This is a genomic window from Pseudomonas sp. CC11G (genome assembly GCF_056174845.1).
Genome location: NZ_JBWBZC010000012.1, coordinates 110,272 through 166,260 on the forward strand (window position 1 = coordinate 110,272; position 55,989 = coordinate 166,260).

Consider the following 55,989-nt stretch of genomic DNA (forward strand, 5'->3'; position numbering starts at 1 on the left):
CGCAGCCAATAAGCCGAGCGGGTAAACCCAAGGCCCAGGGCGCTGCTGGCAGGCAGGTCGGTCTGGAAACGGGCGGCCACGTCGGGGCGCTGCACATCGGCCAGGGTCAGGGTGCGGTCGGGATCTTCGAGCAGGGCCACAAAGGCGGTGAGGGCCACCGGTTGGTCGGTCAGCGTGGCCGCATCGAGCGGGGCGGCGGCCCAGGCGGGCGAGCTCAGCGCGCTGGCAATTAACAGCAGGCAACCGAGCAGGTACCGGCCAAAGCGGGAAACATCCATTTCACTCAAACCACAGGCAATAAAGCGGAGGGAGTCTACAAGAGCCGCGCGAGCGTCGGCAAAAGCCGCCTGTCGCCGCGCACGTTACGGTTGAATTTGCCGATTTGGCTGTCTAATCTCGCATAAACCTGCAAATACGAGCATAAACATGCAAAGCAATCATGCCGTCACCGATCTGCCCCAAGTACGGCGGCAGAAAATTCTCCTGCTGCTGGAGCGCGATGGTCGGGTGCTGGCCAGCGAGCTGAGCACGCACTTTGAAGTGTCTGAAGACACCATTCGCCGCGACCTGACCGAGCTGGCCAATGCCGGCCTAGTGCAACGTGTGCACGGCGGCGCGCTGCCCCGGCCGAAGGATTCGGGCAAAGACTATTTCGCCCGCCTGAACGAAACCGATGAGATGAAACGCCAGCTCGCGCAACTGGCCGCGCAGCAAGTGCAGGACGGCCAGGTGGTGATTTTCGACTCCGGCACCACGCCGCTGCATATCGCCCGTTCGCTGCCGCTGGATATTCGCCTGACTGCCGTCACCGCATCGCCCATGACGGCCGTGGCATTGGCCGAATACCCCGGCATAAGCGTGATTCTGGCCGGCGGCCAACTCAACCCGGCAACCATGGCCACCAATGGCCGCGAGGCGCTGGAGCTGATTCGCAGCATCAAGGCCGATTTGCTGTTTACCGGCGTGTGCGCCCTGCACCCGGAAATTGGCCTGACCTCGCCGCGCTTTGAAGAAGTGGAACTCAAGCAGGCGCTGCTCGACAGCGCGTCCCAGGTAATTGCCGTGACCACGGCCGACAAGCTCGGCGCCGTCGAACCCTTTGTGATCGCCCCGTGCAACAGGGTGCATACGCTGTACACCGAAAGCCGGGTGCCGACCGGGGATATCGAGGACTACCGTCGTCTGGGCCTGACCGTGGTGGTGGCGTAACGGCTTACTGCCCCTAGTCGACCTTTACCGTCAACGAATCCCCAGTGAGGTAAAACTGCCCGCCGGCCACATAGTGCAGGCTGCGCCAGGTAGGCTCAGCCTTTTCAAACTGCCAATGGCCATCGGCGAAAGCACGGGTATCGGCCCAGGCGCCGACCACCTCGGCAATAAACAGGTCGTAGGTTTGCTGGTTATGCGGCTCGGGAATCAACCGGCACGCCAGCCACGCCGAACAGCCCGCCACGAAGGGCAGGTCATGCCCTGGAAACTCGAATAACTCCACACCGGCGCGGGCCAGTTTGTCCGGCTGCTCCGCCAGGCTGTGGGTGCCCACGGCATGGGTGAGTTGCGCCTGGGCGGCGGTCGGCACCTGAATCACAAAGGTGCCGCTGCCTTCGAGCAGGGCGCGGGTGCGGGTCATCTTGTCCACCACCACGGTGAGCTTGGGCGGGCTGAAGTCCAGCGCACAGGCCCAGGCCGCCGCCATCACATTGCTCTCACCGTTATGGCGGGCAGACACCAGCACGGTCGGGCCGTGATTGAGCAGGCGGTAGGCTTTGGCAAGGTCGACGGGGGCGATGGTGGGGGACATAAGACGGTTCTCTATGGCTGAGCAGGCGATGGTAGCGGCGGGGTGTTGCGCAGTGGAAGGGCACGGAATCGTTAACCCTTCCTACAGAAGCTTCAGGTTTGCAAAGCTGCAGGCTCGGCGTACAGTCAGCTGAGTTAATTGGTTCAGTCAAATGACTGAAAGGAGCCGATCATGGCCACCCGTAAGCCCGGTAAAAACACCCCGAAATCCACGGCGAAAATCGCCAAGTACGCGGAGGCAGAGCGTCCCGCCCTCCCGGCTATCGCTGAAGAAGTCGCCAGTTATGCGCAGCGAGCACCCGCCACTCCATGGGCAGGTATAGGCGAGGGGCAGGGCGATGGTCTCGAAGACTTTCAAGCCATCACTCGTCTGATGGAGGGCATGACTGACGAAGCCCAAGTCAACATCATCCGTCACGGCCTGAGCGCTAATTTTGCCCGCAGCCTGGGGCAAACCTTCGCGATTTCCGTGGGCGAGTTGGCCAAGGTGCTGTTGGTGTCGGAGTCCACCCTGACCCGCAAAACCCGCGATAACGCGCTACTCGATCCGTCCGCCACTGAGCGCATGATGCGCATCGCCGCCATTACCGCGCTGGCCACCGATGTTTTCGAAGACGAAGCCAAAGCCACAGGCTGGATGACCCGCGCCAACGTCGCCCTCGGTGGCCAGACGCCGCTGTCACTGTGCGACAACGACATCAGCGCCGGGCAGGTACGCCGTGTGCTGCGCGCGATCGAATACGGCGGTGTGTTCTGATGCGGGCTTGGCGATTATGCAAAGCGCGCTGGGCAGACAACTTCGACGGCATGGGCGCGGCGCAGGAGGGCGGGCGGTGGAACGAGCAGGACGTTCCGGCCATCTACCTCGGCCTGGATTCTTCCACCTGTGTGCTGGAGACCTTCGTGCACCAGAGCGGTCCGCCGCTCATTGCCATGGTGATGGTGGAAGTGGAACTGCCGGACGACGCCAGCCTGTATGTCAAACCACCGCTCAGCGAGTTGTCCACAGATTGGGACCGTTTGCCAGCCGATGCCGCCAGCCGCCACTACGGCACCCGGTTTCTGCAAAGGTCCGGCAAGTTCGGGCTGATTGTTCCCTCCGCGGTTAACCCGCTGGCCTCCAATATTGTGCTCACGCCCAACCACGAGGCGCGCTTCGATATCCGCGTGGTGAGTAAGCAGGCATTTGTGTATGACGAGCGGATGTTTGCCGTGCACCCCCTCGAATAAATTCAGATCAAACGCTCAAGGCTGAAACGCGAGGCTTGGCGGTCTGGCAGTCACTGATTACAGTGCGCCATGCGCAACCTGCGCTCTTCAAAAGGATTTGGTCCATGTTTGCTCGCCGTTGCCTTTTCCTATTGCTGCTGGGGTGTGCACTGCCCCTTCAGGCGCAGGTGTACACGTGGGTCGATGTCAGCGGGCAAAAACACTTCGGTAATCAGCCGCCACCCACTCAGGCGGCTGAAGAAGTAAAAATCCAGCAGGGCTATGTAAGCGACGGTCCGCCCCCGCAAACCGCCGACACTGCCAGCACCGCCGCCGCTGACAACAGTGCCAGCAGCGAAGAATCCGCCGATGAGAAAATGTGCCGCGAAGCGATTCGCTGGACCGACATCGACCTGCCCAACCTCAAGGAAATCGCCGGTGAGCGCAGAAAGGACGGCAGGCTCACCTTCGACCAATACAAGAAGGCCGTAAAAGGGTTGGATCAGGTCAAAGGTGAAATAACCCTGAGGGATTGCCTGGCCAGTACCGGCAAAGACCGCGAGCAGTACAAATGCCTGGCCGGTGGCGCTGGTGTGTTGGTTTGCTCCGGAGCGCTGGGCAGTTTGCTGAAGTAAGGCGCGGCCATTTTCGACGTTGCAATCACCGGCGACTTACCTATGATTGCCGGCAGGCCGATGCTGCCTGCCGCTCGCACCCAATGGGTACGGTGAAAGCATTGCGGTAAACCCCCTCTTTCTGGTTCTTCCAAACCGTCGAAGGTTGGCAACGCGAGCACTGACAAACTTCGACCGAGGAGGAACGATGTCCACCATCACCCAGGCCAAAACCATGGCCAAACTGCTGCGCGCTTCACTGGCCGCGCAACAGCACGAAATCTCCCACTCCGCCGCGCTGGAACTGGTCGCCCAACAGCTGGGTTTCAAAGACTGGAACACCGCTAGCGCCGCGCTCCCGGAAAGTGACGCGCCCACCGGCATCACCTTCACCAAAGCCATTCCCATTTTGCGCATTTTCGATGAAGCCAAAGCCCGCGAGTTCTACCTGGGTTTTCTCGGTTTTAGCGTGGAGTTCGAACACCGCTTCGAGCCTACGTTGCCGCTGTACCTGGGCATTGAGCGGGCAGGGCTGCAGCTACACCTTTCCGAGCACCACGGCGATGCCAGCCCTGGCTCCACGGTGTACGTGCCGATGCAAGGTATCGAGGCTTACCGGGACGAGCTGATCGCCAAGCAATACGGGTATGGGCGGCCTGGAATCGTGGAGCAGCCGTGGGGAAAAATTCTTGAAGTGTATGACCCGTTCGGGAACCGGATTCGGTTTAGTCAGAGCTGAACGGCGTGCGCTGCGAGTGAGATAAAACCTTCGAAATTCTGGATTCCTGCCTGCGCAGGAATGACGGTGATGATGGCCAAAACTTCCGTCATTCCCGCGCAGGCGGGAATCCAGATTCTTGCAGGCGTGCACCTTCAGCCAAACCAACTACGCTCAGCTCCGATCGCCATGCCCACTCACGCATTTAGGCCCCTGGAGCACCCCATGACTCGACTGCTACTCGCCACCGTTTCATTGCTCGCCTTAAGTCTTTCCGCCCACGCCGCCATCACCCCTTTTCCCGCGAGTTTCAAAACCCAGGAGATCGCCGTAGAAGGCGCCACCCTGCACGTGCGCGTAGGCGGTAGCGGCCCGGCGGTGGTGCTCATACACGGCTTCGGCGACACCGGCGATATGTGGGAACCACTGGCCGCTGACCTCAGCCGCGACCACACCGTAATCGTGCCCGACCTGCGCGGCATGGGCTTGTCCTCCATCCCCAGCGAGGGGTACGACAAAAAGACCCAGGCCGGCGACATTCGCGGAGTGCTCACCAAACTGAAGATCGACCACGCCACCATCGTCGGCCACGACATCGGCACCATGGTCGCGTTCGCCTACGCCGCCCGTTATCCCGAGCAAACCGACCGCCTGGTGGTAATGGATGCCCCGGTGCCCGGCATCGCCCCGTGGGATGAAATCGTGCGCTCGCCGATGCTTTGGCACTTCGACTTCGGCGGCCCGGATGCCGAGCGCTTGGTGGCCGGCCGTGAGCGCATTTACCTCGACCGCTTCTGGAACGAATTCGCCGGCGACCCGAAAAAAATCGACGAAGCCACCCGCCAGCACTACGCCAAACTCTACGCCCGCAAAGGCGCCATGCACGCCGCCTTTTCCCAGTTCCACGCCATCCGCCAGGACGCCATCGACAACAAAACCGCGCCACGCCTGACCATGCCCGTGCTGGCCATCGGCGGCGAAAAATCCTTCGGCGCCAACGAAGCCGTCGTGATGCGCAACGCCGCCGACACCGTCACCGAACTGGTGGTGCCCGGCGCCGGCCACTGGCTGATGGAGGAAGCTCCGGGGCCGACGACTAAGGCCATTCGCGCGTTTATCACCCAGTAAACCGCACACGCAAAAAAGCGGGCCGGCTTTACGCCGGCCCGCTCAATAACGCCCTCGCTTCAAGCCTGCACAGGCTCCTTCTTACACGCCGCTACCACCGCACGCGCCATCTCGCTCAGATACTGCAAGCTGGCCTGGGCCGTGCCGTTTGGGGTGGTGGCGTCGCACACCACCAGGTGTTCAATGCACTCCAGCAGAATGGCGGCTTGCTCCAGGGCATCGTCAACCGGGATGCCAGGGTTAACCGAAAACAGCGGGAGACCTTCGGTAGGGGAGAAGTGGGTTTGGGTGGTTACTGCGGTATGGGTCTGATTCATAGCTTCCTTTCTCTCATTGAATGGCCGAAACAACGCAACGTTGGGATCGGCCGGTTTGATTGCTTGATGCGAGGACTGTGCGTTCGGCATAGTCCTCGCTTCGTGGGATTGCGGTTAAAGTATTTCCCTTTAAAAGATTACTGTAAATGCCTTGAGGGATACGTTTGTGTTCATTGGGAATCGTCTGAGGGAAGAGCGAGAACGCCTAGGATTCACCCAGACCGAATTCGCGGCATTGGGTGGGGCCACGAAGAACAGTCAATACAACTACGAGAAAGGCGGGCGAAGCCCTGATACCGCTTACCTGCTCGGCATAGCCGCGCACGGTGTCGACATCCTCTACGTCGTAACCGGCGAGCGAGTGCCAATGAAGCAGGATGGGCTGACGGTAGAGGAAGCTGAGTTGTTACTTGCCTATCGGGTCATGGCGGAAGAAGACCGTCATGCGCTTGAGCGTGTGGCAAAAGCGTTTGCGAAAGGACAGGGCGAGTAAGTGATTTGAGCCAAGAGGTTCATGTAGTGTCATCGACGAGCAGCGCTGGTGCTCTGAATTGAAATACCTGGCCGCTACTACTCACATCAGTAGCGGAGAGCTAGTTAACAATGGCTGAGTTTTTGCAGTCCTCGGACGCATGGATGTGAGTAGAAAAGCGCTTTTCCCTCGGCTGGCAGTTATGGAAGGTTTATGAAAAAGGAATTTTTGCTGACCCTGTTGGTGGGGCTTGTCGCTCTACCCACGTTGCCTGTACAGGCAGACGTTGCCCTCGCGCCAATTCCCCCAGAACTCCTTGCACAGGGTGCCAACGCCAAGCTGCGTACGACCGATAGAGGCGGCAGTGGCTTTACCCAAGCTGTGGGTGATTTCGACGGCGACGGTCAGGCCGACTTCGCCGAGTTGAAGTTGCAAGCGCCGGAACAAACCCGCTACGCGCTGGTGGTGACCCTGAGTAGTGCGGGCAGAAAAAAGCGAGTGCTGGAAAGTGGTGCAGATGTGCAGTCGGTAGGTATTAAAACGATCAAGCCCGGTACCTACCAAACTGCCTGTGGAAATGGCGCAGGCCCTGCGGCCGCCGCGTGCACGACGCAGATAACCATTGCCCATGATGGGATTTCGCTGTTCACCTTCGAGTCTGCCGACTCCTTGCTGTATCTCGACGGTGAGCAGTTCAATCGGGTCTGGCTGACGGACTGACCCAGTCGTTTCAATTCAACGGCGCGGTATCCCGAATCTCATAAATCGCATCCTCGCTGCGCATCGGCGTGAGGTAAATCAGGTAGCTGGCCTTGGGTTGGCCCAGGTTCATTTCGCTGAGGTTGTAGCGCACGTCGAGCTTCAGGTATTTCAGCTCGCCGCCTTCACCGTCACGCTTTGCTCGATATCCCGCGGCTCCCAATCGGCAATCTTGCTAAGCCCGGTAATCCGCACGGTGTGTTTGCCGGGCGCCAGGTCTACGGCGAAGTGGCTGTTGAATTTGAGCAGGCCAACACTGGCGCCATCGATCTGCACGTCGGGGTAGGCCGTGCGCAGGGGTTGCATGCCGGGGTTGTCGGCTTTGGGGCGGTAGAAGTAGATGGTGCTGGAGTTGGAGGCGACCTGGCGTGGCTCAAAGTAACCGGGGCTGCTGCTACAGCTGGCCAGCAGCAGGCAGGAGCTCAGTAGCGACAACAGGGTTGAACGGGTGGTTTGCATGGGGCTGGTCGTCCTTGGGTGAATGGGCTGCTTGGAACTTAGATACGCCTGTGGATAACGTCCAGTTGCTGAGTAAAAAAGGAGTGCTCATTTATCGTTGGCGGCAGGCGCTTCGTGGCGCCTGAACGGCTGCATTGGCATATAGGTGTAAACCACTTTTTTCAGCTGTAAACCACCGTGGTTTACAGTGCAAAAAAGTGGTTTACACATAGCCCTTCATAGACTGGCCTAGAAGGCCATTCACGGACCAATCACGCACCCCACGGACCAAACGCGCAGCCATTTGCGCGGTCGGGTTGTTTGTCATATTCGGGTACCAGGCGCAGTAGAAAGTGGCCAGCCTCAATTTCGTATCAATGAGGCTACATTGTGTTGCAACGTCTGCTGTGTTCCCTGTCGCTCCTGAGCCTGTCCATTGCCGCTGCCCAGGCGGCCGATACCTACACGCTCGATACCGCGCGCCTGACGGGTATCGATAACTTCCGTGACATCGCCGGCACTACCACGGCCTACACCACGACCAACGATGGCGTGATGCGCGCCGGGCAGTTCTATCGCTCCAACGCGATTACGCCCACGGCCTCGGACCTGGCCACGCTTAATAGCCTGGGCATTACTGCCGTCTACGACTTGCGCACGCCAAGTGAAATTGCTTCGACGCCAGACACGCTATTGACCGGCGCCAGCTACACCAATATCGACATCATCGGCAGCACCACGTCGGGCTCGAATATCACCAATATCAACTTCACCAGTGCAGCGCAGGCCATCACCATGATGGAAGACACCAACCGCGCGTTCGTGAACGACAGCGGCATGCGCGGCCAGTTTTCCACCCTGTTCAACGAACTGGCAGCCACCGATGGCGCGCAGTTGTTCCACTGCACCGCCGGCAAAGACCGCACCGGCTGGACCACTGCCGTGTTGCTGAGCATCGCCGGCGTGGACAGCACCACCATCATGAGCGACTACCTGGCCACCAACGACTACACCGCCGCCCGCGTGGCAGCGACCCTGGCCTACATGCCGGCCAGCATGGCGGCTATCTACGCGCCGCTGCTGGGCGTGCAGGCCAGCTATCTGCAGGCCGGCCTGGACGAAGTGACGGCCGAGTACGGCAGCATGGACAACTACCTCAAACAGGGCCTGGGGCTGTCGCAAGAAACCATCTACGTGCTGCGCGCCAAGATGGTTTATTACAGCAGCCTGCCGGGCGAAGTTGCCTCGCTGGGCAACGCCTCGGCCGGTGCGCAGCTGTTACAGCAATTGCAGAACAGCAGCCTGTCGGGCACGTACTCGGCGTACAACTTCTACCTGCAATCGGCCATCGATGCCGGCACGCTCGGTGGTGTGGACTCCACCATCGGCGGCCAGGTGCATGCCGATGCGGCCAGCTACCTGCTGCGCCAGGACGCCTTGATCGACCAAGCCGCTTCGCCGTTTACCAGCGGTATCGACCAGAAGGTCGGCCAAAGCCGTTTGTGGACCACCGGCCTCGCTGGCTACCTGGGCACGGACGGCTCCAGCCAGGCGGCCAGCAGCAACGAACACACCCAAGGAACAATGGTGGGGCTGACCCAGCGCTTCTCTGAGCAGCTCAGCGCTCACGCAGGCTTTGGTTACAGCAAAGGCAGCGTCGGCGGCGATGGCGGTGAAGTGGATACCGACTTCACCTTCGTCAGCGGCGGCGCGCGCTTTGCGCCGGGCAGCCTGGAGCAGGGTGTGTTTGTGGAGGCCAAGGCCAGCGCTGGCTATGTGGCCTACGACAGCAAACGCGACCTCGGCGGCGGTTTGGGTTCGGCCAAGGGCGACACCCATGGCACCTTGAGCGGCGCGAGCCTGGCGCTGGGCTACCGTGCACCACTGGCCAGCCTGACCCTGGAGCCGAGCCTGGGCTTGCGCGTCAGCCATGTGAACCTGTCCGGCTTCCAGGAAAAAGGCAACGACCTGGCCCTGGATGTAGACGGCATTCAGGAGACCCGTCGCAGCGCCGTGGCCAATCTGAAAACCACGTTCGCGCCGTTCGCTGTAAGCGGCGGCTGGCAGCTGGTGCCGGGCGTTGAAGTGGGTTACGAACATGCCCTGGGCGATCAGAAAATCGAGAGCGAAGGGCGCTTGCTGGGGCTGGATATCGAACAGCGCGCGGCCTTTGATAACCGCGATCAATTCACCGGTGCGGTCAACCTGACGGCCAACCTTGGCGCGTTGAGTATTGGCGCTGAAGTAGGTGCCAACTGTGGCGGTGATAGCCATGGTTACAGCGGTAGCCTGAAGGCCAGCTATTTGTTCTGACTGACCACCCGGTGCGCCGCAGTGGCGACGCACCGGGTGTTTTCAATGGCGGTTACGCAGGCCCTTTTTCAGGTCCGCCGGACTGACGCCATACGCATTCTGAAAGTACTGGCAAAACCGGCCGACATTGCTGAAGCCTAAGCGTAACGCCACTTCCGTCACCGACTGCGCACTATCTTCAAGCAACACCTGATGGGCCCGCTCCAGCCTCACCTGGCGCTGGTACTCGACAATCGAGCTGCCAACAAACCGCCGAAATCCATCCTGCAACGCCCGCAAACTCACATTGCTTAGCGCCGCCAGTTCGGTGCCGCTGACCAAGGAATCCGGGTGCGCCTGAATGTACTCAAGCGCCAGCTTCACATGCCGCGGCGCAATGGCCGGGCTCGGGCGATGCAGCGCTTCGCTGTAGTTATGCGGCCAGCTATCGAGCACCGCGTCGATCAACATTTCCTGCAGGCGACTGGGCATCAGCACGCTGGAGTTGATCAGCAAGTCGAACTCATTGCCGGTGGCCAATCCCACGATCGCCTTGATGCCTTGAAAGGCCGGCTGGTTGAAGTCCACCACGGGCTGAAAACGTACCTTGTCGATAATGGGTTTACCCAACAGGGTCGACAGCCGCTCGGCAAACAACCCGCGGCGAACCGACAGACCGTATTGCGCATGCCCGTCGAAAAACCGCACCGAGCTGACACTGGCTTTTTCCACCGCGAGGCCCATCTGCGGCGTGCCGATGGTGTCGGTTTTCTGGGTGAATATGACGGTGCCGGCGGTGGGAATCACAAAGGTGATTTCATCGTTCAAGTCCGGCAGGGCCGTGGTGAGGTCGCCGCGATAACCCATGCGCCGAAAACTCACGCCCTCATGCCGGCCGTAGACGCCAGCGATCACGATTTTGTGCTGCGGTGGGGGCAGGTCGGAATACAAGTCGCCGAACATCTGGATATACAGCGCGCCGAACTGGTCGGCGTCCATGGCGTCGGAGCGGATAACGATTTGCTTGCGCGAACTGAGCGAATTCAACCTGGGCGTCCACGTATAGAAAGGGCGCGCGGACGGTAGCAAGTGGGGGTGACAGTTGCGTGACGCGGCTTTTGTAGGTCGAAAGCAGAACGCCCACGTGCCGTGTATTGGCCTACACCGAATACCGCAACGCCTCGCGCAACAACGTAAACGCCGGTGACGCCTGGCGTCGGCTGGGGTAGTAGAGGTGGTAGCCGGTAAAGGGTTCGCACCAGTCCGCCAGCACATGCACCAAACGTCCTGCGGTGATGTGCGGTTGCACGACGTCTTCGGGCAGATAGGCCAGTCCCAATCCTTGCAGGGCCGCTTCCAGCCGCAGACCTAGAGTGTTGAACACCAACTGCCCTTCGACGCGAACCTTCAGCTCCTGCCCATTCTTTTCAAACTCCCACACATACACGCCGCCATAGGTGGGCAAGCGCATATTGATGCAGTTGTGCTGCACCAGATCGCGCGGCATTTCCGGGCGCGGGTATCGGCTGAAATACGCGGGAGAGCCGACCACCGCCATGCGCATATCCGGGCCGATTCGCACGGCGATCATGTCTTTGGCCACTTGCTCGCCCAGGCGCACGCCGGCATCGAAGCCTTCGGCGACGATATCGGTCAGGCCATAGTCGACGCTGATTTCGATGCTGAGGTCCGGGTAGTCCGGCAGCAGCTTGGCCAGCACGGGCTGCAACAACGAATTGGCCGAATGCTCACTGGCGGTGATGCGCAACTTGCCGGCTGGCTTGTCGCGAAATTCGCTGAGCAACGCTAGCTCGCTGTTGATCTCCTCGAACCGCGGCGCCACCACTTGCAGTAAATGTTCACCGGCTTCAGTCGGCGACACGCTGCGCGTAGTGCGGGCCAGCAAGCGCACGCCCAGGCGCTCTTCCAACTGACGCATGGCCCGGCTTAACGCCGGCTGCGACATGCCGAGCTTGGCGGCAGCGCGGGTAAAACTGCGCTCTTGCGCCACCACGGCGAAAATGGCGATCTGGTCGTAGCTCTCGGTGGCCATTTATTTATCTCGGGTATGAGTTGGCTGGGATTATGCCACCTGTTTACGGCACCATACGGGCATTCCCTGCGGCAGATGCAAGACCACACCGAGGCACCCAGCCATGCAACGTCGTGACTTCAGTGACGTGATGAAAAACAAAAACTACCGCTACCTGGATGACGAAAAGAAAGCATCCGGCAAACCGGCGCGCGTAGGTTTCTGCTGCTCGAACACTTTTCCCTGCCGGCCTTCACCAAGCGCTGGACGCGCTGATAACCGCCAACCTGTTGCAAAGCGGGTTGTTCGCCGTGACCCACTTCAGCCTCGACGGCAACGAGGTGATCAGCGACCTCGGCCTGGTTATCCGCCCGGACGCCACGTTCAACCACGCGTGTTTGCAGTCGCTGGATTTGCTCATGGTGTGCGGCGGCTATCGCACCGCCTTGCAAGCCACGGCAGAGCTGAACCGCTTGCTCAAAGACGCTGCCGAACTTGGCATCCCGCTCGGCGGCCTGTGGAACGGCGCGTGGTTTCTCGGCAATGCCGGCCTGCTCAACGGCTACCGCTGCGCCATCCACCCCGAACACCGCTCGGCCTTGGCCGAGGTGGCCAAGCGGGCGGAAGTGACCAGCGAATCGTACGTGATCGACCGCGACCGCCTGACCGCATCCTCGGCATCCGGCGCGCCGACCTTGATTCTGGAATGGATCAAACAACGCCACACCCGCGCCCTGGTCGACGGCGTGGAAGACATCCTCGCCTTCGAAGCCTCGCGCTACCGGCGGGTAAATCCCAAGTCCCTGCTGAAAATCAGCGACCCCACGCGGCAGGTAGTTGAGCTGATGGAAGCCAACCTTGAAGAACTGCTGGAACTCGACCAACTCGCCGAATACGTCGGTCGCTCACGCCGCCAGGTTGAACGCCTGTTCCGCGAGCAGCTGGGCACTACGCCGCAGCGCTATTACCTCGAACTGCGGATTACCGAAGCGAGGCGGTTGCTGCAACACACCAAGCTGTCGGTGGCGGACGTGGGGCTGGCGTGCGGGTTTGTGACGGGGAGTCATTTCAGTCGGTGCTACAGCTCGTATTACGGGTATCGGCCTTCGAAGGAGAAGCGGTTGGTGTGAGTGCGGTCCCTACTCGCGATATGAGGGAAACGAAAAAGCCCCGCTTTTGCGGGGCTTTTTTGTGTTGCAGATTCTGGAGCGGGTGAAGGGAATCGAACCCTTTATTTTCAAGGGCTTAGGCTAGCTTTACCCCGCTATGCCTGAGCTTATTGGAATTCTATCTCGCTTTACCCCGCCTTGGTCAGCGTTGTTTCCGACACTTTTTAGACACGCCGCTTAATTATCATGCTTCCAGTTTAGAAATTTGCATAGACCTTCCAGATCAGGGAATAGCGTTCTGCTACTGATGCCGTGGCGGTCTAAGGATTTTAAAATCTTGGATCTAGACTGCTGTGGAATACATATTTCCAACAAAGAAGTTTTTATTTTTGAATTTTTTTCTAAGGCAACGAAGTAGTTTGTTTTAGTAGAGAATGAATGGGCTGAAAACCAACCGTGCTGGGCGATAATTCTTGGATTGTTTAGGGTTGGCTTGATCACTACTGTTTTACTCATTTGAAATGGACCTTTGTCAGATCCACTCAAAAATTCATCAGCATATAGATAGTAAACATAAGTATCGCCTTCGACTCGATCGCTACACGCAAACCATAGTGCGACTAACGGATTGCTCGTCCAGTCAAGTAGCCTGGTTTTTAATCCAAAGTGTTGGGCGGAAATTAGAAGCTCCCAATCATTAAGGTCGCTACTAAAAAATGCCCCGCCCATTCTTCTCAGTTCGTTAAGTTCCTTGATTTCATCTTCTTTTGTATTTTTTTGGGGTTTCCCCTCGCGATACCGGGGAGTAAGTTCCCTTGTATGGCCTGGCCTCTAAATAGTACAAGTTCTTTGCTTTCGTCTATTGACTCAATGTGACTTACGAAGCTTTCGAAACTATCTGTTACTATTGAATTCATTAGTTATTAGCCTTATTTTTCTATAGGAGCGCATGTTCGTTTTTATCATATATCTGGCGTCTTATATCCATTAGGAGCAGTAGAATCCACTCGATAATTTCCCTGCTTCATCAACTTCCCGTGCCTTCTGGTAATCCAGCGCTTAGCTACTTATATCTTGATTGCTATCCCGCGCTTTGATCGGGCAATTTTGAATTCACTTCATCATATTCAGGACTTGTTTGGCCGGTCTCGGGAGATATCTTACCGGTGGCTATTCATAGTCATAAGAAACGCAGTTATCCAATGCTTTTAGCACCTCAATTGAATCGTGAAAATTCGTAATGATGATTGCGATATCTAAGTCGGGGGTGCCTCCGTGAGCAAACTCATTTCGTGCGTCAACTAAGCAGGTCAGTGCACCCTTCAATTTGGGCTTGTCTGCTAGGCCAACTAGTTCATCGAATCGCCCCCTCCATCTATCATCGAATTCAGAAAGTAAGTTTTCAATTGCGCCTAGTCTTGGATTCGTCGAGCTTTCTCTGACCTTTCTTTTGATGAAGTTTTTTACGTGTGCTTCGCTATTTTGGTCAACTCTATCTGCAATTATTTGTTTAAAACCAACTTCTATGCAGCCGGTCGCTCTCATCACTGCGTATCGTTTCAGATAGGGTGTTGGACGGGCCTCTTCTCCATTTCCGGTAATGAATGCTCTTATTCCTTCTAACTCATCTATGCAAGATTGAATTGACGCCGCTACTTCATCGTTATTCATTGCCCTCACCCTCAAACAATGCGTAATACATATCGGCCACTCGATCCCGAATGTTTGGAATACGCATAGTTTCCTGGGACAGTAATTTTTGATAATCAGGACTGCGAAGTAGTTGCAGGCGTCTGTCGTTCATTCCGGCTATATAGTTTTCTGCTATTCCGCCTCGAATACCCATGTCGACCGCTATCATGATAGAGTCGAATAAAGTTGGACTAAAGTTTGGAACCAGTCTGTTTTCATCGGAAGGTGAGATGTTGTGAAAGGCAGTTGGCCCGATATGTTCGGCTACAAAATCAATAGTATTGATGAACCGAGTCCTGAAAATGGCACAGAATTTTTCGTCATTCACTAAGTCCATGTACTGGTTTAGATATTGTTTTAACGAAATTCTGGCCGGTGCGTCATCATCGTGTTGAATTTTATCTGAAGAAAGAGCAAAAAATCTTAATATGACTTCTAAGTCTCTCATTCGGGAGTCTTGAGTCGGTTTGCCCCACAAACGCCTCCAGTTTTCGTTCGTGTTTAATTCAAAAAGCAGAGTATTCATTGGTCCCTGATACACGCAATTTCTAATTTCCTGTGGGAGCAGGGATCTCCCACTTGAGTTAATTCTTTCAAACACTTGGTAAAGGCTTGTGTCACCCTCGGTTGGTTGCTTTTGCATAAATATAATTGCATGAATGGTCGTGTTTCTTATTTTTCTTTGATCTTCGGGAGATAATTCTAAGAACGATTTTCCCATCCAGCGCTCGTGAATTTTGCCGCTCCTAGATAGCTTGAATATAGTGCCGTCTTTTGAAAATATTCCTTTAACGAAGTCTCTGACGGTCATCAAACGTTGGTACCCGTCTATTATGAGCAACTTTTCGTCTGTTGTTTTCGCCAAAAAAATACTTGGTACCGGTAGCCCTAGCAATACTGAGTCTATAAACCGAGAAGCCTCGGGTTTATCCCATACGTAGTTTCGCTGTAGCTCTGGCTTGACTAACTCGTCGTCGTCGTAACGGGCTATAAGTTCTCTAAAACTTAGATCTGCTCCCCAAGACGATATTTCAAACAGATCGTCATCGCTGTAGAAGTCATCCTGTTCTTCCGCAGGAAGCTCTATCCCATCTTCGCTGATTATTTCGCTCATACAGATCCTTGTTGACTGAGTGGCTGTGTTTTAAAGTTCGTGAGAAAAGCTTTCGTATTGGTCAGGCATACGACTTGAGAACCCTTTGCTTCAGATTAAGCAACATGGTTTTTAATTTAGGGAAAAGGACAGATCTATTTTTTATACTCTAGAACTCTTTACACAGGGCTAGAGGGTCGAACAAAGCTCCGCTTGAAGCTTACAATCAGTATGATCTCTAGCTCTACGTTGAAGGCTTATGCACAGGAAGCGTCGGATGTTTGGGCTTGTTTTCCGGGTTTACATGGCGGCGTCGGTCATCTTTCCCGTCATCTCGCTTGGGCTTTGGGCCTGGTTTGATGTTCAACATATCTCGTCCCCTGAAATGGATTGATCTCAACGCCGGCTTGAAGCCTAGCCCATGCACATCATTTGGCCACTACGGTACACAGAGCCGCGTCCCGCAATCAACGCATTTCCACGTCACTGAATTTTAGCGTGATGGTCTCGTAGGCTTTGTCGCGGAAGAGCAGCTTGATCGCTGGCGACTTGGTCAACTTGTTGTTGCTCTGCTGGAAGGTCAGGGTGATTTTGGTTGGCACGTTACGAACCAACTGGAAGCTGAACAGACTGTCCTCTTCCACTTTGCCAACTCTTGATGCGCTTACCCGCAGCGGGCCGCCGGTTTCGTCGAACAGGCGCGAGTCAGAGCTAAATTGGAAGTCGCGATCCACATTCAAGTTGGTCAGCTCGAACGTGCAGGTAGGAATCCGGCCAATATTTTCGCAGCCTTCGAGTTCGATCCGAATGTTGTCGAGCACTTCCATGCGTTTGCCGAGCAGGTTGTTACCGTCGTTCTCTACGACCTTTGCTTGCACTTTGGCGAACTCGAACGACGGCTTTGCGTACTCCATGCCCATGGTGAAGAACCCGAAGCTCAACACGCTCACGATGCAGACTTGCAGAAAACCTCGTAGCAATGGTGTGAGGTTGCGGATTTGCCAGCCGAACGAAATGGCACCCAAGAAGAGAAAGGTGCTGACCACCACAATCACGTTCTTCCAGCTGATAAAGCTGAAGCCAAATACGCTCGGGTCTGGCACTGCGTAGGTAATCAACGCCCACAAGCCTCCGAGCACGACGCTGAGGCCGGCCATGCCACGGGTGATCAGCGAGGTGAGCTTTTGAGGGAGGGTATTTACTGCGGGTGCATCGGACTGGGACATCATTACCAACAACTCCTTGTTTTCTCGCCGTTACGTTCGTCCTTGAAGCTGACTGTCGGCCGGCTGTGATTTTGTGGGTGTAGCAAAGCTAAAAAAAAGCCCCGCATCAGCGGGGCTTTTTGTTGTTTCAGATTCTGGAGCGGGTGAAGGGAATCGAACCCTCGTTATCAGCTTGGGAAGCTGGAGTAATGCCATTATACGACACCCGCTTTTGCGGCTGACGTTGTACCAGAAGCCGGCGGGGAATTGAAGCCCGCCGTGATAACAGGGCAATGTTTTTCACGGCGGGCGGACAATTCTCTCAACCTCATACTGCGATGGCGGCGGTGCTCTCGTGTACCGGGCGGCGTTGTTGGTTGCCGGTTTGCAGAAAGCCGAGCATGGCGTTCTGCGTCTGTTGCCAGGCGCCTTTGTGTTCCATGTCGAGGAAGTGCCCGGCATTGGTCACGGTGGTGAACTGGCAGTCGTTGAGGTGGTTGCCGAAGATGCGTGCATCGGTAGCGGTGGTGTATTCGTCGTGCTCGCCGTTGATGAACATAAGCGGCGTGTCGATGCTGTGCAGGCACGCCATCTGGCAGTGGGTGTCCAGGTGCAGCACTTTGTGGATGTGCGCGTGCATCTGCCGGTATTCGTGGTCGTGCAGGGTGCTGATGTGCCGGTGGTTGTAGCGTTTGAACAACGACGGCAGGTGTTTGCCGATGGTGTTGTTCACCAGGTGGCCCATGTTGTCGCGGTCCATGGTCTGCAGGTAGTACAGGCCTTTTTCCAGGTAGTCGAGCATGGGTTCGTTGAGCAGCGGCGAGAACGAGTTGATCACCGCTTTCTCGATGCGTTTGGGCCTTTGCGCCAGCGCCAGCAAAGAAGCCACGCCACCCCAGGAGAAGGACGACAGGTAGTCGGCGTCGAAGTGGTCGATGAGCTCGAGCAGAATTTCCGCTTCGTCTTCCTTGCTCAGCGGGTGCACGTGGGCGTTGTGCGCTTTGGACTGGCCGGCGTAGGGCTGGTCGTAGCACACGACGTTGAATTGCGGTGTCAGGTATTTGAGCGTGTGCGCGAATGAGGCGGTTGTGGCCAACGAGCCGTTTACCAGGATGACGGTTTTACGCGCCGCCGGGTTGGCGTAGTACTCGGTGTGCACATTGTGACTGTATGCATGAACGACTGCGGTTTCTGGCCTCATGTCGTCTTCCTCCTTGGCGCAAGGTAGTGCTCACATAAGCGGGGTAGCCGCTAAAAAGAGCCGTGTTGGGCAGACAGCAAAACGCCAAGACATGACAAACGAATGTCAGTCAGCAAAATTTATAAGTTATTGTTTTTAAAGCGGTTAGGATCGAACAGCGCAACTGCCACACGGCGTGGGGAACGCGTGTGAAAAGGCGGGTGAACCAGGCAGGAATCCAATTGGCGCAGAGCGCCAGTAACCGGGGAAGTGCTTAGATGGTCGCTGTGACTGGTGAGTCACGCTCTGACCTTGTGATTCGAGTTAAGCACTTGCTGTTTTCAGCTGCAAGCGTGGGCGGGGACTTTTTCGGTAATTAAAACGCTCTGGCGCGGCCGGTCCGATGAGTGACCGGTTTGCCGACCGGTCACTGCCATTCACTTCTGCAGAACGGCCAGGGTTTCGCCGGTGCTCGGGCAGCTTTGTGCGCCGAGGTAGCGTGAAGTGTCGAGCCACTTTTTCTGTGGGTAGTAGGCAAAAACGTAGCTGCCGGTTTTCAAGGTGTCGATCAGTTTGCCGGCGATGGCGGGGCGTACGGCGGGGCAGCCTTGGCTGCGACCCAAACGGCCGAGGCCGGGTACCACTTTCGGGTCGGCATAGGCGGCGGCATGCATGACGATAGCGCGCGATTGGCTGTTGTCGTTGAAGCCCGGCTCCAGGCCAACCAGGCGCAACGAGCGGCCGTGTTTGCCGCTGTAGGTGACGCCGGTCTGGTACAGGCCGATGGAGCTCTGGTAGCTGTTGGGCACGTTGGAGAACGAGGTGGCCATGTCGTCGCCGCTGTTCTTGCCGTGGGCGACCCACTCTTCGAACAGCAGTTTTTTGTGCGCCAGATCGAACACCCACAGGCGTTTTTCCCGCGAGGGTTTCGAATAGTCGATGACGGTGAGCAGCTTGTTCGGGTCGGCCACGCTGGCGCATTGGTACGCGGTGAGGGCGAGCTTCAGGGCGGTCAGGTTGGCGCTGGGGGCCAGGCGTTGCAGGTCCGTGGCGCTGGGCAGCGTTTGCGCGTGAGCGGCGAAACTGGTGGTCAGAACGAGCAGGCCGCACAGGCCCGCACAGCGCCGCAGGGCGCTTCCCCAAGTGGTTCGAATAAACAAGCAGAAAACCCTGTTTGAGTAATTGTGCGCGGGCATTGTGCACAATTGACGGCACGCTTCCGATCATTTTTTGACCAGCGGTTATTTGCCTTTTTCCGCTTCGGTGGTGATGACGGTGAAGTTGCCGTTGCTGCGGGTTTCCGAGGTGGAGGCCAGATCGGTGATTACCAGGGTGGTACCGACGTCCATGGCGGCATGCAGATTTTTCAGAAAATCGGGGTTCACATTCAGTGAGCCGAGCTGTTCACGGGGCGAGTTGCCGAACTCTGGATTGCTCACCTGAATGGCCGACCAATGCAGCGGTTGCGCCGGCAGCAGTTCATTGGTGGAGGGTTTTTCCAGCAGCGAAAACACCGCCATGCCGTTATGCGGCTGGTTACTGTCCAGCGCCATCACGGGTGCGCTGCCGACCAGTTGCCCGCCGCGAAACACGTAGGTGCGCAGGTCGGCGCGGCTGATCAATACCGAGAGCGGCCCGGCACTGTCGCCAGGATCGTTCCAGAAGGTGTCGCCGCTGAGTACCGCGGTGGCCACCGGTTTGCCGGCGCTTACGGTGGGCGCTAGCAGGCCCGGGTGATAGACCTCCACGGGCGCGCTGTGGGAGTCGGAGACAATCACGGTGGTGGAGCTGAAGCCGGTGGTTTCGAACAGCTTTTTGGCGAACTCCATCGGCAGCCGCACACAGCCGTGGGATGCCGGGTAACCGGGCAAGTGGCCGGCGTGCAGCGCGATGCCGTCCCAGGTCAGGCGCTGCATATAGGGCATGGGCGCGCTGTTGTAGAGATCGGATTTATGGTCGACGCTTTTTTGCAGAATGCTGAACACGCCGGTCGGGGTTTCGCGGCCCTTTTTGCCGCTGCTTACCGTGCTCACGCCAATGGCGATGCCGTTGCGGTACACGTAGGCGCGTTGCTCGGTGAGGCTTACCACGATGGTCACCGGGCCGGCCGGTGACACCTGCGGGTACCACAGAAATTGGCCCGGTTTGAGCTCTTGCAGCTGCTGGCGCAAGTCCTGCGCCGCCGGAATCGGGGCCAAGATTGGCGGCGGGGTAACGGCCCCCATCAAGCTGATCACGACGAGTGAACCCACTAACAACGACAGCGCTTTCATGCCGGCCCTCCAAAACGTCTGCATGGGTTTTGAGCCCGTAGCAGCGACTTTAGTCCCGATTTTTTTTGCCGCAAATCCCAAAGCAGCTTTTCCTGGGATCGAGGCTAAAGCCTCTCCCACACGTTTCGCCGTCAATGGTGGGAGAGGCTTTAGCCTCGAGTTTTTGACTTTCAGAACGCCGCGATTTCGTCTGACATAAGCGCGCGGTATTCACCGGGGGCCAATGTGGGATCGAGCACCAGCGCCCCCACACTTTCCCGATGCAGCCGCACCACCTTGTTCTGAAAGTGCCCAAACATGCGTTTTACCTGATGGTAACGGCCTTCATACAGCGTTAGTCGAGCGCTATGGGGCGTGAGAATTTCCAGCCCAGCGGGCAGGGTGGTGAGGTCTTCATAGGCGAAGTACAGGCCTTGGGCGAACACGTCGATGTACTCGGCCGTAATTACCTCTTCGGTCTCGACGTAGTACACCTTCGGCTGTTTGCTGGTCGGCTGGGTAACCCGTCGCGACCAATGCCCGTCATTGGTCAGCAGCAGCAAACCCGTGGTCGTCAGGTCCAGGCGCCCGGCTAGGTGCAAGGTGTGTTCGGCGGCTTCGGGCAGCAGGTCGAGCACGGTCGGGTGCTCGTCGTGCTCGGTGGCGCTGACGTACCCAGCCGGCTTGTGCAGCATGAAATACAGCGCCGGCTTGCCCGCCTGCAGCACGGCGTCATCCAACTCCACTTGCTGGAATTCGCGGATATCCAGCAACCCATCGCGCACTACCACGCCGTCCACTTTTACCCGCCCGGCCGCCAGTTGCTGGCGGGCGTCGAAGCGGTTAGCGGCGGGCAAGTTGGCGAGGAAGCGGTCGAGGCGCATCAGGCTTTCGGCTCATCACCGGAAGCGGCGGCAACGCCCTTGGCGCAGCTGGGGCACAGGCAGCTTTTGTCGATCTGTTCTGCACTCAATCGCGCCAATGCGGCGGGCGAGATCGGCGTGCTGAAACACCAGCACGCCTCGCCGTTGCTGGCCGGGTCGACCTGGCTGCAGCGGTTGCGCTGGCCGCACAAGGGGCAAAGTTCGACATCAGTGGGCATGGGGCGAGCGGCTCTGGAGGGATGCGCCATGCTAGCTCGCCCTCTGCGTGGCGCCTACTACGCCTTGCTTTTCAGGTACCCACGCCAGCCGCCAAAGTGGCTGATATCGGTCGCGCCGGCCAACCCATAGGGCTCGCAGATAAACCCGCTTTCCCACGTGCCGTCGGCCAACTGCACCTTGCCCAAGCCCAGCGGGGCGGCAATGCCGGTGAGGAACGAGCCCAGCTCGCTGCTCGGCAGTTCCCACACTTCCACTTCAATGGCCACGCCGCCTTCGGTCACGCGCATCATGCCGGGGCGGAACGGCGGGCCGCCGGCCAGGGCCCAGAGTTGGTAGTCGGCCGAGCTGTGTGTGGCTTGCAGCAAACGCCCGCCGCGCTGCTTGAGCTGCCAGTTCAGCGGCAGGCCATCCAGGTGCGCGCCGCATACCACCACCCGCGCCAGGTCGTGGCGGGCCAGGTTGGTCGGCGCGGTAACGCCCAGGCTGCGTTCGCCGGCCAAAGGCAGGTCGGTTTCGCATTGCAGCCCTTCGGCCAGGCTCAGCAGGTACTGGTCGGTGAACGGGCGACCAAACAGCGTCACGCCCCACGGCAGCCCATTGGCCATAAACCCGGCAGGTACGGCGATGGCGGCGTAGTCGAGCATGTTCATAAAGTTGGTGTAGTAGCCCAGGTCCGAGTTGCGTTTGACCGGCTCGGCGTCCAGTTCGGCCAACGTTACCGGGCGCGGATAGGCCGGGGTCAGCACGCAATCCAGCTCGGCCATGGCGCGGTCGCAGATGGCTTTCAGTTCCTGCAGGCGGTACTGGGCGCGGAACAGTTCCACGGCAGTGGTGCCGGGCGCCTTGGACAGCACGGCATGAATCACCGGCAACACGGCATCGGGCTGCGCTTCGATCAGCTCGCCGGCCACGCTGTAGCGCTCGGCCACCCACGGGCCTTCATAGAGCAGACGCGCCGCTTCGGCGAAGGGTTCGAAATCCAGTTCCACCGCCACGCCACCCAATGCTTCGAGGTGGTTGATGGTGGCGGCAAACAGCGCCGGGCTTTCCGTGCAGCCGAGGAATTCCAGTTGTTTGGGCACGCCAAAACGGAAGCCTTTGCGCGGCAGGCCGAAGGCGCTGGCATCGTTCCACAGCGGGTTTTTGCGGCTGTAGGCGTCGGCCGGGTCGAGGGTGGCGGTCAGGCCGAGCAGTTGGCTGGCTTCACGGGCGGTGGCGGTGAAGTAGGTGACGCAATCCAGGGTGCGGCAAGCCGGTACCACACCCGCGGTGGAGATCAGCCCTTTGGTGGCCTTGAGGCCGACCAGATTGTTCAGTGCGGCCGGCACCCGGCCGGAGCCAGCGGTGTCGGTGCCCAGCGAAAAACTTGCCAAACCCAGGGCCACGGCTAGGGACGAACCGGCACTGGAGCCGCCCGACGGATAGTCCGGGTGCACGCTGTTGCGGCATGGGCCGTACGGCGAGCGGGTGCCGTTCAAGCCGGTGGCGAACTGGTCGAGGTTAGTCTTGCCCAGCGGCACAGCGCCGAGTGCCAGCAGTTGCTTGACCAGAGTGGCGGACTCGCTCGGTGTATAGGCAAACGCCGGGCAGGCGGCGGTGGTGGGAATGCCGGCCAGGTCGATATTGTCCTTGATCGCAAACGGCACGCCGAACAGCGGCAGGCTGTCGGCGGTCTTGCCGTCGAGGGCGGCGAGGTAGGGTTCCAGCTCATCGGCGGTGAGCAGGTGGATGAACAGATTGAATTCGGGGTTTAGCGCAGCGGCGTGTTCACGCAGGGCGCCGATGAGTTGGCGCGGGGTGGTGGTGCCGGCCAGGTAGGCGGCTTTGACGGCGCTTAGGCGCAGGTCGTGTGGGTGGTTCATAGGTTGCTCCTTAAAAAGTTTCTCGCATCTCTCGTTCGGTCCCCTCTCCCTCGTGGGAGAGGGTTAGGGTGAGGGGGGACCTTGATTTGGCGTTTGGCCCAGCCCTCACCCCCAGCCCCTCTCCCGCAAGCGGGAGAGGGGAGCTCAATCAAACCTCTTCCAGCACAACCACACGCTGCCCAGCCCTTACCGCCGACCCCGGCTGCACGCGCACTTCCTTCACCACCCCGTCACGTGGGGCCAGTAGCGGAATTTCCATCTTCATCGACTCCAGAATCACCAGCACATCGCCAGCCTTCACACTGTTGCCGGCCTCGACCTGCACCTGCCAGAGGTTGCCGGCGATATGGCTTTCGATGCTGTGTTGGCCGGCGGCCAGTGGGGCGTCTTCACCGAGTTCTACCACCGCTTCTTCACTGTCGAAGTGCGCCTGGCCGCTGGCGATCCAGCGCTCGCGTTCGGCGTTGAACGCGCCTTGCTGTTGGCGGCGGAAGGCGCCGATGGTGTCGGCTTCCGTGGCCAGAAACGCTTGGTAGTCGGCGAGGTTGAGCACGCTGTGTTCGATCTTCAGGTCATAGCGGCCCAGCGGGAAATCCTTGCGGATTTGCAGCAGTTCTTCGGCGCTCACCGGGTAGAAACGGATCTGGTCGAAGAAGCGCAGCAGCCAGGGTTTGCCGTCGAACGCGGCCACTTCGCGGTAGCGGTTCCACATCTGCAGGGTGCGGCCGACGAACTGGTAACCGCCGGGGCCTTCCATGCCATACACGCACATATAGGCGCCGCCGATGCCCACCGAGTTTTCCGCCGTCCAGGTACGCGCCGGGTTGTACTTGGTGGTTACCAGACGATGGCGCGGGTCCAGCGGCGTGGCCACCGGCGCGCCGAGGTACACGTCGCCCAGGCCCATCACCAGGTAGCTGGCTTCGAAGACGGTGCGGTACACCTCTTCGAGATTGGGCAGGTCGTTGATGCGGCGGATGAACTCCAGATTGCTCGGGCACCAGGGCGCGTCTTTGCGCACGGTGGTCATGTATTTCTCGATGGCCAACTGGCAGGCCGGGTCATCCCAGGAGAGCGGCAGGTGCACGATGCGCGACGGCACCTCGAGGTTCTGCGCGGCGCACACGGCGTCCCACTCGCCGGCGATGATGCCGAGCAAATCGGTGAGGCTGAGGGTTTCCGGCTGGTAGTGCACTTGCAGCGAGCGGATACCTGGGGTCAGGTCGATAACGCCGTCCAGGGCTTTGGCTTCCAGGGCCTGCATAAGGGCGTGGCCGCGGAAACGCAGTACCAGGTCCAGCTCGGGGGCGCCGATTTCTACCAGTAAGTGGGTGTCGCCGGAGAGGCGGGCGACGAGGCGGGTGTCGGCTTGGCCGAGGTCCAATACGATTGGTGAAACGAGCGCCAATCGGCTCCCTCGCCCGCTTGCGGGAGAGGGTTGGGGAGAGGGGCTTTGGATTGTGCTGGCTGCGGCCCTCTCCCCCGGCCCCTCTCCCGCGAGCGGGCGAGGGGAGACCAGCGAGCGTGCTGTCGCAATATCGACCGGGGTGAACTGCACCTTATCGCCAGCCTTCAGCTGACCCAACTGCCACAAGTCCGCCTCAATAATCGTCACCGGGCATACAAACCCGCCCAGGCTCGGCCCATCCGGGCCAAGAATCACCGGCATATCCCCAGTGAAATCCACCGCGCCGATGGCGTATGGGTTGTCATGGATGTTGGAGGGGTGCAGCCCGGCCTCACCGCCGCTCTCGCGTACCCATTGCGGCTTCGGCCCGATCAACCGCACGCCGGTGCGGCTGGAGTTGAAGTGCACTTCCCAATGGGTGGCGAAGAAGGTGTCGATGTATTCAGGGGTGAAGTATTCCGGCGCGCCGTGCGGGCCGTAGATCACGCGGATGGTGCGCACCGCCGGCAATGGCGGGTACTGCTCGGCGTCGAGGCTGGCGCCATGGCTGTTGCCGGTCAGCGCCGGTATATGCAGCACATCGCCGCCGCGCAAGGCACGGCCGCCGTGGCCGCCGAACTGGCCGAGGGTAAAGGTGCTTTTGCTGCCCAGGTAATCCGGCACTTGCAGGCCGCCACGCAGGCACAGGTAGCTGCGTGCGCCGGCACCGGCAATGGTGCCGAGGGTCAGAGTGCTGCCGGCTTTGATCAGCAGTGCGGTGTTCATGGCTTGGGCCGCGCCGTCCAGGCTCAGGGGAATAACCGCGCCAGTCACGGCCACCACCGCATCGGTGTTAAAGCGCAGGGTCGGGCCGCTCATGGTGATTTCCAGTGCGGCGGCGCCCTCGACGTTGCCCAGCAGGCGGTTGCCCAGGCGCAGCGCCAGGCTGTCCATCGGGCCTGATGGGGGTACGCCGACGGCCCAGTAGCCGAGGCGGCCGGGGTAGTCCTGTACGGTGGTCTGGGTGCCGGCGCCGAGCACTTCGACGGTGTCGGCTTTGTACACCAACTGCTCAAGGCAGCGGGTCCACGGATTGCCGCTGGCAAACGGGACGTCCTGAATGATCTGGCGCAGGTAGTCGCGGTTGCTTTCCACGCCGTACAGCACGCTGTCGCCGAGGGCGTTGTAGAGGCCGGTGCTGGCTTCTTCACGGGTCGGCGCCCAGGCGATCAGCTTGGCGATCATCGGGTCGAAATATGGCGGAATCTCGCAGCCGGCTTCCACCCAGGTATCGATGCGCAGGGTTTTGCCATCGGCGGTTGGGAATTGCACGGCAGTTAGCAGGCCAGGGCTCGGCTGGAAATCACGGCCCGGGTCTTCGGCATACAGGCGCGCCTGAATGGCGTGGCCTATTGGGCTCAAGCCCTTGATCAGCTCTTGCAGCGGCGGCAGGTCACCGGCGGCCAGCTGAATCATCCAGCTCACCAAATCAACGCCCCACACTTGTTCGGTAACGCCGTGTTCCACCTGCAGACGGGTGTTCACTTCCAGGAAATAGAACTGGCTCGCCTCGCTGTCGTAAACAAATTCCACGGTGCCGGCGCTGCGGTAGTTCACCGCCTTGGCCAGCTTGATCGCGGCGGCGCACAGTTCATCAGCCATGCCGGCGGGGAGGTTGGTGGCCGGGGTTTCTTCCAGCACTTTCTGGTTGCGGCGCTGCACGGAGCAGTCGCGCACGCCGAGGGCGATCACCTCGCCCTGGCCATCGCCGAACACCTGTACTTCCAGGTGACGGGCGCGCTGGATGTATTTTTCGATAAACACACCAGCGTCGCTGAAGTTGTTCTGCCCCAGGCGTTTGACGGCATCGAAGGCTTCGCTCAGTTCGGCCGCCGAGCGGCACACGCGCATGCCGATGCCGCCACCGCCTGCGGTGCTTTTCAGCATCACCGGGTAGCCCACCTGGTCACCGGCGATTAGCGCGGCGTCGAGGTTTTCCAACAGTTCGGTGCCTTCGAGCATGGCCACGCCGTGTTGCTTGGCCAGGGCGCGGGCGGTGTGCTTGAGGCCGAACACGCGCAGCTGCTCCGGCGTCGGGCCGACAAAGGCAATGCCGGCCGCTTCGCAGGCTTCGGCGAAGGCGGCGTTTTCCGAAAGAAAGCCGTAGCCGGGGTGAATGGCCTGGGCGCCGGTCTGTTTGGCCACGGCGAGAATCTTCTCGACCTTCAGGTACGTGCCGGCAGCCGCGCCTTCACCCAGGCTGTACGCCTCGTCGGCCTGCTGGATATGCAGGCTGGCAGCATCGGCCTCGGAATATACGGCCACACCCTGCACTTCCAGCGCACGTAAGGTGCGCAGAATGCGGCAGGCAATGGCGCCACGGTTGGCGATCAGCAGTTTGTTGAACATGGCGTAAGCCCTCGAAAGGGGAGGCGGGCCGTCCCGCTGTATTCGGTCTGCACCGTGGTCGTCCACGGTGGGGAATTCTTGCTAAGCGATCAGGTGGACTCGGTCAGTCCCCTCGCCCCAGCGGGGAGAGGGTTAGGGTGAGGGGGGACTTTGATGGTGCGTTTGGCCCTCGCCCTCTCCCCCAGCCCCTCTCCCGCAAGCGGGAGAGGGGAGTCCATCCGCGTTCAGGCATTGCCCACTGCGACTCTGGCAAAGCGCAAACAACCACCGCCGAATCAGTCCCATACCAAAAACTCCGCCGGCGTCGGGTTGTAGCCGTTGCAGGGGTTGTTCAGTTGCGGGCAGTTGGAGATCAGAACAATCACGTCCATATGCGCCACCAGCTCGACGTATTTGCCGGCGGCCGAGATGCCGTCTTCAAACGTCAGGCCGCCTTCGGGCGTTACCGGCACGTTCATAAAGAAGTTGATGTTGGCGCTGATGTCGGCCTTGTTCAGACGGCCGTCGTGCAGGCTGGCGCGCAGGAAGTTGTCGCGGCAGCTGTGCATGTAGCGTTTATCCAAGGCGTAACGCACGGTGTTGCTCTCTTGTGCGCACGCGCCGCCCAAGGTGTCGTGCCGCCCGCAGGTGTCGGCGGTGATGGTCAGCAGCGGGTTGCCGAGGTTGGAGTACAAAACGGTGCCGGTGGTGAGGTACACGCGGTTCTGTTTGCGCAGGGTGCGTTGTACGTCGTAGCGCTCGCGTGGGTTGCTGGCGCTGAAGAACAGGGTGTCGACCGCCTGGTTACCTTCCAGGTCGAGCAGGCGCAGGGTTTGCCCGGCCTTTACCTCTTTCAGAAACGGTTCGCCGGCGCCGATGGTGGCGCGAAATACGGCGGCTTCTTCATGGAGAGGGCTGTGGATAAGTGACATGGCGTGGCCCTCAGATGTACTGACGTTCGGTGTTGTGGAAAGCGCGGCCGTTCTCCGGGCGCGAGGTGCGGCACAGCACGCTGATGCCGTCTTCGGCGACCTGGCTCCAGTTCAGCTGCACAGGTTTTGGCGCGTATTCGGGGTTGGGGTCCATCGGGTGTTGCAGAGCGGTGAGCACTACGAGCGTGTCCATTGGCGCGTACAGCTCCACGTAGTCACCGGCCTTGGAATTGCCTGCGGCGAAGTGGAAGCAGCCGTCGCTGTCGACGGTCACCTTGCTGAACAGGTTGAGCACCATCAGCAGGTCTTGCAGGTTGAGGTTCCACTTGCCCATTTCCACCAGCAGGTTGTCCACGCCGTTGCGGAAGAAGCTGTTGCGCAATTCCTGGTAGCGGCCTGCGCCGTATTTTTCCTGCACTTCGGCGGCACTTAGCACGCCGCCAAAACTGTCGTGCCAGCCGCAGGTGTCGGCGGTGATGGCGGCTAGCACGCGGCCCATGTCCGAGTACAGGCAATGGCCGACGGTGAGCTTGGCGGTGTGCTGGCCCTTGAGGCTGTCCGGCAGGTTCAGCCGCTCACTTTTCTCGGCGGCGTTAAGCAGCATCAGGCTGACGTTGGCGCCGCCTTCAAGGTCGGTAATGCGCAGCAACTGGCCACGCTTGAGAACGAACGAGGTGTGGCCGCCGCCGGGTACGGTTTCTTCATACAGGCTGGGGCGCAGGCTCAACGCGCTGGTCATGATCAGGCTCCTTGGTAAACGGTATGGAGGCTGCCGGTGACGTGCGCCGGCAAGGCTTCGACGGCGGCGCGGGTGGCGCGGCGGTCGGGGTTCAGGGAATGTCGTAGGTAATGCGTGCGCCATAGGCGTTGGGGGCGTGCGGGTCGTGGCGGACTTTGTCGAACACCATCAACCGGGTGCCCAACGTGAAGCCTTCGGACAGGTCGTGGGTGACCATAAATACCGTCAGCTTGGTCTCGCGCCACAGCTCCAGCAGCAGTTCGTGCATGTCTTTGCGAATGCCGGGGTCGAGGGCGCCGAAGGCTCGTCGAGCAGCAGCACGCGCGGCTGCATGATCAGCGCCTGGGCAATGGCCAGACGCTGCTGCATACCGCCGGAAAGTTGCGTGGGGTATTTGTCCAGCGAGTGGCCCAGGCCGACCTTTTTCAACAGCGCCGCCGCTTGCTCGCGGGCATCGCGTTTGGCCTGGCCGAACAGGCGCCCGAACAGCGGCGCGCGGGGCAGTTCCAGCCGAGGGCGACGTTGTTGAGTACCGAAAGGTGCGGGAAGACCGAGTAACGCTGAAACACCACGCCACGGCTGGAATCAGGCTCGCCGACGAGCTTTTGCCGCCCAGCAGAATCTCGCCTTTGCTCGGTACTTCCTGGCCCAGCAGCAGGCGCAGAAAGGTGGATTTGCCGCAGCCGGAGGTGCCCACCAAAGTGCAGAACTCACCTTCGGCAACGTTGATATTCAGCCCTTCGAGAACGGTTTGGTCGCCGTATTTCTGCCAAACGTTTTTGACTTCGATGAAGGCGCTCATGCTTTCGCCCCTTCATACCAAGGGAAGGCCAGTTGAGTCAGGCGCTTCAAACCCAGGTCCATCAGCCAGGCCAGCAGGGTGATCCACACCACGTAAGGCAGAATCACGTCCATGGCCATATAGCGGCGCACCAGAAACACCCGGTAGCCCAGGCCGTCGGTGGAGGCGATGGCTTCGGCGGCAATCAGAAACAGCCACGCCGAACCCAGTACCAGGCGCAGGGCAATCAGCAGGCGCGGCAGCAGTTGCGGCAAAATTACCCGCAGAATCAGTGTCCAGGTCGAGGCGCCGAGGGTTTGTGCCTTGATCAGCAATTCCGGCGGAATTTCCCGCGCCCGTTGTTCCAGGTCGCGGGCCAGCACCGGGGTGATGCCGATGACGATCAGCATCACTTTCGACAATTCGCCCAGGCCGAACACGATGAACAGAATCGGCAGAATCGCCAGCGGCGGCACCATCGACAGCACCGTAAGCAGTGGCGACAGCGGTGCGCTGAATAGCGGCAAGGTGCCGGCGGCAATGCCCAGGCACAGGCCGATGAGGGCGGCGATGCCCAGGCCCATGCCGAGGCGTTGCAGGCTGGAGGCGGTGTCTTGCCAAAGCAGATAACCGCCGCTGCGTTTGTCTTCGGTAAAGGCCATGCGTTTGACCGCATCGGTCATTTGCACGGCGCTGGGCAGCAGCTTGTCATTGGGGTTGTCGGCCAACCGCGCGGCGGAGCCGGTGAAGTAGGCAAACAGCAGCAGGGCGAACGGCAGCAGGATTAGCAGCAGTCTTCCGGCACCGTCTGGGTGGCGATTGATCAGGCGCATGGCGGTCTCAAATTCATGGTCGGGTTGTCCCGACATCTCCCGTCATCCCCGCGTAGGCGGGGATCCAGAATTTCGGCATTCAGGTGGGCTTGAGAAAGGGCGAACCCTTCCAGATTCTGGGTTCCCGCCTGCGCGGGAACGACGGAGGTTTTTGTCGCGTTCATCGTCAGTCACGCTTACAAGGTGCCGTCCGCCGCCATCTGCACGTAGCTCGGGTCAAAGCGCAGCTTGATGTTGTCCGAGTCGCCCGTGACCTTGCCTTTGGCGAAGCTCATACCCACGGCGCCGGCGTCTTTCGCGCCTTCGCCGAGCAGGCCATGGGCGAAGGAGAAGTTCGCCACCTTGCTCATGGTTTCCGGCAGTTGCGGGCTGGTGGCGAAGGTCAAGGCGTCTTTGGCGGTGTAGAAGAGTTTGGTGGTCGCCAGCTGGGCTTTGAAACCAGCGAGGTCGGTGCCCGATGCCTTGGCCATATGTTCGAGGGCGGCGGTGGCGCGCGGGCTTTCGGTGGTCATCAATTCCATGATTTCGAACCAGGCTCCAGTCAGCGCTTTGCCCAGGGCGGGGTTGTCTTTCAGGGTGGCGGTGTTGACCACCATCATGTCCATGATCTCGCCGGGAATCTGGCTGAGTTGAACACTTCAGTGGTGTCGGGCAGGGCTTGATTTCGGCCAGCATCGGGTTCCAGGTCACCACCGAATTCACTTCGTGGTGTTTGAAAGCGGCGGCGATATCGGCGTCGGAAGTGTTGCTACGCTCAGGTCTTTTTCGCTGCCGGCGGTTTCCAGGCCGCGCGCCAGCAGGTAGTGCGACACCGAGAGTTCCACCAGGTTGACCGGCTGGCCCTTGAGGTCGGCCAGGGTTTTGCCCTTGCCTTTGAGCACGATGCCGTCGTTGCCGTTGGAGAAGTCGCTGACTACCAGCGCGGTGGAGTCGACGCCGCCGGCGGCCGGAATGGTCAGGGCGTCCATGTTGGTCATGGTGCAGCCGTCGAACTGGCCGGCGGTGTACTGGTTGATCGACTCGACGTAGTCATTGAGCTGCACCACGTCGATGGCGATGTTGTACTTCTTGGCCCACTTGTCGACGATGCCTTCGGCGGCCGCGTATTCCCACGGCATCCAACCGGCGTAGAGAGTCCAGCAGACGCTGAATTTGTCTTTGGTGGCGGCGTGGGCGCTGAAACTGAAGGCGGCAGCAAGGCCGGTGAAAGCGAGGGCTAGAAGACGGGACTTGCGCATAAAAAACCTCCAGTTCGAGAAAAAGCGGGCAGGCGCAACGCGGCTTGGCGTTCGTCTCCCGGGCTTTTGTCCCGCCGTGTAACCTCACTGGAGGTCGATAACTCTCGGACCAGTCACTGAGCGTTTTAAGCGCTAGCCGGAACCCTAGTCATCCATTGCAAATTGTGGTGCCGCGTACCCGGGCCTTGGCTCGGGTGAATCCTGCACACCTGAACTAAAGCGAGAGACGTGCCAAGTTGGCTTCGGCCAGAAGGGCCGGGGGCTAGGGCGAGATAGGTAGAAAGAGGCCGGGCAGGGCGCGCACGAAAATAAAGCGCGCACTGAAAGGGTGCTGCTCTTTGGTGCGCTTATGAAATAACTGGCAATGGAATATGAATGCCCCTACAGCAAGCGGCGTTCTTTTCGTGCTGTCCAAGATTGCGGGAACACCAAAAGAGCGGCATTCGTTGCTCGGTTCCCGTGCGGTCTCAGGAGGCTGCCATGATGCGCTATCGAACCCTGCTGCTTGGTCTGATAGGCCTGTTTTTGGCTGGTTGTGCGGGTTATGACTACGACGACAGTTACGACCGTGGCTACCGCGGCGGTTATGGAAATGTTTACAGCGCGCCGGTGTACGGCAGTGGCTATAGCGTGCAGCAATACCGCGTTTACTCGGCACCGCGCTATTACTCGCCGCCGCCGGTGTATCGCCCGGCGCCGCGCTACTACGTGCCGGCCCCCCAACCGCGCTATTACAGCGCGCCGCGCCGTGCGCCGATGCAGCAAGGCTGGAATCAGCCTGGGCGTGGGCCGGATCGTCAGCACGCCCGTGGCCGCGATGACCATCGCCGTGACGACCACCGTCGGGATGATCATCGCGGCAATGATCACCGTGGGGACAACCGCAGCGGGCATGGGGATTGGCGGCAGAAGAATCGCTAAAGCCGACGCGCATACACTGACTTGAGACTCTGGATTCCCGCCTTCGCGGGAATGACGGAGTCTCTACTACAACCACCGTCGTCCCCGCGTAGGCGGGGACCCAGAATTTCGAGCCTGACCATCAGACAAACAAAAGCCCGCTCTCGCGGGCTTTTGCTGGATTCAACTCCCGGTTGAATCAAGGCTCATGCAACAAACCGTCAGCCTCTGGCGCCATGGCTGGCTTGACCGCCTTTGCGGCCCGCTTCCGAGGCTTTCTGTGGATCATTGGCGAAGTTACCGCCGCTGTTGTGTCCACCCTTGCGCCCAGCTTCCGAGGCCCTCGCTCGATCGTTGGCGAAATTACCGGGGTTTTTGTTGGTAGGCATTTTGGTTTCTCCTCTTGCTATGAGTAGTAGCAAAACCCTAATGGGCCTTACACGAACTCTGAAGGCCCTCACCGCATATCGTTCGCTTAAATTAAGTCATTGGCGACAAACGGTTTTTTGATATTAAAGTGCAACTTCGGGGCAAACTTCCGATTATGCCGCTGCGCTTGCGCGAATGAATTTAAGCAACTAAGACGCATAAATCCGCTGCACTGAAATGACCGCTCATCCTTTGTACGGAACTGCCTTTACAGCGTTTCGCTCGGATACTTCACAGCCCGTAGCACTAGGCGTGCGGGCGGCAGTGACATTCAGGGATAAATGCAGCATGGGCGACTACCACATCAACCGTGTGCCAGAGGGTTGGCAACTGATCAAACGCGGCGCCACGCGCCCCTCCAAACGGCGACAACAAAAGGTCGCCTGATTCAGGAAACCGAGCGGTTTTTACGCGGCAAAGATGCGGTGCTGATCATTCATAACGAAGATGGCACCACGGTGGAAAAGACCTACCAGGCCGGCAAGCTGGTGCCGCCCAAATGGGCCAAGTGGCAGGAAGCGGAGTCCGCAAACGATAAGGAAGAGGGGTAGGGCGAATACCGTTGAAGACGATATTCGCCATGCCGATAGAGCGGTGGAGCGTTACGCCGGCTGTTCTTCGTCGCGAATCAGCACGCACAGACGGCCGCTTTCATCTTCCACGGCGTCGTACACGTAATACATCACCACTTCACCCAAACCGGGCAGGGCGGCTACGTAGTCGCCGATCTCTGCGCTGAAGTGCGCTTTGCCGCCGGGCTTGGCTTCGCTTTCGATATAGGCGTTGAAAAACAGGCCTGGGTCGGCGTCGCCAAAGAAGTCGTCACGGGCTTCTGCATCCCATTCGGCCGGGGCATTGAATTGGCCGGCGAACAGCACCTTGCCATCGCCGAGGTCTTCTTCTTCGGCTTCCGGGTCGGTTTCATCAAGGCGGTACACGGTGCAGCTCAGCGCGTCGGCGTGGCCGAGAATAAAGGCGCGGGCGGCCATACGCTTGTCGGTATCCATTACAGACATGGGTGTCTCCAGTTGTGGCGGCGTTGTGCCTGCGAGCGCGCAGTGTGCCGCTCAACCCCCGGGCTCGCAAGCGTGGACACCGGGGGTATTGAGACAAAGCGCCGAGCCAATTGGCCGGCGCCTTCTGGGGCGGGGTTTACAGCGCGTCGACCATCGGATCGCTATCGGGCTGCACCTGCACGAAAGGCAAGTTCAGCCGCGCGCTGCTCCAGGCGCGGGTGCTGTTGGTCAGCTCGAGGTTGTTGTTCAGTTTCTGACCATAGGAAGGAATGATCTCCTTCAGCTTGGCCTGCCACTCGGGGGTCTTGACCTTGTCTTTGAAGGTCTTTTCCAACACCGAAAGCATGATCGGCGCCGCCGTGGAAGCGCCAGGCGAAGCACCCAGCAAGGCCGCAATGCTGCCGTCGGCGGAGCTCACCACTTCGGTACCGAACTGCAGAATGCCGCCCAGCTCGGGGTCTTTCTTGATGATCTGCACACGTTGGCCAGCGTGGACCAACTGCCAGTCGGCATCCTTGGCCTCGGGGAAGTACTCGCGCAAAGCGGCCATGCGGTCGTCCTGGCTGAGCATCAATTGGCCGACCAGGTAAGTGGTGAGCGAGGTGTTATCCAGACCGGCGTTGGCCATCGGCATCAGGTTGTGCCAAGTCAGGGCGCCGAACATATCCCACAAGGAGCCATTGATAAGGAACTTGGTGGAGAAGGTGGCGAACGGGCCGAACAGCAGCGCCTTCTGGCCGTCGATTACGCGAGTCCAGGTGCGGCACCGACATTGGCGGCGAGCCCACTGAGGCTTTGCCATACACCCTTGGCCTGATGCAGCGCGACGATTTTCGGGTTCTTGGTCACCAGGAACTCGCCACCCACCGGGAAGCCAGCGTAGCCGTCAGCCTCGGAATGGCGGATTTCTGCAACAGCTTCAAGGCGCCGCCGCCGGCCCCGATAAACACGAACTTGGCGTTGACGCTGTGCAGCGCTTCGCCGTTGCCGAGGTCAGCGACCACCACGTTCCAGGTGCCGTCGTCATTGCGCACGATATCGCGCACTTCGTGTTGCAGGTGCAGCGCCACGCCCGGGCGAGTGGTGAGCGAGCCGAACAGCTGGCGGGTGATTTCGCCGAAGTTCACGTCGGTGCCGATGGGCATGCGAGTGGCGGCGATTTCTGGTCGGCGGCGCGGCCGTCCATCACCAGGGGAATCCACTGTTTGATTTGCGCCGGGTCTTCGGAGAACTCCATGCCGCGTAACAGCGAGCTGTGCTGCAGCGCCGCGTGGCGTTTTTGCAGGTAGCTGACGTTTTCATCGCCCCACACAAGCTCATGTGCGGCACGTTGTTGATAAACGAGGTGGGGTTGTTCAGCACCTTGTGTTCAACCTGGTAGGCCCAGAACTGCTTGGAGATTTCGAACGACTCGTTGATCGCCACCGCCTTGCTGATGTCAATGCTGCCATCGGCGATTTGCGGGGTGTAGTTCAGTTCGCAGAATGCCGAGTGACCGGTGCCGGCATTGTTCCAGGGGTTGGAGCTTTCCTCGGCGACCTGGCCATGCGTTCGTAGATATCGATGCTCCAGCCCGGCTCCAGCTCATTGAGGTAGGTGCCCAGGCTGGCACTCATGATGCCGCCGCCAATCAGCAGCACATCTACGGTTTTTGTCGGTTCAGGGGTTTTCGAGCACCCGGTGAACACCAGGCAGACGAGGGTTAACAACAGCTTTTTCATCAGTTCAACCATTTCCAGTTTGCTATCCATAAGGCGTAGAGCAAGACCGGGGCCAGGTGCGGCAAGGCGCCGCAGGGCGCGGGTTGTAGCATTTTGGGGTGAGGTGCCGGTGGCGGGATCTGGCCAGATCCCCCACTGCAAGGCGAGATCTCGCCGTTTATTCCGCGGCGGGTGCGGTTGGCAGGCGATGGCGCAGGCGTTGTCGGCCATAAACAGCGCGATCAATAGCGGGATGGCGGCAATGGCGGCGTCCAGCAACAGCAGTTCGCGGAACGCCATGCCCAGTTGCTCGCTGCTCACGTTACTCAGGCTGGTGCTGATGTGCTCGGGATCGACACCCGGCAGCAGTTGCCAGAGCAGGCTCGACAACAGCGTGACCCCCAGCGCACCGCCCAGGCCGCGGAACATCCCGCACGCGGCCGTCACCACGCCCAGATGGCTGACTGGCGCGGCGCTTTGCACCGCTACCATCGAGGTGGGGACTGCAAGCCCAACGCCACGCCGCAGCACACCAACAGCGGCAAGCTGAGCGCATCCAGGCTCGGCGGCAAAAACGCCAACGCCACCAGCGCCACCGGCAGCAACAAATTGCCGGTGAGAATGAGCGGTTTGTAGCGGCCCAGCTTGGAGCTCATGCGCCCGCCAATAAAGGCGCCCAGCGGCGCGCCGATGGCAATCGCCATCAATTGGCTGGCTCCCGTGCCGGCGCCGCCTTGGGCGTGGGCATGCAGTGGGAACAACACGGCCAGCGCCACGGCCTGGAAGTTGGCAAAAAACAGCAGGCACCAGCCGGCGCGAACCGGGCCGATGCGGAACAGCTCCATGGGAATCACCGGCTCGTTGGCTCGGCGTTCCTGCAGCACAAACAGCAGCAGCCCCAATACGGCAATGCCCAGGCCCACGGCGTTTTCCAGGCTGGCCCACTGGCGCTCCTGGCCCAGACGCGTAATCAGCAGCAACAGGCTGCCCAGGCCGATCAGCAACAGCAGGCCGCCGAGGTAATCGAGTTGGGACTTGCGCCGTTTTTCGACCAGGCCGGCCAGGCGCCGCTGGCTTAACCAGATGGCCAGCAAGCCAATCGGCAGGTTGATCCAGAACACCCAGCGCCATGACAGCTGGCTGCTGAGCAGGCCGCCCAGCGGCGGGCCGATCAGGCTGGCCAGGGCGAACATGCCGCTGAACCAGGCCTGGTACTTGCCACGTTCGGCCGGGGCAATCAGGTCGCCGATCAGCGCCTGGGTGGTGGCCACCAGGCCGCCGGCGCCAATGCCTTGCAATGCGCGGGCGCCCACCAACTGCAACATGTCCTGGGCCAGGGCGCAGAGCACCGAGGCGAACACAAACAGACTGATGGAAATCAGCAGCAGCCGGCGGCGGCCGTAGAGGTCGCCGAGTTTGCCGAAGAACGGCGTGGAGATGGTCATGGCCAACATATAGGCCGACACCACCCAGGCGAGTATTTCGCTGCCGGATAATTGCCGGGCGATTTCCGGCAGGGCGACGGCGACGATGGTCTGGTCCAGTGCCGAGAGAAAAATACCGAGCAACAAGCCCACGATAATCTGACGAAGCTGGGTGGGACTTAGCGGAATAGGGGAGGAAGCAGCAGTCACGACGGGCCCTTAACGGCTGGCGGGAAGTGAGGGTAAGACCTGGCAATGGTGTGCGAGTTTGCCCAAGCGCGCTGGGTCTGAACAGTGGGGTTTTAATGTGTGGCGGTTTTGCTTGTGGGCAATGGCCTGCAAGCACGGCGGATTGCGGGAATTATGGAATCGTCCTACGTGCCGCGAGGGCGCTTCCGATTTCAGCCCCGCCCGCATGCAGCGTTTAATTCCCGGGCGATGTACAACGCATTTCTGAACGATCAACCGAAACCGAGTAGGCGATACGTGTAAGCAAAGTGGCAGCATCGTTACCGCAGTCGTAGATAAAGTTGTGTGACCACGTAGTTGTTGCCTCAACGGTTGCAACATCCTTTTGAAGCTTTTGTTGTTCAGCCAAGCCGCTCGCAATGAGCGGCTTTTTTTTGCCCGGTTTACAGCGCGTAATGCGCGAGCTCGCGGGCAATCAGCAGGCGCTGAATTTCACTGGAGCCTTCGTAGATCTGCGTAATGCGCGCATCGCGGTAGTAGCGCTCCACCGGGTAGTCCTCCAGATAGCCATAGCCGCCATGAATCTGGATGGCGTCGGAACACACGCGCTCGGCCATCTCCGAAGCAAACAACTTGGCTTGCGAGGCTTCCGATAAGCACGGGTGGCCAGCGGTTTTCAGTCGCGCGGCATGCAGGATGAGCAAGCGGCTGGCGTTGAGCTGGGTGTGCATGTCGGCGAGCTTATTGGCGATGCTCTGGTGTTCGATGATGGGCTGGCCGAACTGCACCCGTTCCCTGGCATACACCAGCGCCGCTTCGAAGGCTGCACGGGCGATGCCCAGCGCCTGCGCGGCAATGCCGATGCGCCCGCCTTCCAGGTTGGACAAGGCAATGGCCAAACCCTTGCCGCGCAGCCCAAGCAGATTGGCTTCAGGAATAACGCAGTTGTTGAGGGTGACGGCGCAGGTATCCGAGGCCTTGATGCCCATCTTCTTTTCGCTGCGGTCGACCACAAAGCCGGGGTTGTCGGTGGGCACCAGAAACGCCGACAAGCCTTTCTTGCCCAGCTCCGGGTCGGTGACGGCAAACACGATGGCGAGCTTGGCGCGTTTGCCGTTGCTGACAAACTGTTTGGCACCATGGAGCACCCAATTGCCGTCTTTCAGCTCCGCGCGGGTGCGCAGGTTGTTGGCCTCGGAGCCGGCATGCGGCTCGGTCAGGCAAAAACAACCGATGGCCTCGCCGCTGGCCAGCGCCGGCAACCACTGCTGCTTTTGCGCCTCGCTGCCGTAGTTGAGCACCGGGCCGCAGCCCACTGAGTTATGCACGCTCATCAAGGTGCCAGTGGCGGCGTCGGCGGCGGCCACTTCTTCCACGGCCAGGGCGTAGGCCACGTAGTCGGTGTAGGAGCCGCCCCAGCTATCGGGCACCACCATACCGAGCAGGCCCAGTTCGCCCATCTTGCTCACCACGGCATCGTCGATCCAGCCGGCAGCCGCCCAGGCCTGGGCGTGGGGGGCGATTTCGCTGCGGGCAAAGTTGCGGGCCATGTCGCGGATCATGCGTTGTTCTTCGCTTAGTTCCAGGTCGTGCATGGGGTCTCTCTTCTTATTCGGGGGTGCCGGTGTAGAGCCGGATGATGGCGGAAAAATCCAGCTCGCCATGCCCTTGGGCACTGAAGCTTTGGTACAGCTGCTGCGCCAACGCGCCGAGCAATACCGGTTGCTGCGCCTGTTTGGCCGCTTCAGTGGCCAGGCCCAGGTCCTTGAGCATCAGGTCGGTGCCAAAGCCGCCGCTGTAGCCGCGCGCCGCCGGGGCGCTGTCCAGCACGCCGGGAAAGGGGTTGTAGGTGTCCGAACTCCAGCAGCGGCCGCTGGAGGTGTTGATCACGCCGGCCAGCACCTTGGCGTCCATACCCAGGGCCACGCCGAGGTTCATGGCCTCGGCCACGCCGATCATGGAAATGCCCAGCAGCATATTGTTCGCCACCTTGGCCACCTGGCCGTTACCGGCGGCGCCGCAGTGCACGATGTTTTTGCCCATGTTCGCCAGCAGCGGCTGCGCGTGGGCAAAGTCGGCCACGCTGCCGCCGACCATAAACGTCAGGGTGCCGGCCGCCGCGCCGCCGGTGCCGCCGGATACCGGCGCATCGAGCATCGGGTTGCCTTGCTTGGCCGCTGCGGCAGCCACTTCGCGGGCGGTCATGGGGTCGATGGTGGAGCTGTCGATGAGGCGCACGCCGGGGGCCACATGGGCGAGCAAGCCGTCTTCGCCCAGGTACACCGCTTTTACATGGCGGGCGGCGGGCAGCATGGTGATGATCAGCTCGACATTGCTGCGCGCGATGTCGGCAGGGGAGGACAGGGCGTGGGCGCCCGCGTCGGTAAGGCGCTGTACGGAGGCGGGCACCAAGTCAAAGACCTCAAGCGTATGGCCAGCCTTGAGCAGATTCAGGGCCATGGGGCCGCCCATATTGCCCAGGCCGATAAAACCGATATTCATGAAGCGTCCCTCTTCTTGGAATTATTTAAGGGTAATCGTGGTGTTCACAGCTCCAACTTCATCTTCATCGAACCAGCGCTGAGTGACCGTTTTGGTCTGCGTATAGAACTGCACCACCTGCTTGCCATACGGCCGAGGTCGCCAAGTTTCGAGGCGCGCGAACCGGAGAACGAAAAGATCGGCACCGGCACAGGAATCGGCACGTTGATGCCGACCTGACCCACATCGATCTCCTCCTGGCCGCCGCCGCGCCGGAGCGGGTGAAGATGGCGGTGCCGTTGCCATTGGGGTTGGCGTTGATCAGGGCGATGGCCTCGTCCAGCGAGGCGGCATTGAGCACGCACAGCACCGGGCCGAAGATTTCTTCGCGGTAGATACGCATGCTTGGGGAAACGTCGCTGAAAATGGTCGGCGCAATAAAGTTGCCGCGTTCAAAGCCGGCAACGGTGGGGTTACGCCCATCGAGGGCCAGGGTGGCGCCTTCTTCCACGCCGGCGGCGATCAGGCCCTGAATACGGTCCAGCGCCGCGCACGACACCACGGGACCGAGGTCCGCGCCGGCTTCGGTGCCGGCATTGAGCTGCAGGGTTTTGCTGCGCTCGATCAACTCGGGTAGCCAGGTTTGCGCTTCGCCCACCAGAATTACCGTCGACAGCGCCATGCAGCGCTGGCCGGCCGCGCCAAACGCGGCGCCCACCAGGTTGTTGAGTGTTTGCTGGCGGTTGGCGTCGGGCATCACGATGGCGTGGTTTTTCGCGCCCATCATGCATTGCGCGCGTTTGCCATTGGCGGTGGCGCGGTTGTACACGTGGGTGCCGACCTGGGTGGAGCCGACAAACGACACGGCCTTGATCGCCGGGTGATCGCACAGGCGGTTCACCACATCGGCTCCGCCGTGCACCACATTCAACACGCCCGCCGGCACCCCGGCCTGCATGGCCAGTTCGGCCAGGCGCATGGTCACCATGGGGTCTTGTTCGGAGGGCTTGAGCACAAAGGTGTTGCCCGTGGCGATGGCCATGGGAAACATCCACAGCGGAATCATCGCCGGGAAGTTGAACGGGGTAATGCCGGCGCATACGCCCAGCGGTTGCAGCAGGGTGTAGGTGTCGACGCCGCCGGCCACATTGTTGGCCAACTCGCCCAGTTGCAGATTGCCGATACCGGCGGCGTGCTCCACCACTTCCAGCCCGCGAAACACATCGCCTTCGGCATCGGCCAGGGTTTTGCCTTGCTCGGCCGTGAGCAGTGCGGCCAGCTCCTGCATATGTTCGCGAATCAATTGTTGGTATTTGAGAAACACTCGGGCGCGGGCGCCGATGGGCGTCTTGCGCCAGGTTTTGAACGCCTCGGCCGCGGCGTCTATGGCTGCATCCACTTCCGCCGGGGTGGCGAAGGGCACGCGGGCCAGCACCTGTTGGGTGGCGGGGTTGATGATGTCGCGCCACTGGCTGGTGGTGGAGTCGATCAGCTTGCCGCCGATCAGCAGTTTTACGGTGGGAATAGCGTTGGGTTCGGTCGTTTGCATTGTTGTTATGACTCCGGCATGAGCGGGGTTGAGCAAATCGAGACGTGGCTGAGCTTAGCAGTGTGGATTTTCTGGATACAGAGGCAGGTAACCAACGTTCCTAGGAAGAGCCCTACATGGATTGACCGTCAATTCTACAGAGGGGGTTTCTGCACTTTGCCATGCTCGCGCCACTGTTTCCCGCGAGTACTTCCTCATGCAACGTCCCTCTGAAATCGACTCTCCTTCTCCTGCACTGCGTGCCCTGAAATGCCTGGGCTTCGCGCTGGTTACCCTTATTGCCCTGGCCGCTGTCCAGCCAGAATTTCCCGCCCGCCTGTACGACCTGATCCTGCTTGCGGAGTTGTCTCTGCTGTCCTGCTGCTGACCTTCAGCTTCCCGGTTTGGCCGCCAGCAGCACGTCATACAAGGCTTGCGCGGCCACCGACAATTCATGATCGGCCTTACGCAAAATCCCAATCGCCCGCTCGATAACCGGCTCACGCAACGTGAGACACCGCGCGCCCAGCTCATGCATTTGCGCCACACATAACGCCGGCACCGCGCTAACCCCCAACCCACTGGCCACCATACGGCCGACCGTGGCCAGTTGATGGCTTTCAAACACCACCGGTAATTTCTGCCCGCGCTGGCGCAGGTGGTCTTCCAGCATAAAACGCAGGGTCGACGGTCGTTGCAGGGTGACGAAGGGGTAGTGCAGCAGGGTGTCCCAGTCCACTTCTTTCAGCTCTGCCAGGGGCGAGTCAGCGGCCACCACGGCCACAAAGCGGTCCAGATACAGCGGCGCGAAGTGCAGGGTGGCATCGGCCTCGGGGGCAAAGGCGATGCCCAGTTCCACCTGACGGTCGCGCACCATCTCGATCACCTCTTCGTTGATCACGTCATTGACCGTGACATTCACCCGCGGATGCCGCGCACGAAACTGCACCAACAGCGAGGGCAGCAGGTTGCAGGCGAAGGAGGGCATGGCCGCCAATGTCACGCGGCCTTGCTGCAAGGTGAAGCGTTGGCGCAGCTGGTCCTCGGCGTTTTCCCAGTCTGCCAGCAGCCGCCGGGCCAGCGGCAGTAGCGCTTCGCCTTCGGGCGTGAGGCTCACGTTGCGTGTGGTGCGGCTGAACAAACGCCCACCCAAACCTTCTTCAAGGCCTTTAATGGTTAGGCTTAAGGCCGATTGCGAGAGGTACAGGCGCTCGCCGGCCTGGGCAAAACTCAGGCTCTGAGCCACGGCCAGGAACGCGCGCAGTTGCTTGATGGTCATAAATACCTGTAAGAAAACGCGAAGTAATTGTGCTGTTTTATCAATCAATCCATTTTAAAAATCACTTAACAATAAATCCCCGCGCACAACACTCACTGCACTGGGCCTCAGGGCCCCCACCAAAACAAGAGAGGCGCCGCAAATGGCTGGTTTCGATAAACGTGTGGGTTCGTACGAGGAGGCCCTTGCTGGCCTCGAAGACGGGATGACGGTGCTGGCGGGCGGCTTTGGCCTGTGCGGCATTCCGGAAAACCTGATGCCGAGATCAAGCGCAAAGGCGTACGCGATCTGACCGTGGTGTCCAACAACTGCGGCGTCGACGGTTTCGGCCTGGGCGTGCTGCTGGAAGACCGGCAGATCCGCAAGATGATCGCCTCCTACGTCGGCGAAAACGCCCTGTTCGAGAAACAGCTGCTCAGCGGCGAGCTGGAAGTGGAACTCACCCCGCAAGGCACCCTGGCCGAGAAAATGCGCGCTGGCGGCGCCGGCATTCCCGCGTTCTTCACCGCGACCGGCGTCGGCACGCCGGTGGCAGAAGCAAGGAAGTGCGTGAATTCAACGGTCGCGAATACCTGATGGAGCCCTCCATCACCGGCGACTTCGCCATCGTCAAAGGCTGGAAGGCCGACTGGTACGGCAACGTGATCTACCGCCACACCGCGCAGAACTTCAACCCGCTGGCCGCTACCGCCGGCAAGATCACCGTGGTGGAAGTGGAAGAAATCGTCGCCCGGGCGAGCTCGATCCGACGCAGATCCACACCCCCGGCATCTACGTTGATCGCCTGATCCTCGGCACGTTTGAAAAGCGCATCGAACAACGCACCGTGCGTACCTGATCGCCTTCCTTCCCCCTTTTTGTAGAGAACAAGACTATGGCGCTTACCCGCGAACAAATGGCCCAGCGTGTCGCCCCGAATTGCAGGACGGCTTCTACGTCAACCTCGGCATCGGCATTCCGACCCTGGTCGCCAACTACGTGCCAGACGGCATGGAAGTGATGCTGCAATCTGAAACGGCCTGCTCGGCATGGGTGCATTTCCCCGCGCCGAAGAGATTGATGCCGATATGATCAACGCCGGCAAACAGACCGTTACCGCGCGTACGGCGCGTCGATTTTCTCCTCTGCTGATCCTTCGCCATGATCCGTGGCGGCCATATCGACCTCACCGTACTTGGTGCTTTTGAGGTGGACGTACACGGCAATATCGCGTCGTGGATGGTGCCGGGCAAGCTGGTCAAAGGCATGGGCGGTGCGATGGACCTGGTGGCCGGTGCGGAAAACATCATCGTCACCATGACCCACGCTTCCAAAGACGGCGAATCGAAACTGCTCGGCAACTGCACCCTGCCGCTGACCGGCGCCGGCTGCATCAAGCGCGTGCTCACCGACCTCGCTTACTGGAAATTACCGATGGCGCCTTTGTGCTCAAAGAGCGTGCGCCGGGCGTGACGGTCGAGGAAATCGTGGCCAAGACCGCCGGCAAATTGGTTGTGCCTGACAACGTGCCGGAAATGCAGTTTTGAGGAGTGATGTTATGCAAGACGTCGTAATTGTTGCCGCCACCCGTACCGCCGTCGGCAGTTTCCAGGGCGCGCTGGCTGGTATTCAGGCCGTGGATTTGGGCGCCGCGGTTATCCGCGCGCTGCTGGAACAAACCGGCCTGGATGGCGCGCAAGTGGATGAGGTAATCCTGGGCCAAGTGCTCACCGCTGGCGCTGGCCAGAACCCTGCACGCCAAGCCGCCATCAAGGCTGGCCTGCCGTTGCCGTACCGCACTGACCTTGAATAAAGTCTGCGGCTCCGGCCTCAAGCCCTGCACCTCGGCGCACAGGCGATTCGCTGCGGCGATGCCGACGTGATCATCGCCGGCGGCCAGGAAAACATGAGCCTCTCTCCGTATGTGATGCCGGGCGCCCGCACCGGCCTGCGTATGGGCCACGCGCAGGTGATCGACAGCATGATCACCGATGGTTTTGGGATGCGTTCAACGACTACCACATGGGCATCACCGCCGAAAACCTTGTGGATAAAACGAGATCAGCCGCGAAGCGCAAGACGCGTTTGCCGCCGGTTCACAGCAGAAAGCCGTGGCCGCGATAGAAGGCGGGCGCTTCAAAGACGAGATCACCCCGATCCTGATCCCGCAGCGCAAGGTGATCCGATTTCGTTTGCCACCGACGAGCAACCGCGCGCTGGCACCACCGCTGAAGCATTGGCCAAACTGAAACCCGCCTTCAAGAAAGACGGCACCGTCACCGCCGGCAACGCGTCCAGCCTCAACGACGGCGCTGCTGCCGTAATCCTGATGAGCGCCGAAAGGCCAAGTCTTTGGGCCTGCCAGTTCTGGCGAAATCGCCGCCTACGCCAACGCCGGTGTAGACCCAGCCATCATGGGCATCGGCCCGGTCTCGGCCACCAAACGTTGCCTGGAAAAGGCGGGCTGGACCCTCGACCAACTCGACCTGATCGAAGCCAACGAAGCCTTCGCCGCGCAAGCGTTGTCGGGGGTAAGGAACTCGGTTGGGATGCCAGCAAAGTGAACGTCAACGGCGGCGCCATCGCCATCGGCCACCCGATCGGTGCATCAGGGTGCCGCGTGCTGGTGACCTTGCTGCACGAGATGATCAAACGTGATGCCAAGAAAGGCTTGGCCACGCTTTGCATTGGGGGAGGGCAGGGCTAGCGCTGGCGTTAGAGCGCGCGTGATCGTAACGGCGGATATCCGTGATGCGGATATTCGCCCTACGCCGAACCTGCGGCCAACCGCTTTACCAATGTTTCCAATGCCGCAAAATCGCGCACTACATGAAAATTCGCCAACCCGGCGAATTCGCTGAAATCCGTCTCCCCATACCCCGCCACCTGCGCCCCGGCGCTGATTCCGGCTTGTACGCCCGGCACGCTGTCATCCACCAATAAACACTGCGTGACCGGCAAGCCCAGCACATCGGCTGCGTGTTCGATCAAGCGCGTGACGGCTTCCACGCGTTCACTTCGTACGCGCTGACAATCCGCGCCCCAAACACCTCCAAACAAACCCACCGCCTCCAGGCTGGTTTCGATCTTCGCTCGCGGGCCGTTGGAGGCCACGCAAATGGGCAGCGGCGTATCGCGCACAAAGGCTACCGCGCCGGGCATTTCCCCTACCTGGTCGCGCAACAGCGGCAAGCTGCGGCGGCGAAATTCATGGGCCAGGTGGGTGCCGTTGAGCGCCGGGTGCAGGGCGCATAGCTCGCTGATGAACTGGGCAAACGGAATTCCGCGAAAGCGCCGCAGCACCTCGTCCACCGGCATGCTGGTGCGTTGTTCGGCAAGCAGTTGGTGCAGTAACTCGGCAGCCAGGCGCTCGCTATCCACCAGCGTGCCGTCGCAGTCGAAAATCAGGCCGGCAATCTTCACAGGACCGGTTCCTCACAAAAATGGGCAAGCAGGTGTGACCGCAGCGCGCCGCCAGGGTTGCGCATTGTCATACGCAACGGTGAGGATAAATGGACGGGGCTTGCAGGCGTTGCCAGGTAAAAGCAGGCGAGCTTGGGCTTCGCGGGTACTTATGGAGGTGATAGCATTTGGCCCTATTTCCGGCTGTTTCTCGGCCTTCCTCGAGTCCTCTCTCCATTTCTGCAAGGACGCCCGGCATGGCCGCTCCCTCGAAACGTCTTGAACGTGCCCTCATCATGGGCGCGCTGTTATTGCTGCTCTGGCTGCCGCTGCCCATCGGCAGCAACCGCGATTGGTCGATGGGCCTGCTGGTGTTCCTGTGCTGCGGCCTAGGCGCCGGTTGGGCAGTAAATGCCTGGCGCCGAAACCGCGACCTCGGCCCCACCCTCAGGGCCGGCCTGCCGATGCTCGGCCTGTTGCTGTTGACCCAGCTGTGGGTGCTGCTGCAATGGCTCACCGGCCTTACGGTCGACACCGCCGCCACCTTCCAATACCTGATGCTCGGTGTGGCCTACAGCCTGCTGTTTTTGCTGGTGGTGGACCTGTTTCGCACGCGGAAACGCCTGAGCCTGCTGCTGGCGGTACTGGTGGTCAGCGGCACGTTTCAGGCGTTTTTTGGTGCGGCGATGACGTTGTCGGGCGCGGAAGATTTACTCGTGGGCAGCAAGACCAGCTACCTGGGCGATGCCACCGGCACTTTTATCAATCGCAACATTTGGCGGGGTATCTGGAATTGACCCTGGCGGCCGGGGTTGGCCTGCTGCTGGCGCTGCGCGATGAGCGCCCGTTTCGCTGGATCAATGTGCTGGAGATGCTGCTGGGCCCCAAAGGGCGCCTGCGCCTGGCGCTGGTGCTGATGACCATTGCGCTGGTGATGAGCCATTCGCGCATGGGCAATTCAGCGTTTTTCACCAGCCTGTTGCTGGTGGGAGGGGTGTTTATTCTGGTGAACAAGCAGCATCGGCTGCGCAATAGCCTGATCCTCGCCAGCCTGATTCTTATCGACCTGTTGATCGTCAGTCAGTACTTCGGCCTGGGCAAATTGGCCGAGCGCATTGCCAATACCCAACTGCAAGCCGTAGTGGTCGCTGGCCAGACCGTCCAGGCCGCCAATGAACTGCGTGGCACGGTGTATGAGCAGGCCATTCCATTGGCCAAGGAGCAATTGCTGACCGGCCATGGCGCCGGCACCTTTGAAGTGTTGTTCGGCAAAGTTGCCGGCCCCGAAATCGGCATCCTGCACTTCGACCATGCCCACAACGACTACCTGCAGTTTCTGATTGAATACGGCCTGCTCGGCAGCCTGCCATTGCTGCTGTTTGTGCTGTTCGGTTTCTACCATGCGCAACGCGCCATGTGGCAAAACGAGTCCACTTACCGGGCCGGTGTCGGCTTTGGCACCAGCGTGGGTATCGTGGCGCTGCTGATTCATTCCGCCGCCGACTTCAACCTGCAGATCCCCGCCAATGCCGCCACGTATGTGGTCATCTGCGCCATCGGCGTGTTGGCCAACAACCATTACCGCGAGCGCCGCGCGCGCAATCGCGAGTAAGGGCGTGGTTAGCCAAGCGCGGTCTGCCCGGCGAGGGCGGGTTCGCGCTTGAGCCACTTCTTGCCGGCCGCGATGCCGGGCAATTCGATGTAGCGGTAAGTCAGGGTCGATACCGCCAGTACGGCCACCAGTTGCACCACGATCAGCACGTTGTTCAGCACCGCGCTGCCGGTGTCGAAGTAGCGCTTGATCGCACCCGAGTCGGTCTCTGGCAAGTCGAACAGCAATGGCTGACCGGTCTGGCTGCTGACCACTTTGAGGGCCAGCAGGAACAGCACCAGCAGGGTCGCGTGGGTCATGTAGATGGAATACGACAAGCTGCCCAGCCACACGAAGAACCGCTGGCGCAGCAAGGTCGAGAGCGTGCCCGCGCCAAAGGCAAACACCAGCACGGCGGTGCAGAACAGCAAGCTCATCAGCACTTTTGGCGGTGTGTTCACCCGCGCCAGAATCACCACGATGGTGCCCAACACAAGCGCTTCGAGCAGGCTGCCTAACCACGGGCTAAGGGTTTTGGTTTGCACCGCCCGATACAGCCGATAGGTGAGCGCACCGCTGAAGAAACAGCCCAGCCCTTGCAGCGCATGCGCGGTGATCCAGGCCACATCGAGCGCGATGGCCGCCCAGGCGAGAAACGCGATACAGGCGAAAACAACCTGCGCCTGTTGCCGCAACAGCAGCGCGATGACCGCAAACAGCATGTACATGTAGTACTCGATGCTGATGCTCCACGCCGGGTAGTTGAACGAAAACGGATCGAACCCCGGCCACCACGATTGCAGCAAAAACAGGTTGGGCAGAATTTCGCTGACCGCGCGTGGGCCCTGGAAACTCGGGCTGCCGAATGTTATGCCGCGGTGCTCGCCCCAGAGCTTCACGCACTCGATGACCAGCGCGAACGCCAGCAACACCAGGTGCAAGGGGTACAAGCGAAAGGTACGGCTCAGAATGAACTGCCGCACCTGCGCCCAGGCAGTCAGTCGGCTGCCATAGCTGTGGCACAACACGAAGCCGCTGAGCACGAAGAAGAAGTTGACGAAGTAGTCGGCGTTTCGAAAAACCGCAGTTCAGTAAAGGTGTGCAGGGCATGGGCATGGAAAATTGCCACAGCCACGGCAAGCAGCCCTCGAAAGCTGTCGAGGGTTGGAAAACGCGTCATTACAACATCCTTGTTAGTGGCGATTTGCTAGTGTGTCAGGCGCTGTACCCTTCCGGCAACAACCCGCTTTGCAATGGGCTTATCCGCCGGTATTGGCTTGGCGCTGCAGCTGCAGGCGCTTGGCTTGCAGGGCCAATGCCAACCCGATCAGCACGCCGACCACGTTGGCCACCATGTCGCCCAGCGAAGGCGTGCGCAGTGGCAGCAGGCCCTGGGTCAGTTCGATCATCAGGGCGAACAGCAGGCAATACAGCACGGTCCAGAAGGCATGGGTGTCCGGGAAGGCTAACCGCGCACTGCACACCAGTACGGCGAATGCGGCCAGATGGTGAATAAGGTCTTGGTATTCGAACGCTTGCGGCACCGGTTCGCTGCGTAGCCCCGTGTAGAGAATCACCACGAGGGTAAGGAAGAACACCAGCATGCTGATTAAACGACCCATAAAAAATTCCTAGCTTGGTTGCTCGCTGTTGACCTTGGCGGCCACGGGGAGCGTGTTGTCTTTTTTGGCTTCGGTGGCGGCGGCAGAGCGCAGTAGTGCGTTGCGCAGAAAACGTTGCGCCGGGGTTTCGAAGTAGTGGTAGCTGAGCAGGCACAGGGGAATCAGCACGGCAAAAAACGCCAGCATCGAGAGCTCGCCGTAGAAGAACTGCGGGCTGACGCCGTTCTGCGTCAGCACCGTGAAAAACACCAGTTGCAGCGGAAAGTGCAGCAGGTACGAGGAGTAGGTGAGGTTGCCGACCATGGCCAGCCGCCTACCCAGATACCCGCGACGGGTTTCCAGCAGCGCCAGGCTGAAGATGCTCAGCGGGAACAGTACGGCCACCACGATGGCACGGGTGCCGCCGTGTACGGCTTTGTCGGCTAAGCCTGCCAAACGTTCCGGCAGTACGCTTTGCAACAGCGCCTGCACGTGCGGCCAGAACCACGGGCTGCGCACCTCCAGCACCGTAAACAGCCACAGCGCCGTTACGAGGCCAACGGCCCAGGGCAGCACACGTGGCAGCCAGCCGCGCTCGCACACGTGGCGGTAGAAACGGAAGGTCAGGCCACCCAGGAAGAACGAAAAAATGCCGCGACCCACAATCGGCTCCGCCACCATCACCACCACGCCCAGGGCAAGCATCGCCACATGGGCCCACAGGCGCTGGCGGAACAACAGGCAGACGACAAAGAACACGATGTACATCAGCACTTCAACCGACACCGACCAGATCGGCCCGTTGAACGATGGGCCTTTCTCAAAGCCCCAGCTTGAGGCCATAAACAGGTTGAGCACGGCGTGGTAAAGGTCGTTGAACGGCACCACGAAGTAGTTGCCGGTGCGCGCCATCACCCAGTGCTGGGCCAGCAGCACGAAGACAAACGTTGCGATATGCAGGGGGTACAGCCGCGAAAAACGCAGCACGAAAAATTCCCAGCCGCCGATATCCCGCTCGGCGATCTCGCGGGCATACAGCCAGAAAAAGATAAAACCCGACAGCGAGAAGAAGAAGTCCACCGCCAGCCAACCGGTTTGGTAGAACAGAAAAAACACCGAATAGAACGGCTGCTGTTCCATTTCGTAGGGCACGAAGGTGCTGCCGGCAAAGAAGAAATGCTGCCAATGCCAGAACACCACGGCCAGTGCGGCCAGCCCACGGATAAAGTCGAGCGAATAGAAACGCCGTGGAAGCGGGTAGGTCATGGTTGTGTCTCTACAGAAGGGGCATCAGGGGTCACGCCTTGCGTGGCTGAAAACATGCTTTGGAACAGCGGTCGCAAACGGTCACCGCCGGCTTGGCTCAGGTGATCGTCATCGAAATACAGCGGGTGGCCGTCGGCGTCGCCGTAACAACTGCCGTCGTGGCACAGGTAGGGCAGGGGGTCGAGAGTCTTCACCCCGCAGCGCGCGGCGGCCAGGTCCTGGGTTTCCCAGACAAAGGCGTTGCGCTCGTGGTACTCCGCGAGGCTGATCGACACCCGCACCTGCTTACCCTGCATCAGGGCGCGGCCCATGGTTTTGGGCACGTCCTGTTTTAGCTCCGGAATCGGCCGCAGCATATACACCGGCCGCTGCTTGGCGAACGCGCAAGCGGTGTCGATGATGCCCTCACGCATGGCCTGCAAGTACTCCGGGCTGCGTGAGGCAAAGGGTTGGTTCAGGTACAGTTCGGGCACTGGAATTTCACGGGTGCGGTCGGGCTCGTTGGGACCCAGCAGGTAGTACGACGTGCGGTTGATGATCAGCATGGGCTGTGTGCCCAGCGCGGGGGCCGGGTGGCGGATTTTTTCCGCGATAAAGGTGCCGCACGTGTAGGTGAGCTGGCCCACCGCCTTGACGTTGGCGATGCTCGGGCAGTTGCTGATGGTCCAGTCCAGCACGTGTTCATCGGTGCTCGGCAAGGCGCGTTCCACTGCGCGGATCAGCGCCCCGGCGTGGCTGTCGCCCAGCACGATAACGCCCAGTTTGGCACCGCCGTAGGTGCACTCTGGCACGCTGCTGAATTCGTTCTGCATGCACTCGCCCTGACGCGGGTTCTTGTTGTCGGCTTCGGCAAATACCGCATCCACGGCGGCCGGCAAACGTCCGGGAATACCGTGCTGCAACAGGATGACGCCCGCCGGCACCATCACCAACAACGTCACCGCCACTATCACCAACGCGCCCAGGCGTTGGCGCATCAGGTTCAGGTTGACCCGCGCCGGCTGCTCCACAAAACGGTACGACAAGGCGCCCAGCACAAGTGTCAGCACCAACCCGGCGGCAATGGCGGTTACCGAGTCCTGGCGTTGCAGGAAAACTAGGCCCACCACCAGCGGCCAATGCCAGAGGTATAACGAATAGGACGTGTCGCCCAGCCATTGCGCCAGGCGGGTGCCGGTCCACCAGGAGTCCTGCCGTGCGGCGGCCAGCACCAGCATGGTCGCAAACACCGGCAAGATGGCGCGCCAGCCGGGCCACTGGCTGTCGCTGTCGAACAGAACGATGGTGGCGATCAACAAGGCAAAGCCGGCGAGTTCCAGCGCGCGTTGCACGGCAGGGGAGAGCACCAGCCGCAGACTCAGCAGATACACCAGACCACCGGCGAGCATTTCCCACGCACGGGTTGGCAGCAGGTAGAACGAGGCGGTGGTCTTGATGGGGGTGCCGACGACGCACAGTGCCAGCGACAGCAGCAGAATCACCAGCAAGGCCACCGCTTGCGCACAGCGGCTTTGGCGGAATTTCCAGACCAGCGCCATAAATACCGGCAGCAGCAGATAGAACTGCCATTCCACCGACAACGACCAGGTGTGCAGCAACAGTTTGTCGTGGGAGGCCGAGTCGAAATAGCCGTCTTCACGCCAGAACATCACGTTGGACAAAAAGCCCAAGGCGCTGATGGCGTGCTTGCCCAGTTGCTGGTACTCGGTGGCCGGCAACACAAACCAGCCCACCACCATCAGCACCAGGCACAGCACCAGCAGGGCGGGCAGGATGCGCCGGGCGCGCGACAGGTAGAAGGCGATAATCGAGAAGCGCCGAGCCCCGTGCACGCCGCCTTGGGCGGCTGCGGTACCGGCCTCCAGACCGCGCAGAATGATCCCGGTCATCAGAAACCCGGAGATCACGAAAAACACATCTACACCGACAAAACCGCCGGAAAACCCGGCAACACCAAAATGAAAAAGAACTACCGCTACAACGGCCCATGCGCGCAGGCCATTTATGTCCTTGCGGAACTTATTATTGGAATTCTTCATGTATTGCCTGTTCGGGATCGGCTACTACCAGAGAGGGATTCCCTGTAAACCTTGCGTCCGAGAGACAGTGCCATCAGGTTCGGCGTCACGAGCGCCGTTTGTACCGCTACGCCGTTGAACGGCGTAGCGGGGTGACCTTATTTGCCTTTCAGATACAGCTCTTCAAAGCAGAAATTGGTCGCTTCCACATAGCCTTCAGCACTGCCGCAATCGAAACGTTTGCCTTTGAATTTGTACGCCAGCACACAGCCTGCCTTGGCTTGTTTGAGCAGCGCGTCGGTGATCTGGATTTCGCCGTTCTTGCCGGGCTCGGTGTCGGCGATCAGGCCGAAGATATCCGGGGTCAGAATGTAGCGACCGATAATGGCCAGGTTCGACGGCGCATCTTCGGGTTGCGGTTTTTCCACCATGCTGTGCACGCGATAAAGGTCATCGCGGATCAGCTCGCCGGCAATCACGCCGTACTTGCTGGTCTCATCGGCTGGTACTTCCTGAATCGCCACGATGGAGCAGCGGAACTGGTTGTACAGCTTGATCATCTGCGTCAGCACGCCATCGCCTTCGAGGTTGATGCACAGGTCGTCTGCCAGTACCACGGCGAAGGCCTCGTCACCAATCAGCGGTTGGCCGCAGAGAATCGCGTGGCCCAGGCCGTTCATGGCCACCTGACGGGTGTAGGAGAAGGTGCAGCCGTCGATCAACTCGCGGGTGCCGGCCAGGAAGTGTTCTTTGGCGGTGCCACGAATCTGGTGCTCCAGCTCGTAGCTGATATCGAAGTGGTCTTCCAGCGCGCGTTTGCCACGGCCGGTGACGATGGCCATGTGTTGCAGACCGGCATCACGGGCCTCTTCAACGCCGTACTGAATCAGCGGCTTGTTGACGATAGGCAGCATCTCTTTCGGCATGGCCTTGGTGGCAGGCAGAAAGCGGGTGCCGTAACCGGCAGCAGGGAATAGGCATTTGCGGATCATAAGAAGCTCCTTGCGAAAATGGCGTGTTCCAAGCGGGTCTTTTGTGGGAGAGGCTTCAGCCTCGATGCTGTTGATCGTTTAAAAGCATCGAGGCTGAAGCCTCTCCCACATCGACCGTGTGACTATTGCGCATACCCCTGCGGATTGGCCGATTGCCAACGCCAGGTGTCGCTCATCATTTCTTCCAGGCCGCGGGTGGCTTTCCAGCCGAGCTCAGTTGCCGCCTTGGCCGGGTCGGCCCAGCACTCGGCAATATCACCTGGGCGGCGTGGCACCAGTTGGTAGGGCACGGGCTGACCGCTGGCTTTCTCGAAGGCCTGCACCATCTGCAGCACGCTGTAACCCTGGCCGGTGCCGAGATTCCAGATCTTCACGCCACCGGTACCGGCAATCGTCTGCAAGGCTTTCAGATGGCCGTCAGCCAAGTCTTCGACGTGGATGTAATCGCGCACCCCGGTGCCGTCGACGGTGGGGTAGTCGTTGCCAAATACCGACAGCTGCTTGAGCTTGCCGATGGCCACCTGGCTGATATACGGCAGCAGGTTGTTGGGAATGCCATTGGGGTCTTCACCAATCAGCCCGCTGCGGTGCGCGCCCACCGGGTTGAAGTAACGCAGCAGGGCAATGCTCCACTTCGGTTCGGAGCGCGCCAGGTCCTGCAGCAGCTCTTCGACCATCAGCTTCGAGCGCCCGTACGGGTTGGTCGGGATGCCGGTGGGGAAGGCTTCGCTGATCGGCATCTGGGTCGGCTCGCCATACACCGTGGCCGACGAGCTGAACACCAACCGGTACACGCCGGCATGGGCCATGGCCTGGCACAGCGTGACGCTGCCGGCCACGTTGTTTTCGTAATACGCCAACGGTTTGGCCACGCTTTCGCCAACGGCTTTCAAGCCCGCGAAATGCAGCACGGCACTGATGTTTTTCGAGGCGAACAACTCATCGAGCAATACCCGGTCACGGATATCGCCCTGGATAAATTCAGCCTGCTTGCCGCAGATTTGTGCCACCCGTTGCAACGACTCCGGGGAGCTGTTGCACAGGTTGTCGAGTACCACCACGTCATAGCCTGCTTCCAGCAGCGCCAGGGTGGTGTGGGAGCCGATATAACCGGCGCCACCGGTGACCAGAATAGTTTCGCTCATGGGGCATCCCGCCTTTGCTTAGCGCCACTCATCCGGGCAGCTGGTTTTCCAGTCAGCGAAGGCCGTGGCCAGGCTGTATTGGTAGGGGTAGCCGTTTTCTACAAGAAAATGCGGCAACACATTGTTCGAACGCACCAGCTTGCGAATGCGCACCGGGCTGAACGGGTGTTTGATCCCCAGCGGCCGGGCAATGGCATCGATGCTGTAGGCCACACCCAGCAGCAGCGGGTAGGGCACGGCCGGCACTTTGCGTTCGATAGCAGCCACCGAGCACACGGTGTCCACGTATTCGGAAATCGACGGGCCGGGGTTCATGGTCATGTTGAACAAGGAGAAGTGGCCGCCTTGTTCTTTCTGCCGCGCCAATACCCAGAGCATGGCTACGCAGAGTTCTTTCACATAGGTGCCAGCTTTACGCGTGGTGCGGTTGCCCATGTAGAAGAAGTAACGCTTGATCACCGCTTTCACCAGGCGCGAAACGTTGCCGCCTTCGCCCGGCCCGAACACCACGCCAGGGCGCACGATTACCAGGTGACGGTTAGCCTTGTCGGCGGCGAGCCAGGTCTGGTGAATCTTTTCTGCTGCCAGTTTCGAGCCGCCGTATGCGGTGGCCGGTACCGGCAGGGTGCGTTCGTCTTTCTGCTCTTCGCTCGGCCCGTAGGGCGAGATGGAGCTGGTGAAAATCACATCGTTGCAACCCACTTGCTCGGCCCAGGCCGTCACGTGCTCGGCGCCCAGCAGGTTGGTTTCGTAGTATTCGTAATCTTCGTGGCCGGGCTCTCTGTGCACGGCGGCGAAGTTGGCGATCAGGGCCACGGTTTCTTCCGGCTTCCAGCTGATGGGCTGGCGCACGTCACCGTTGATCTCGACGATTTCGGCGCTTTCATGCACCAGGCGAGCACGGTAGGGGAAAGGTTTCTGGGTGACCTGCTCTCTGTCGAACAGGTAGACCTTGTCGTAACCACCTTGGGCGAGGAGTTGTTTGGCGAAGAACACGCCAATAAAACCCGAGCCACCAAAAATCACGGCGCAGTTCATCTGTTCCATCCTTCAATTCATAGGTGCTGTAAGGCGACTGCCTTCGAGGCCGAACGCCGGTGCGGGGCACCGGCGTGGCTACGGACAACCTGAGGGGATCAGGCGCGGCCGTATTTGTCTTCGAACCGCACGATGTCGTCTTCGCCCAGATACGGACCGGATTGCACTTCGATCAGTTCAAGGGGAATTACACCGGGGTTCTCCAGGGCGTGAACCTGGCCGATCGGGATGTAGGTGGACTGGTTTTCGGTGACCAAAAAGGTGGTGTCGCCGTTGGTAACCTTGGCCGTGCCGCTCACCACAATCCAGTGCTCGGCGCGGTGGTGGTGCATCTGCACCGACAGCTTGGCGCCCGGCTTCACGGTGATGCGTTTCACCTGATAGCGGTGGCCGTCGTCGATGGAGTCATACACACCCCAGGGGCGGTACACCTCACGG

At 60.2% G+C, this 55,989-nt stretch carries 49 protein-coding genes, 1 tRNA gene, 11 pseudogenes and 1 riboswitch (2 of these 62 cut by a window edge); of the genes and pseudogenes, 19 read left to right on the plus strand and 42 right to left on the minus strand.

The features are described from left to right. Positions 1-278: the start of a sensor domain-containing diguanylate cyclase gene (locus AC0V2S_RS16045; protein ID WP_475510603.1), read on the minus strand. Its footprint begins 1,570 nt before the window's first position; only the first 278 of its 1,848 coding nucleotides appear in the window; the start codon lies at positions 276-278; the stop codon falls past the left edge of the window. Between the two features lie 148 nt (positions 279-426). Between AC0V2S_RS16045 and AC0V2S_RS16050 the strand changes: the two genes are divergently transcribed. After that, entirely contained in the window at positions 427-1,209 is a 783-nt protein-coding gene (locus AC0V2S_RS16050; RefSeq protein WP_475510604.1) for a DeoR/GlpR family DNA-binding transcription regulator, read from the plus strand. Between the two features lie 13 nt (positions 1,210-1,222). On the opposite strand, the gene AC0V2S_RS16055 is transcribed toward AC0V2S_RS16050, so the two are convergent. Then, entirely contained in the window at positions 1,223-1,801 is a 579-nt protein-coding gene (locus AC0V2S_RS16055) for a flavin reductase family protein (protein ID WP_475510605.1), read from the minus strand. A 171-nt stretch (positions 1,802-1,972) separates the two neighbouring features. Here AC0V2S_RS16055 and parS point away from each other — a divergent pair, with 171 nt between their 5' ends. The 5 genes from parS (at position 1,973) to AC0V2S_RS16080 (ending at position 5,469) form a co-directional block, all read left to right on the plus strand. Further along, a complete protein-coding gene (gene parS / locus AC0V2S_RS16060; RefSeq protein WP_475510606.1) occupies positions 1,973-2,557 on the plus strand; it encodes a type II RES/Xre toxin-antitoxin system antitoxin in 585 nt (194 codons plus the stop codon). After that, positions 2,557-3,030, plus strand: coding sequence for an RES family NAD+ phosphorylase (locus AC0V2S_RS16065; protein WP_475510607.1), 474 nt, complete (start codon positions 2,557-2,559; stop codon positions 3,028-3,030). Before parS ends, AC0V2S_RS16065 begins: the two co-directional genes overlap by 1 nt. Positions 3,031-3,134: 104 nt before the next feature. Then, positions 3,135-3,644, plus strand: a complete 510-nt coding sequence (locus AC0V2S_RS16070; RefSeq protein ID WP_475510608.1) for a DUF4124 domain-containing protein — start codon at positions 3,135-3,137, stop codon at positions 3,642-3,644. A gap of 187 nt (positions 3,645-3,831) precedes the next feature. Continuing rightward, on the plus strand, positions 3,832-4,362 hold the full coding sequence (locus AC0V2S_RS16075; protein ID WP_475510609.1) for a glyoxalase superfamily protein: 531 nt from the start codon (positions 3,832-3,834) through the stop codon (positions 4,360-4,362). 204 nt (positions 4,363-4,566) lie between these two features. After that, on the plus strand, positions 4,567-5,469 hold the full coding sequence (locus tag AC0V2S_RS16080) for an alpha/beta fold hydrolase (RefSeq protein WP_475510610.1): 903 nt from the start codon (positions 4,567-4,569) through the stop codon (positions 5,467-5,469). Positions 5,470-5,528: 59 nt separating this feature from the next. On the opposite strand, the gene AC0V2S_RS16085 is transcribed toward AC0V2S_RS16080, so the two are convergent. Next, positions 5,529-5,786 (minus strand): DUF3077 domain-containing protein, encoded by a 258-nt coding sequence (locus tag AC0V2S_RS16085; RefSeq protein WP_475510611.1) that lies wholly within the window; start codon positions 5,784-5,786, stop codon positions 5,529-5,531. 166 nt (positions 5,787-5,952) lie between these two features. On the opposite strand from AC0V2S_RS16085, the gene AC0V2S_RS16090 reads away from it, so the two are divergent. Beyond that, a complete protein-coding gene (locus tag AC0V2S_RS16090) occupies positions 5,953-6,279 on the plus strand; it encodes a helix-turn-helix domain-containing protein (protein ID WP_475510612.1) in 327 nt (108 codons plus the stop codon). A gap of 192 nt (positions 6,280-6,471) precedes the next feature. Further along, entirely contained in the window at positions 6,472-6,978 is a 507-nt protein-coding gene (locus tag AC0V2S_RS16095; RefSeq protein ID WP_475510613.1) for a hypothetical protein, read from the plus strand. Positions 6,979-6,988: 10 nt separating this feature from the next. Here AC0V2S_RS16095 and AC0V2S_RS16100 read toward each other — a convergent pair whose 3' ends face one another. Both AC0V2S_RS16100 and AC0V2S_RS16105 read right to left on the minus strand, forming a co-directional pair. Further along, positions 6,989-7,111: a hypothetical protein gene (locus AC0V2S_RS16100; protein WP_475510614.1), complete on the minus strand. Its 123-nt coding sequence runs from the start codon at positions 7,109-7,111 to the stop codon at positions 6,989-6,991. 17 nt (positions 7,112-7,128) lie between these two features. Continuing rightward, positions 7,129-7,476: a DUF2846 domain-containing protein gene (locus AC0V2S_RS16105; protein ID WP_475510615.1), complete on the minus strand. Its 348-nt coding sequence runs from the start codon at positions 7,474-7,476 to the stop codon at positions 7,129-7,131. Positions 7,477-7,845: 369 nt separating this feature from the next. Here AC0V2S_RS16105 and AC0V2S_RS16110 point away from each other — a divergent pair, with 369 nt between their 5' ends. After that, a complete protein-coding gene (locus tag AC0V2S_RS16110; protein WP_475510616.1) occupies positions 7,846-9,768 on the plus strand; it encodes a tyrosine-protein phosphatase in 1,923 nt (640 codons plus the stop codon). Between the two features lie 42 nt (positions 9,769-9,810). Here the strand turns inward: AC0V2S_RS16110 and AC0V2S_RS16115 are convergent, their stop codons facing one another. Both AC0V2S_RS16115 and AC0V2S_RS16120 read right to left on the minus strand, forming a co-directional pair. Beyond that, positions 9,811-10,746 carry an AraC family transcriptional regulator gene (locus tag AC0V2S_RS16115; RefSeq protein WP_475510655.1) on the minus strand — a complete coding sequence of 312 codons (936 nt, stop codon included), beginning with the start codon at positions 10,744-10,746 and terminating at the stop codon, positions 9,811-9,813. A 160-nt stretch (positions 10,747-10,906) separates the two neighbouring features. Continuing rightward, positions 10,907-11,800: a LysR family transcriptional regulator gene (locus tag AC0V2S_RS16120; RefSeq protein WP_475510617.1), complete on the minus strand. Its 894-nt coding sequence runs from the start codon at positions 11,798-11,800 to the stop codon at positions 10,907-10,909. Positions 11,801-11,903: 103 nt separating this feature from the next. On the opposite strand from AC0V2S_RS16120, the pseudogene AC0V2S_RS16125 reads away from it, so the two are divergent. Beyond that, positions 11,904-12,909: pseudogene (locus AC0V2S_RS16125) on the plus strand (GlxA family transcriptional regulator). A gap of 216 nt (positions 12,910-13,125) precedes the next feature. Here AC0V2S_RS16125 and AC0V2S_RS16130 read toward each other — a convergent pair. The 17 genes and pseudogenes from AC0V2S_RS16130 to AC0V2S_RS16210 all read right to left on the minus strand — a co-directional run. After that, positions 13,126-13,668: pseudogene (locus AC0V2S_RS16130) on the minus strand (FRG domain-containing protein); the annotation flags it as partial. Between the two features lie 390 nt (positions 13,669-14,058). Further along, a complete protein-coding gene (locus AC0V2S_RS16135) occupies positions 14,059-14,559 on the minus strand; it encodes a HEPN domain-containing protein (protein WP_475510618.1) in 501 nt (166 codons plus the stop codon). Next, the gene (locus AC0V2S_RS16140) at positions 14,552-15,694 is read right to left on the minus strand and encodes a GmrSD restriction endonuclease domain-containing protein (protein WP_475510619.1); all 1,143 of its coding nucleotides are present in this window, start codon (positions 15,692-15,694) and stop codon (positions 14,552-14,554) included. The genes AC0V2S_RS16135 and AC0V2S_RS16140 overlap by 8 nt, the downstream gene beginning before the upstream one ends. Positions 15,695-16,140: 446 nt before the next feature. After that, a complete protein-coding gene (locus tag AC0V2S_RS16145; RefSeq protein ID WP_475510620.1) occupies positions 16,141-16,902 on the minus strand; it encodes a hypothetical protein in 762 nt (253 codons plus the stop codon). Positions 16,903-17,034: 132 nt separating this feature from the next. Continuing rightward, positions 17,035-17,108 (minus strand) — tRNA-Gly (locus tag AC0V2S_RS16150). 98 nt (positions 17,109-17,206) lie between these two features. Next, the gene (locus AC0V2S_RS16155) at positions 17,207-18,079 is read right to left on the minus strand and encodes an alpha/beta fold hydrolase (protein ID WP_475510621.1); all 873 of its coding nucleotides are present in this window, start codon (positions 18,077-18,079) and stop codon (positions 17,207-17,209) included. Positions 18,080-18,495: 416 nt separating this feature from the next. Continuing rightward, entirely contained in the window at positions 18,496-19,212 is a 717-nt protein-coding gene (locus tag AC0V2S_RS16160) for a murein L,D-transpeptidase catalytic domain family protein (RefSeq protein ID WP_475510656.1), read from the minus strand. Between the two features lie 87 nt (positions 19,213-19,299). Beyond that, complete coding sequence (locus AC0V2S_RS16165; RefSeq protein WP_475510622.1) at positions 19,300-20,331, minus strand: L,D-transpeptidase; 1,032 nt, start codon at positions 20,329-20,331, stop codon at positions 19,300-19,302. 170 nt (positions 20,332-20,501) lie between these two features. Next, positions 20,502-21,194 (minus strand): pseudouridine synthase, encoded by a 693-nt coding sequence (locus tag AC0V2S_RS16170; protein ID WP_475510623.1) that lies wholly within the window; start codon positions 21,192-21,194, stop codon positions 20,502-20,504. Further along, complete coding sequence (locus tag AC0V2S_RS16175; RefSeq protein ID WP_475510624.1) at positions 21,194-21,412, minus strand: cysteine-rich CWC family protein; 219 nt, start codon at positions 21,410-21,412, stop codon at positions 21,194-21,196. Before AC0V2S_RS16175 ends, AC0V2S_RS16170 begins: the two co-directional genes overlap by 1 nt. Before the next feature lie 57 nt (positions 21,413-21,469). Beyond that, a complete protein-coding gene (gene atzF, locus AC0V2S_RS16180) occupies positions 21,470-23,275 on the minus strand; it encodes an allophanate hydrolase (protein WP_475510625.1) in 1,806 nt (601 codons plus the stop codon). A gap of 148 nt (positions 23,276-23,423) precedes the next feature. Then, positions 23,424-27,071: an urea carboxylase gene (uca, locus tag AC0V2S_RS16185; RefSeq protein WP_475510626.1), complete on the minus strand. Its 3,648-nt coding sequence runs from the start codon at positions 27,069-27,071 to the stop codon at positions 23,424-23,426. Between the two features lie 275 nt (positions 27,072-27,346). After that, complete coding sequence (locus tag AC0V2S_RS16190; protein WP_457440057.1) at positions 27,347-27,982, minus strand: urea amidolyase associated protein UAAP2; 636 nt, start codon at positions 27,980-27,982, stop codon at positions 27,347-27,349. Positions 27,983-27,992: 10 nt separating this feature from the next. After that, positions 27,993-28,721, minus strand: a complete 729-nt coding sequence (locus tag AC0V2S_RS16195) for an urea amidolyase associated protein UAAP1 (protein WP_475510627.1) — start codon at positions 28,719-28,721, stop codon at positions 27,993-27,995. 2 nt (positions 28,722-28,723) lie between these two features. Beyond that, a pseudogene (locus AC0V2S_RS16200) lies at positions 28,724-29,523 on the minus strand (ABC transporter ATP-binding protein). Further along, positions 29,520-30,335 (minus strand): ABC transporter permease, encoded by an 816-nt coding sequence (locus tag AC0V2S_RS16205; RefSeq protein ID WP_475510628.1) that lies wholly within the window; start codon positions 30,333-30,335, stop codon positions 29,520-29,522. The pseudogene AC0V2S_RS16200 and the gene AC0V2S_RS16205 overlap by 4 nt, the downstream one beginning before the upstream one ends. A 176-nt stretch (positions 30,336-30,511) precedes the next feature. Beyond that, a pseudogene (locus AC0V2S_RS16210) lies at positions 30,512-31,573 on the minus strand (putative urea ABC transporter substrate-binding protein). 53 nt (positions 31,574-31,626) lie between these two features. Then, a riboswitch (guanidine-I (ykkC/yxkD leader) is annotated at positions 31,627-31,732 on the minus strand. Positions 31,733-32,053: 321 nt separating this feature from the next. On the opposite strand from AC0V2S_RS16210, the gene AC0V2S_RS16215 reads away from it, so the two are divergent. Further along, on the plus strand, positions 32,054-32,494 hold the full coding sequence (locus tag AC0V2S_RS16215; protein WP_475510629.1) for a hypothetical protein: 441 nt from the start codon (positions 32,054-32,056) through the stop codon (positions 32,492-32,494). Positions 32,495-32,694: 200 nt separating this feature from the next. Here the strand turns inward: AC0V2S_RS16215 and AC0V2S_RS16220 are convergent, their stop codons facing one another. Next, positions 32,695-32,862 carry a con-10 family general stress protein gene (locus AC0V2S_RS16220; RefSeq protein ID WP_108099367.1) on the minus strand — a complete coding sequence of 56 codons (168 nt, stop codon included), beginning with the start codon at positions 32,860-32,862 and terminating at the stop codon, positions 32,695-32,697. Between the two features lie 363 nt (positions 32,863-33,225). Between AC0V2S_RS16220 and AC0V2S_RS16225 the strand changes: the two genes are divergently transcribed. Then, positions 33,226-33,453 carry a hypothetical protein gene (locus tag AC0V2S_RS16225; protein WP_475510630.1) on the plus strand — a complete coding sequence of 76 codons (228 nt, stop codon included), beginning with the start codon at positions 33,226-33,228 and terminating at the stop codon, positions 33,451-33,453. Between the two features lie 51 nt (positions 33,454-33,504). Here AC0V2S_RS16225 and AC0V2S_RS16230 read toward each other — a convergent pair whose 3' ends face one another. From AC0V2S_RS16230 to AC0V2S_RS16260, 7 genes and pseudogenes are all read right to left on the minus strand, one after another. Next, positions 33,505-33,918, minus strand: coding sequence for a hypothetical protein (locus tag AC0V2S_RS16230; protein ID WP_475510631.1), 414 nt, complete (start codon positions 33,916-33,918; stop codon positions 33,505-33,507). A 136-nt stretch (positions 33,919-34,054) separates the two neighbouring features. After that, positions 34,055-34,720, minus strand: a complete 666-nt coding sequence (locus AC0V2S_RS16235) for a malate:quinone oxidoreductase (protein WP_475510632.1) — start codon at positions 34,718-34,720, stop codon at positions 34,055-34,057. Further along, positions 34,663-35,849 (minus strand): annotated as a pseudogene (locus AC0V2S_RS16240) (FAD-dependent oxidoreductase). The gene AC0V2S_RS16235 and the pseudogene AC0V2S_RS16240 overlap by 58 nt, the downstream one beginning before the upstream one ends. Then, positions 35,841-37,252: pseudogene (locus AC0V2S_RS16245) on the minus strand (MDR family MFS transporter); the annotation flags it as partial. The pseudogenes AC0V2S_RS16240 and AC0V2S_RS16245, both read right to left, overlap by 9 nt. A 422-nt stretch (positions 37,253-37,674) precedes the next feature. Then, positions 37,675-38,826, minus strand: coding sequence for an acyl-CoA dehydrogenase family protein (locus AC0V2S_RS16250; RefSeq protein WP_475510633.1), 1,152 nt, complete (start codon positions 38,824-38,826; stop codon positions 37,675-37,677). A gap of 13 nt (positions 38,827-38,839) precedes the next feature. Further along, the gene (gene mmsB, locus AC0V2S_RS16255; protein WP_475510634.1) at positions 38,840-39,733 is read right to left on the minus strand and encodes a 3-hydroxyisobutyrate dehydrogenase; all 894 of its coding nucleotides are present in this window, start codon (positions 39,731-39,733) and stop codon (positions 38,840-38,842) included. Between the two features lie 21 nt (positions 39,734-39,754). Beyond that, positions 39,755-41,261 (minus strand): annotated as a pseudogene (locus AC0V2S_RS16260) (CoA-acylating methylmalonate-semialdehyde dehydrogenase). A 196-nt stretch (positions 41,262-41,457) separates the two neighbouring features. Here AC0V2S_RS16260 and AC0V2S_RS16265 point away from each other — a divergent pair. Continuing rightward, a complete protein-coding gene (locus AC0V2S_RS16265) occupies positions 41,458-41,628 on the plus strand; it encodes a hypothetical protein (RefSeq protein ID WP_475510635.1) in 171 nt (56 codons plus the stop codon). 3 nt (positions 41,629-41,631) lie between these two features. On the opposite strand, the gene AC0V2S_RS16270 is transcribed toward AC0V2S_RS16265, so the two are convergent. Next, positions 41,632-42,519, minus strand: a complete 888-nt coding sequence (locus AC0V2S_RS16270; protein ID WP_475510636.1) for a LysR family transcriptional regulator — start codon at positions 42,517-42,519, stop codon at positions 41,632-41,634. Positions 42,520-42,661: 142 nt separating this feature from the next. Here AC0V2S_RS16270 and AC0V2S_RS16275 point away from each other — a divergent pair. From AC0V2S_RS16275 to AC0V2S_RS16290, 4 genes and pseudogenes are all read left to right on the plus strand, one after another. Beyond that, positions 42,662-43,357, plus strand: a pseudogene (locus tag AC0V2S_RS16275) (CoA transferase subunit A). A gap of 80 nt (positions 43,358-43,437) precedes the next feature. Further along, a pseudogene (locus AC0V2S_RS16280) lies at positions 43,438-43,971 on the plus strand (CoA-transferase). A gap of 85 nt (positions 43,972-44,056) precedes the next feature. After that, positions 44,057-44,776: pseudogene (locus tag AC0V2S_RS16285) on the plus strand (thiolase family protein); the annotation flags it as partial. 51 nt (positions 44,777-44,827) lie between these two features. Continuing rightward, complete coding sequence (locus AC0V2S_RS16290) at positions 44,828-45,205, plus strand: hypothetical protein (protein ID WP_475510657.1); 378 nt, start codon at positions 44,828-44,830, stop codon at positions 45,203-45,205. Positions 45,206-45,264: 59 nt separating this feature from the next. On the opposite strand, the gene AC0V2S_RS16295 is transcribed toward AC0V2S_RS16290, so the two are convergent. Then, positions 45,265-45,921 (minus strand): HAD family hydrolase, encoded by a 657-nt coding sequence (locus AC0V2S_RS16295; RefSeq protein WP_475510637.1) that lies wholly within the window; start codon positions 45,919-45,921, stop codon positions 45,265-45,267. 236 nt (positions 45,922-46,157) lie between these two features. On the opposite strand from AC0V2S_RS16295, the gene AC0V2S_RS16300 reads away from it, so the two are divergent. Then, complete coding sequence (locus AC0V2S_RS16300) at positions 46,158-46,697, plus strand: hypothetical protein (RefSeq protein ID WP_475510638.1); 540 nt, start codon at positions 46,158-46,160, stop codon at positions 46,695-46,697. Continuing rightward, positions 46,694-47,512: an O-antigen ligase family protein gene (locus AC0V2S_RS16305; RefSeq protein WP_475510639.1), complete on the plus strand. Its 819-nt coding sequence runs from the start codon at positions 46,694-46,696 to the stop codon at positions 47,510-47,512. Before AC0V2S_RS16300 ends, AC0V2S_RS16305 begins: the two co-directional genes overlap by 4 nt. A gap of 8 nt (positions 47,513-47,520) precedes the next feature. Here the strand turns inward: AC0V2S_RS16305 and AC0V2S_RS16310 are convergent. From AC0V2S_RS16310 to AC0V2S_RS16345, 8 genes and pseudogenes are all read right to left on the minus strand, one after another. After that, positions 47,521-48,543, minus strand: a pseudogene (locus AC0V2S_RS16310) (acyltransferase family protein); the annotation flags it as partial. 207 nt (positions 48,544-48,750) lie between these two features. After that, positions 48,751-49,113 carry a VanZ family protein gene (locus AC0V2S_RS16315; RefSeq protein WP_475510640.1) on the minus strand — a complete coding sequence of 121 codons (363 nt, stop codon included), beginning with the start codon at positions 49,111-49,113 and terminating at the stop codon, positions 48,751-48,753. Positions 49,114-49,122: 9 nt separating this feature from the next. Beyond that, a complete protein-coding gene (locus AC0V2S_RS16320; RefSeq protein WP_475510641.1) occupies positions 49,123-50,358 on the minus strand; it encodes an acyltransferase family protein in 1,236 nt (411 codons plus the stop codon). Then, positions 50,355-52,397 carry an acyltransferase family protein gene (locus tag AC0V2S_RS16325; RefSeq protein WP_475510642.1) on the minus strand — a complete coding sequence of 681 codons (2,043 nt, stop codon included), beginning with the start codon at positions 52,395-52,397 and terminating at the stop codon, positions 50,355-50,357. The genes AC0V2S_RS16320 and AC0V2S_RS16325 overlap by 4 nt, the downstream gene beginning before the upstream one ends. A gap of 137 nt (positions 52,398-52,534) precedes the next feature. Next, positions 52,535-53,368 carry a UTP--glucose-1-phosphate uridylyltransferase GalU gene (gene galU / locus AC0V2S_RS16330; RefSeq protein ID WP_475510643.1) on the minus strand — a complete coding sequence of 278 codons (834 nt, stop codon included), beginning with the start codon at positions 53,366-53,368 and terminating at the stop codon, positions 52,535-52,537. Positions 53,369-53,490: 122 nt separating this feature from the next. Next, on the minus strand, positions 53,491-54,513 hold the full coding sequence (gene galE / locus AC0V2S_RS16335; protein WP_475510644.1) for a UDP-glucose 4-epimerase GalE: 1,023 nt from the start codon (positions 54,511-54,513) through the stop codon (positions 53,491-53,493). An 18-nt stretch (positions 54,514-54,531) separates the two neighbouring features. Further along, the gene (locus AC0V2S_RS16340) at positions 54,532-55,551 is read right to left on the minus strand and encodes an NAD-dependent epimerase/dehydratase family protein (RefSeq protein ID WP_475510645.1); all 1,020 of its coding nucleotides are present in this window, start codon (positions 55,549-55,551) and stop codon (positions 54,532-54,534) included. A 98-nt stretch (positions 55,552-55,649) separates the two neighbouring features. Then, positions 55,650-55,989 carry the final stretch of a mannose-1-phosphate guanylyltransferase/mannose-6-phosphate isomerase gene (locus AC0V2S_RS16345; RefSeq protein WP_475510646.1) on the minus strand. The gene runs 1,070 nt beyond the window's last position, so only the last 340 of its 1,410 coding nucleotides appear in the window; its start codon lies off the right edge, out of view; its stop codon occupies positions 55,650-55,652.

What these genes read in the sequence shown, in the direction of transcription:
- AC0V2S_RS16115 (WP_475510655.1), bottom strand. Translation starts at nt 10,746, where the DNA reads ATGGACGCCGACCAGTTCGGCGCGCTGTATATCCAGATGTTCGGCGAC.
- AC0V2S_RS16315 (WP_475510640.1), bottom strand. Translation starts at nt 49,113, where the DNA reads ATGGGTCGTTTAATCAGCATGCTGGTGTTCTTCCTTACCCTCGTGGTG.
- galE (WP_475510644.1), bottom strand. Translation starts at nt 54,513, where the DNA reads ATGAGCGAAACTATTCTGGTCACCGGTGGCGCCGGTTATATCGGCTCC.
- AC0V2S_RS16095 (WP_475510613.1), top strand. Translation starts at nt 6,472, where the DNA reads ATGAAAAAGGAATTTTTGCTGACCCTGTTGGTGGGGCTTGTCGCTCTA.
- mmsB (WP_475510634.1), bottom strand. Translation starts at nt 39,733, where the DNA reads ATGAATATCGGTTTTATCGGCCTGGGCAATATGGGCGGCCCCATGGCC.
- AC0V2S_RS16075 (WP_475510609.1), top strand. Translation starts at nt 3,832, where the DNA reads ATGTCCACCATCACCCAGGCCAAAACCATGGCCAAACTGCTGCGCGCT.
- AC0V2S_RS16250 (WP_475510633.1), bottom strand. Translation starts at nt 38,826, where the DNA reads ATGCACGACCTGGAACTAAGCGAAGAACAACGCATGATCCGCGACATG.
- AC0V2S_RS16050 (WP_475510604.1), top strand. Translation starts at nt 427, where the DNA reads ATGCAAAGCAATCATGCCGTCACCGATCTGCCCCAAGTACGGCGGCAG.
- AC0V2S_RS16145 (WP_475510620.1), bottom strand. Translation starts at nt 16,902, where the DNA reads ATGATGTCCCAGTCCGATGCACCCGCAGTAAATACCCTCCCTCAAAAG.
- AC0V2S_RS16235 (WP_475510632.1), bottom strand. Translation starts at nt 34,720, where the DNA reads ATGGCAAAGCCTCAGTGGGCTCGCCGCCAATGTCGGTGCCGCACCTGG.
- AC0V2S_RS16195 (WP_475510627.1), bottom strand. Translation starts at nt 28,721, where the DNA reads ATGACCAGCGCGTTGAGCCTGCGCCCCAGCCTGTATGAAGAAACCGTA.
- AC0V2S_RS16325 (WP_475510642.1), bottom strand. Translation starts at nt 52,397, where the DNA reads ATGAAGAATTCCAATAATAAGTTCCGCAAGGACATAAATGGCCTGCGC.
- parS (WP_475510606.1), top strand. Translation starts at nt 1,973, where the DNA reads ATGGCCACCCGTAAGCCCGGTAAAAACACCCCGAAATCCACGGCGAAA.
- AC0V2S_RS16055 (WP_475510605.1), bottom strand. Translation starts at nt 1,801, where the DNA reads ATGTCCCCCACCATCGCCCCCGTCGACCTTGCCAAAGCCTACCGCCTG.
- AC0V2S_RS16120 (WP_475510617.1), bottom strand. Translation starts at nt 11,800, where the DNA reads ATGGCCACCGAGAGCTACGACCAGATCGCCATTTTCGCCGTGGTGGCG.
- AC0V2S_RS16300 (WP_475510638.1), top strand. Translation starts at nt 46,158, where the DNA reads ATGGCCGCTCCCTCGAAACGTCTTGAACGTGCCCTCATCATGGGCGCG.
- AC0V2S_RS16230 (WP_475510631.1), bottom strand. Translation starts at nt 33,918, where the DNA reads ATGTCTGTAATGGATACCGACAAGCGTATGGCCGCCCGCGCCTTTATT.
- AC0V2S_RS16340 (WP_475510645.1), bottom strand. Translation starts at nt 55,551, where the DNA reads ATGAACTGCGCCGTGATTTTTGGTGGCTCGGGTTTTATTGGCGTGTTC.
- AC0V2S_RS16290 (WP_475510657.1), top strand. Translation starts at nt 44,828, where the DNA reads ATGAGCGCCGAAAGGCCAAGTCTTTGGGCCTGCCAGTTCTGGCGAAAT.
- galU (WP_475510643.1), bottom strand. Translation starts at nt 53,368, where the DNA reads ATGATCCGCAAATGCCTATTCCCTGCTGCCGGTTACGGCACCCGCTTT.
- uca (WP_475510626.1), bottom strand. Translation starts at nt 27,071, where the DNA reads ATGTTCAACAAACTGCTGATCGCCAACCGTGGCGCCATTGCCTGCCGC.
- AC0V2S_RS16220 (WP_108099367.1), bottom strand. Translation starts at nt 32,862, where the DNA reads ATGCCTACCAACAAAAACCCCGGTAATTTCGCCAACGATCGAGCGAGG.
- AC0V2S_RS16080 (WP_475510610.1), top strand. Translation starts at nt 4,567, where the DNA reads ATGACTCGACTGCTACTCGCCACCGTTTCATTGCTCGCCTTAAGTCTT.
- AC0V2S_RS16085 (WP_475510611.1), bottom strand. Translation starts at nt 5,786, where the DNA reads ATGAATCAGACCCATACCGCAGTAACCACCCAAACCCACTTCTCCCCT.
- AC0V2S_RS16070 (WP_475510608.1), top strand. Translation starts at nt 3,135, where the DNA reads ATGTTTGCTCGCCGTTGCCTTTTCCTATTGCTGCTGGGGTGTGCACTG.
- AC0V2S_RS16205 (WP_475510628.1), bottom strand. Translation starts at nt 30,335, where the DNA reads ATGCGCCTGATCAATCGCCACCCAGACGGTGCCGGAAGACTGCTGCTA.
- AC0V2S_RS16140 (WP_475510619.1), bottom strand. Translation starts at nt 15,694, where the DNA reads ATGAGCGAAATAATCAGCGAAGATGGGATAGAGCTTCCTGCGGAAGAA.
- AC0V2S_RS16320 (WP_475510641.1), bottom strand. Translation starts at nt 50,358, where the DNA reads ATGACCTACCCGCTTCCACGGCGTTTCTATTCGCTCGACTTTATCCGT.
- AC0V2S_RS16175 (WP_475510624.1), bottom strand. Translation starts at nt 21,412, where the DNA reads ATGCCCACTGATGTCGAACTTTGCCCCTTGTGCGGCCAGCGCAACCGC.
- AC0V2S_RS16215 (WP_475510629.1), top strand. Translation starts at nt 32,054, where the DNA reads ATGATGCGCTATCGAACCCTGCTGCTTGGTCTGATAGGCCTGTTTTTG.
- atzF (WP_475510625.1), bottom strand. Translation starts at nt 23,275, where the DNA reads ATGAACCACCCACACGACCTGCGCCTAAGCGCCGTCAAAGCCGCCTAC.
- AC0V2S_RS16170 (WP_475510623.1), bottom strand. Translation starts at nt 21,194, where the DNA reads ATGCGCCTCGACCGCTTCCTCGCCAACTTGCCCGCCGCTAACCGCTTC.
- AC0V2S_RS16155 (WP_475510621.1), bottom strand. Translation starts at nt 18,079, where the DNA reads ATGAGGCCAGAAACCGCAGTCGTTCATGCATACAGTCACAATGTGCAC.
- AC0V2S_RS16270 (WP_475510636.1), bottom strand. Translation starts at nt 42,519, where the DNA reads ATGACCATCAAGCAACTGCGCGCGTTCCTGGCCGTGGCTCAGAGCCTG.
- AC0V2S_RS16135 (WP_475510618.1), bottom strand. Translation starts at nt 14,559, where the DNA reads ATGAATAACGATGAAGTAGCGGCGTCAATTCAATCTTGCATAGATGAG.
- AC0V2S_RS16265 (WP_475510635.1), top strand. Translation starts at nt 41,458, where the DNA reads ATGCAACGTCCCTCTGAAATCGACTCTCCTTCTCCTGCACTGCGTGCC.
- AC0V2S_RS16165 (WP_475510622.1), bottom strand. Translation starts at nt 20,331, where the DNA reads ATGAAAGCGCTGTCGTTGTTAGTGGGTTCACTCGTCGTGATCAGCTTG.
- AC0V2S_RS16065 (WP_475510607.1), top strand. Translation starts at nt 2,557, where the DNA reads ATGCGGGCTTGGCGATTATGCAAAGCGCGCTGGGCAGACAACTTCGAC.
- AC0V2S_RS16190 (WP_457440057.1), bottom strand. Translation starts at nt 27,982, where the DNA reads ATGTCACTTATCCACAGCCCTCTCCATGAAGAAGCCGCCGTATTTCGC.
- AC0V2S_RS16105 (WP_475510615.1), bottom strand. Translation starts at nt 7,476, where the DNA reads ATGCAAACCACCCGTTCAACCCTGTTGTCGCTACTGAGCTCCTGCCTG.